This window comes from Neorhizobium phenanthreniclasticum (genome assembly GCF_040066075.1).
Taxonomy (GTDB): Bacteria; Pseudomonadota; Alphaproteobacteria; order Rhizobiales; family Rhizobiaceae; genus Neorhizobium; species Neorhizobium petrolearium.
Window position 1 is genome coordinate 1 of the sequence record NZ_JBEAAL010000001.1, and the last position, 55338, is coordinate 55338.

Sequence of the window (55338 nt, forward strand, 5' to 3'; positions counted from 1 at the left end):
CCCCAAAGAACGGAGAAAAGGCCAAGGATCCGGCGGAAAGGCCGAAAAGAAACGGGCATGAAACCCGCTCCCGGCAGATGATACCGGAAGAGAGATTGGCAAACGCGGCTGGCGCGAAGCTGGTGCAGGCGATCCGATCAGGATTCTGAGTCGGTCGGCAGTGGCCACAGTCGCGCAACTTCATCCCGCAGAAAAGAAATAGCTCGGGAAGCGATGTCTCGCTGCATCGTCAGGACATCGGCCGCCATGTCGCGTTCTCCGTCATCCTGCAATCGATCCACGACCCAGGCCAATTTCCGCTGTATGTCTGTACCGTAAGCCATTCTCGCCTTGTCGACTGCCTGCGCGGGAAACGGGCCGTGGCGTTCAATCAACATCCCGAGGTCGAAAGCATCCCGATAAGCCACCGAACGATCCTGACAGCGATCGGCATTGGCGAGGAGCTTTTCGGTAACCATATCCGCAGTGCTCAGGATCGGCACTCCCAGATCAGCATCTCTCACCCCATCCAGATCGACACGCCCTTCCCGGACGATTTCGAACCTGATCTGTTGCCCCTTGAATTCGAGCATCGTCCGGACGCCGTACTGATCGATCCGGAAATCGCGCAAAGCCTTCACGGGCTCGGGAAAAAATGCCCGGAGGCCTCGCTCCGCCGCGGCACTACGAAGTTCACGATACCCCTGTATCGAAGAGCAAAGGAAGTCGACATCCAACGACCGCCGGTATTCACCAAGCTTGAGGACGATCGCCGTCCCTCCGCCAAACCAGCAGCGGTTGGCCAGCAGATAATCGTGATCCATCAGTGACAACGCTTCGGCAATGACCCGGTGCTCGTGGTTCAGAAAAGTCTTCATCAGGACTTGAGCAATACGCCGTGGCCGAATTCGGCGACGAGATCGCGAATGAGATCGGCCTCCCGCGAGGTCAGGCGGTCCTCATCGACAAAACGCCAGTTGCGCTCGTAGATCGACAACACCTCCTCGGCCGGAATCGGACGCGCGGGGTCGCGGCTCCAGACAAGCTGTTTCAGCTCGGGATAATCTGCCGGAATGATCATGCGGCCTGCAACGATTTCCATTCCCGCAACATAGTGCGAAATATGTGGAAATGACAGGCCCAAGGCCTGCGGACAGCCGGATTTCAAGCCGCGATGCGGTTGAAGAAGCGGATGCTTTCGGCGACCGCGCCCGGCACGACGCCATTATGTGTGCCCGGCAGGGTCTTTGCCTCAATGGATAGGCCGGCTGAACGTGCCCTGTCCATCAGGAGCTGGTGGTCCTTGTCGAACGGCCGCTCCTCGCTGCCCCGCAACAGCAAGGTCGGGCATTTGAGGCTCGGGGCGAAACAGACCGAGGAGCGCATGATGAACTCTTTCGGATCGCTTTCATCAAAACGGATCTCGCCGCTGTAGCGACGGAAGTAGCGCCAGGCATCGACGCCGGCGGAAATCGGCACCGCTGCACGAAATTTCCGGCTCATCGCGGCGAGAAGTGCCAGCGTGCCGCCATTCGAATGGCCGGCGAGAAAAAAGCGGTTCCTGTCGATCCCCGGCAAGGACTCCAGATAGGTGGCCGCGGCGAGCACATCGGTTGTCTCGTCGTAGAAGCCTGAGTAGTTGCCCGCCTGGCCGTTCTCGCCCCTGAACGACGGCAGCATGACGACGAAACCGGCATCCGCATAAGGCTTCATCAGCTGCCAATGACCATCGCCGGTGGCATTGCCGCCATGCAGGAAAAGCACCGCCGGCTTGAGCTTCGACGACGGCTCGTAAGGGGATATCCAGGCGATCAGTTCGATCGAGCCCTGCGGACCGCCGTGGTAGAGGACACGCTTCGATCCGGCCGGCGTATCGAGCGGCGGAGCCTTTTCCGGCGAAGGACCCTTGCTGATCAGATTGGTCCGAAAACGCCGGCGGGCATCGGCATAATCCTCCCTTTCGAGCGGCGGAATCGCGGGTACCGGAAAGGCCGCACGCGCGGAGGCAGGCAGCATCACCGCAGCGGAAAGGCCGGCAGTGCCGGCGAGAAGCGCGCGGCGGGTCAGACCGCCATTCTCCGAGTTGTCTGAAATGGAAGAAATGCGGTCGTCTGCCATGCCTTTTACACCTGCCGACTATTGCGGGATATCCGGCATTTCATCACCGGGCTCCGGCGGTTGTCCATTCAAGGATTCGAGAACGCTCAGGGCCTTTTCAGGATTGCCGCGAGCGGCTCTCCTCTGAAGGGCCTTCCAGGCTTTACGCTGCCCAATACCTTCGGCGATGAATGAAACGAGCAATTGGTTGATGGAGACATTTTCCTCTTCGGCAGCAGTACGGGCCTGCTCCATCAGATAGTCCGGAATCGTCAAGAGATATTGATTCATCATTGCTCTCCTGTTGACGCTTTCGCGTCCACCATGGCCGTCAGTGTCGAAAGCCGGTCGGCGTCGCGCGGCAGCTTGTCCTGCCTGAGCCGCGCAATGCGCGGAAAGCGCATCGCAACGCCGGACTTGTGGCGGGTCGAGCGGTTGATGCCTTCGAAGGCGACTTCCAGCACGAAACCGAAATCCGGATCGGCCCGCACCGCCCTCACAGGCCCGAAACGATCGACCGTGTTGTCGCGCACGAACTTATCCAGGATTTCGAGTTCGGCGTCGGTGAAGCCGAAATAGGCCTTGCCCACCGGCACAAGCGCCTCGCCGTCCGCCGTCTCGGCCCAGACGCCGAAGGTGAAGTCGGAATAATAGCTCGACCGCTTGCCATGGCCGCGCTGCGCATAGAGCATCACCGCATCGATATTGTAGGGATCGCGCTTCCACTTGAACCAGGGTCCCTTGAGACGGCCGGCCTGATAGGGACTGTCCTTCTTCTTGATCATGACGCCTTCGATCACCGGATCAGGCGGCGAAATGCGCAGCCGGTCGAGTTCGTTCCAGGTCGAGAAAGGCACGAGTTCCGAGAGATCGAAACGGTCATGCGGCGCCTGAGCGATGACCTCGCCGAGACGGCCGCGGCGTTCGAAGAAGGTTTCCGCGCGGATATCCATGTCGCCCTCAAACAGCAGGTCATAGGCACGGACAAAGGCCGGATAGTCGTCCAGCATTCTCGCCGTCACCGTCTTGCGATTGAGCCGCTGCTGCAGGTCGGAAAAGGTGCGCGTCGGATTGTTGGAGCGCGCCGTGCCGCCGATCAGCAACTCGCCGTCGATGACGCCCTCGAAATTGATCGCTTCGACCACGTCCGGAAAGGCGCCGGTGATATCATCGCCGGAGCGCGAATAAAGCTTCCTGGTGCCGCCATAGCTCGACATCTGGATGCGGATGCCGTCCCATTTCCATTCGGCGGCGTAATCGGCGGGATCGAGCTTCTCGAGATCGCCCTCCTCGACCGGATTGGCCAGCATAACGGAATGGAAGATCGCGGGAGTCGCGAGGACCGGTTTGTCTGCCCGGCCCTCCAGCCAGGCGAAGAGCGGTTCGTAAGGTGGCGTAAGCCCGTGCCAGAGCGTTTCGATCTCGGTCACATCCTTGCCGCTCATATCCGAGAGGGCCTGCTTGGCAAGCCTGGCCGAGACGCCGATCCGGAGCGCGCCCGTCACGAGCTTGAGGAAGGCGAAGCGGCTCGACGTATCGAGCCGGTCGAGCAGATCGCGGACGGCAGAGCGCACCTCGGTGCGACCGAGCGAATTCATCCGCGTGACGACCTCGCCGAGGCGCGGCTGGTGTTCATCGTCGATCGTGTCCTTGCGACCGCCGTCCCAGACGAGCGAAATGGTTTCGGCAAGGTCCCCCACATAGTCGTAGGAATACTGGAAGAGGATCGGGTCCATCCGCTCCAGCACCAGATCACGCAGCATGGCGGGCTTGACGCTTTTGAGATCCAAGGCGCCGGCAAGCGCCGCGAGGCCGTACCCACGGTCCGGATCGGGCGTATCGCGAAAATAGTCGGCGAGAAGCTTGAGCTTGCCATTGCGGGACGGCGTCAGCACGAGCCGGTCGAGGAGAGTGGCGAAAGCTTTCATCTCGCCACCTCATCGGAGACAGCACCCCCCTTTGCCCTGCCGGGCATCTCCCCCTCAAGGGGGGAGATCACAAGCTGTTGAACCTTCCCCCTTCGGTGAGCTTTCGTTGGGTTGTGTCGCCAGTTGTTTGGAGAGACCAGTGCGCCCAGCCGATCTCCCCCCTTGAGGGGGAGATGCCCGGCAGGGCAGAGGGGGGTGCTGACGGTTAGACGGGAAAAGACGATCACCATCAATCCCCCTCGTCCTCGTAACCGACGAGATGCAGCGGGCGGGCGGGGATGTTCTTCAGCTCGCACCAGCGCACCAGCGCCTCCTCGCGGCCATGGGTCACCCAGACCTCGGAGGGGCTGATCTCTTCGATAGTCGCCAGAAGCTCGGGCCAATCGCAATGGTCGGAGATGACCAGCGGCAGTTCGACACCGCCTTGTTTCGCCCGCTGGCGGATCATCATCCAGCCCGATGCGAAGGCGGTCAGCGGCTCGTTGAAGCGCCGTGCCCAGCGATCCTGGAAGGCCGATGGCGGGCCGACGACGACGGCTCCCTTGAAAGCGGCAGGATCGCTCTTCTCCATTGTTGCCGGGCGGATGTCGCCGAGGTCGATCCCCTGCCCGACATAATAGTCGCAGAGCTTCGCCAGCGCGCCGTGGATGAAAATCGGTTCGGAGTAGCCGCAATCGCGGATGAGCCTGATGACACGCTGCGCCTTGCCGAGCGCATAGGCCCCGACGAGGTGGCTGCGTTCCGGAAATTGTTTCAGCGAGGTGAGCAGCTTGGCAATCTCGTCCCTCGGGTCCGGATGATGGAAGACCGGCAGGCCGAAGGTCGCCTCGGTGATGAAGACGTCGCAGGCGACCGGCGCGAAGGGCGCGCAGGTCGGATCGACACCACGCTTGTAGTCGCCCGAGACGACGATGCGCAGCCCGCCCCTCTCGATGACGATCTGGGCCGAACCGAGCACGTGACCCGCCGGATGGAAGCTCACGCTAACGCCGTCGATATCGATCTCCTCGCCGAAGGTCGCCGCCTGTTCCGACCCGGCGAAACCGTCGCCGTAACGCAACCGCATGATGTCGAGCGTCTGGCGCGTGGCAAGCACTTTCGCATGGCCAACGCGCGCATGATCGGAATGGCCGTGGGTGATCAAAGCCCGCTCGACGGGGCGCACCGGATCGACATGGAAGCGGCCGATGGGGCAGAAGAGCCCGGCCGGGGTGGGATGAAGCAATGCCTCGGGTTTCATGCCCCTCAAGATAGGGCAAAAACCGCATGACGCCAGGCCGGCTCCCCCCGACCGCGCGCTGTTACCATTTCAGGATCTTGGTCAGCGCATCCTTGTTCTTGATCAGGTCGTTGACCGCACCCAGATCGTTCAGGGATTCGATGACCTTGAGCTTCTCGTCCGAGGAAAGGTTTTTGCCCGCCTCGCGGATGATCAATACCTGATCCGCCGCCTTGGTCTCGTCCGATGCGGTGGCTGCCGCATCGATGCTCGGCCGGATGGAGCGCTGATCCTGCAGGAGATAGAGAAATTCTCCGGCCTGCAGCCGAACGGTGTCGTCGTCATCCTGCGCCGCCGCCACCAGAACCGGAAAGTCCTCTTCCTTGAGGTTGGCGGATATGGCCTGCCTCGTTTCGGCCGTCGGCGAGCGGCGCATCATCTCGGCCAGCGCGTAGGTTATGCCGAGCTTGGTCCGGTAGTCGTCCACATCCTCTTTCAGATGCCGAATCATGGCCGGGACCGCCGCCGGGCCGAGGGCCGCCAGATTGTCGCGCGTGCTGCGGCGGATGGAGGCGTCGTCATCCTGCAGACGATCGAATATCACGGGATCGATATCCAACGGCGGGGACTGGGCTAATGCGACCGGAAGGAGCAGCGACTGAAGAAGCGGGACCGGGACTGCGCCCGGTTGAGGAATGGCGATCGCCAGGTCCTGCAGGGAGCGTACTTCCTTGAAGACGACCTTGCCATTTTCGGTCACCACCCGGCGGGCGAGATCGAAGTCTCAATCGATATTCTTGTTGTTGCCGAAAAGCGGTCCGAGGTGTGCTTTGGCGATGCCTTCGGCGCCGGCGACCATCGTGAATTCCGAACGGGGCTGGCCGCTGTCGAGCGTGGTCACCCGGATGCGGATATTCGACTTCCGGAAGCCGTTATTGGTCAGGATGAACTTGATCTCCTTGGCGTTGAGATCGCGATACTGATACAGCGGATCGTCATCGAGAATGACGATATCGCTCAGTTTGTCGATATCGCCGCTGATCGAGCCAGTCTTGTAGAGCATGGGCGGCGTGTCATAGGCCTGCAGAAGCAGGAACATGGCGAATGCTATCGCAACCGATCCGCCCATCGTCCATCCCCGCCAGGCCCCCTGTGCCTGAGCGCCGAATGCCGACAGGACGACCGCCACGCCAGCACAGGCGATCAATGTCGTCAAAAGGGATTTCTGATCGAGAAAGCCGGCGGATACCCCTCCGACGATCATCAGCAGCCCGACCCCGATCGCTATACTGGTCAGATGGGGAGGAATTCCTCCACCCCCAGGACCCGGCCCGTTACCTCCGCCGCCGCCCGGCCCGTTTGGGGCCAGGTTTTGAGGATTGGCATTGTTGCCATTGCCGCCGGCATCGTCGTTAGCCATTGCAAAGCCCCCCGCTTCAGCAGGAGGGAATTATACTTATAGTTTTAAATATATCAATAAATAACTTTTAGTTGCATCAGGTTGCAGGCTTGGAAGAACTCTCGGTGTGCACCACTGCCGCCGGCAGGCGGATCGGCTTCAGCAGGCATGCGGCGAGAAGGCCGATCAGCGCCATGGCGCTTCCCGTCATGAAGACCGGCACGAAGGCTTCCGTGTAGAGCGTGTGAACCGCGATCCGCGACGCCTCCGGCAATCGAAGCATCATGGCCGGCGTGAGCGAAGCGATATCCTCGACGCCCGGAATGCTGGTGCCGACGCCCCTGATCCCGGCGGCAACGATCGCGCCATAGATGGAGATCGCGATCGAAGCGCCGGCCATACGCATCAGCGTCACGGCACCGGTCGCCGCACCGACATCTTCGCGCGGGGCGGAATTCTGCACGCCGATGATCGGCGCCTGCTGGCCGAAACCGATCGCAAGCCCCTGCATCAGCATGAACCCTAAGATGAAGGGAACCGGGGTTCCGGCCGGAAGCTGCGAGAAGATGAACAGCGCCACGACGTTCAGCGACAGGCCGATCAGCGTGAAGGGCTTATAACGGCCGCTGATGGAGATCAGCCTCCCGGTCGATATGGAACCGATGACGATGCCGGTGGTGGTGGCAATGAAGCAGAAGCTCGCCACGGATGGCGAAAGGCCCGTCGTCGTCTGCAGGAAAAGCGCAAAATAATTCGCCATGCCGATCGCCACCGCCCCGGTGCAGAAGGAGACGACCAGGAACAGCGAGAAGGTCGAATCCCGGAAGAGTTTCAAAGGCACGATCGGTTCGGGAACACGGCCTTCGACGACGACCCAGGAGATGGCGCAAAGCACACCGAAGGCCACGACCAGCATGGATTGCCAGGCGAGGAGCGAACCGAAGAGCGTGACGCTATCAGCCCAGACCACGATGCTCGCGACCACTGCGGCAAGCAGAATGGCACCAGGATAATCGATCTTCGGTCTGCGGACCGGACGGCGATAGGGCAGCAGGAGCGAGATGCCGGTCAGAGCGACGATGCCGATCGGCAAATTGATGAGAAAGATCGACCGCCAGCCGAACCATTCGCTCATGGTGCCGCCAAGCAGCGGGCCGAGGCTGCCGGACGCCATAATGACAAGGCTCGAATAGCTCTGATATTTCGCCCGCTCGCGCGGCTCGAATAGATCGGCGTTGATGGAAAAGATCGACACCATGATGCCGCCGCCGCCCATGCCCTGCAGCAGGCGCGAGGCGATGAGCGAATCCATCGACCAGGCAAGCCCGCACGTGAGAGAGCCGACGGTGAAGATGACGATCGCCGCCAGCATCACGTATTTGCGGCCGAAGAGATCGCCGAGCTTTCCGTAGATCGGCATCGTCGCGCTGGTCGCGAGGAGATAGGCCGAACCGACCCAGCCGAAACGCTCCAGTTCACCGAATTCACCGATGATCGTGGGCAATGCGGTCGAGACGATCTGGTTGTCCAGCGTCGCCATGAACAGCGCCGTCAGCAAAAAGCAGAAGATCACCAACCGCTGCCGGCGATCGGTGACAAGCGGCACAGGGGCCGGGCGGGTCATATCCATAGGTTAATCCAAAGTGTCGAAATTTTATGTGCCTCAAGCATATAATTGTCAATGGCACTTTGATGCCCAAAGCAAAGAATGGTTGGAACGGAGCGGAGGGTCTGATATTCTTGCCCGATGACCAAGAGCCTTTTGAAACAGGAATCTGCCGCTGCCCCTTCCCCCGAAGACGTAGCGCGCATCAGCGAGACGCTCGGCCGCATGCGATTGCTGATCGGCCGGCGTATCATCGGGCGCACGGCAATTGCCAATATCGCTCCGGGTCTCGACATTTCGCATCTCGACGTGCTGGACGTGATGCGCCGCATCGAGGGCGAGGTCACCGTCGGCGCGATCGCGGAGGCGATGCGCATCGACCCGTCGCGCGGCAGCCGGCTGGTGGCGGATCTCGTCGCCCGCGGCATCCTGCGCCGCGACGCATCCCAGGCCGACGGCCGCCGCTCGCTCGTCGTCCGGACCGAGTTCGGCGACAGGCTGCTGGCCGAAATCCGCGCTGTCAAACGGACGCTGCTTGCCCGCGTGCTGGAAGACTGGCCGGAGGAAGAGCTCAACGCCTTTTCCGCACTCTTCGAAAAATTCGTATCGAACTTCGAAGCCATCTACGTGGCGGCGGAGAAGACGCCGGGGTCCCACCTTTCCGACGCCCCCCGAGCTATGTCATAGATTGCGCATAAATTGCTATTCCGCTATTCTGAAGAGGGAATATCGGAGACAAAATCATGAATGTTTCGGTCGGTCCCCGCTGGGAAAAATTCATCGAGGAAGCGGTGCAGGACGGGCGTTACGGCTCGGCCAGCGAAGTGGTGCGCGAAGGCCTGCGGCTGGTGGAAGAACGCGAAGCAAAGCTTTCGGCGCTGAGGGAGACGCTGCAGCGGTCCATTGAAGCCGGCGGTGACGTCAGCGAAGAAGAGCTGGATGCTTTTCTGGATGCCGAATTCGAGAAGCTTGAGAAAGAGGGCTATTGAGTGCCACGCATTCAATATCTCGATAGCGTGAAGGCCGATTTCAGGGAAATAGCCCATTACGTCTCAAGAGAAAGCGGCAGCGCGGCAATCGCACGACAGTTCGTGAAAGCATTGCGTCACAAATGCCGCAACCTCGCGACGCTACCCGGTACAATGGGCCGAGACCGCTCGGAACTCGGCCGTCGATTGAGAAGCGTCGCGTATCGGGGATACATCATCTACTTCCGTTATGCAGATGATCGCTTCCAGGTGATCAACATCCTCGAAGGCCATCGGGACACCGAACGGCATTTCGGCACCGGTGATACGGAGCCTGAAAGCGAGGACTAAATCCCTTCGCCGCCTGAAACACGCAGCCGGTCGCGTCCCTGGTCCTTGGCCTCATACATGGCGCGGTCGGCACGTGCGAGCAGAGTTTCGGGCGTATCACCATCCTGCGGAAAGAAGGCGATCCCCATGCTGCAGGTGGCTGTGACGCTCCTGCCTTCGACGACAATCGGGCGGGACACCAAATTACGGAGCTCCTGCAGCCGGCGCACGACGCCCAGCTCATCCTGACCGGGATTGCTGAAGACGATCGCGAATTCGTCGCCGCCAAGCCTAACCAGAAGATCGCTGGCGCGGATACAGTTCGCCATGCGGGATGACAGCGTCTTCAAGACTTCGTCTCCCGCGGCGTGACCGAGCGTATCGTTGATCTGCTTGAAATTATCGAGGTCGATATAGGCAATCGTGACCTTGCGGTTCTCGCGGCGGGCCTCATGCAAGGTGCGGCCGAACTGGGCCCAGAACAGCGTCCGGTTCGGCAGGCCGGTCAGCGGATCGTGGTGCGCCATATGCTGGATACGCTCTTCATTGCGGGCACGCTCAATCGCAATGCCGGCGATATCGGTCGCCATGGCCGTCAGCTCGAGCTCCAGATCCGTAGGCTCGCGCGGGCTGTCGGAATAGAGCCCGAAGGTGCCGAGCACCCGGCCGTCAGGCGCCAGGATGGGTGTCGACCAGCAGGAGCGGAAACCGAATATGATCGCGAGTTCGCGATAGTCGTCCCAGAGCGGGTCGGCCAGGACGTCCACGACGAAAACCGGAGAACGCCGCCAGGCGGCCGTGCCGCAGGAGCCGACCTTCGGTCCGATCTCCAGGCCGTCGATGAGTTTCACATACGCAGGCGGAAGCCGCGTGGCCGCGCCGTGACGCAGCCGGTTCGTATTCTCTTCAAGAAACAGGACGGAAGCCGTGATACCGTCCAGTTCTTCCTCCACCGTGCGGACCAACGCATCGAGAACCGTCTGGAGGGATTGGCCGCGAGCGATCATCTCCAACAGCCGGGCATGGCCGTGGCGGCGGTCGTCCTGTCGCTTGCGTTCGGTGATGTCCCGCGAAATGCCGACCAGGCCGACGATCTGGCCTTCCGCATCGCGCAACGGCATCTTCGATGTGGTGAGCCACAGCACGCGGCCATCCGGAAGCTTGATGCGTTCCTCGCGGCCCTGGATCGCAATGCCTGTCGACATGACCTCCTGTTCGACGGCAAAGAGTTCACGCGCGGTCTCGTGGGCGAGGATGTCGAAATCGGTCTTGCCGATCATGTCGGAACCGTCGTGGAACCTGCTGTTGCGGCCGGCGGCGGCGTTGGCGAAGACAAAGCGGCTCCGGCGATCCTTCACATAGATGAAATCCGGAAGGTGATCGAGAAGACTATAGGCTTCGAGTTGACCTGTGACGGGGGTAATGTCGAAATCGGTATCGGTTTCAGTGGAGACACGAAGCAGGCGAGTGCAGAGTTCATCCAGCGGATCGGAGGTGAAAGCCAGGGGCATGCTATGCGACAAGGGTCCCACCATCCCCACCTCTCCTTCCACGTTCATCCGAAAAATGCGCGAGAACCCGCCGCCCCATTGCGTATAGCATGACGCAGAATTCCTTATCGTTGCTTAAAAAGATTGTGAAATCTGCCATGCGTGGAGCATGTATAGAAGCATTTTCTAATCACCTGCTCAAAACTAATCCGCGTAACCATGATGCAAAGGTCTGGCATGGAAAATGCTTCGTTGATGTCAAAGGATAGCGTTGGATGATTTCGAGACGGGCAGTATTGACGATGATCGCCAGCGCAGCCACCTGCGGAGGGGGGCCGCTCCGTGCGCTCGCGACCCCGGAGGGGTTTTCGACCGCCGATATGCGCGGGTCGATCGATGCCCGGGAACATGGCGTCACGCCCGAGGGTGGCGAGAAAGCAAGCAGCAAACTCGGCGAGATCATCACCAAGGCTGCGCGCCGGAACATGCCTGTCTTCCTGCCGCCCGGCAATTATCAGGTCTCCAATCTCGACCTGCCCGAGGGCACTCGGATCACCGGCGTGCCCGGTGCTTCACGCCTCGTCTATTCCGGTGACGGGTACCTCCTGAAAGCCGATGGCGTGCGTCGCATCGAGCTTACCAATATCGTGATCGACGGCGCCAGCCGCCGGCTCGACGACCAGAGCCCCGCGCTCGTCCACCTGCGCGATGTCGGCGAGGTGATGATCGACAATTGCGAGATCACCGGTGCGGGAAAGACGGCCGTCCAGCTCGAACGGTGTGGCGGAAGGGTCGAGCGAAGCCGGATTTCAGAGGCCGGCGAATACGGGTTCCTGGCCGTGGAAAGCACGGGGCTTTCCGTGACCGGCAACACGATCGTCGACTGCGGCAATGGCGGTATCCTCATCCATCGCTGGACGAAGGGCATCGACGGCACGATCGTCTCCGGCAACCGCATCCTCAGGACCGGCGCGACGAATGGCGGAACCGGCCAGTACGGCAATGCGATCAATCTCTTCCGCGCCGACAACGTGATGGTGACCGGCAACCACATCTCGCAATCGGCCTTTTCGGCGATCCGCGCCAACAGCGCCTCGAACGCACAGATCACCAATAACCAGTGTTTTGCATCGGGCGAAACGGCGATCTATGCGGAGTTCGCCTTCGAAGGCGCGATGATCTCCGGCAATCTCGTCGACGGCGCGGCGAACGGCATCTCGGTCGTCAACTTCAACGAGGGCGGTCGGCTTGCGACAGTCGCCAGCAACATCGTCCGCAATCTGAAACCCGTAGGCCCCTACGCGCTGGACGAGGCGATTTTCGGCGTCGGCATCAGCGTCGAAGCGGATACCGCAGTCACCGGCAATGTGATCGAGAACGTGCCGCTCTGGGGCATGGCGCTCGGCTTCGGTCCCTATCTGCGCAACGTGCTGGCGAGCGGAAACATCGTGCGGCAGGCGAAAGTGGGCTGCGCCGTGACGGTGGTCGAGGGCGCAGGCGACGCGCTGATCTCGGGCAATCTCTTCGAAGCGGTGCAGGACGGCGCGGTGATCGGATACCGCTGGAAAACGCCCTCCACCACCGAGCTTGGCCGCGGCGGCAACCAAGGCCGGGGGCTTGCGCATCTGACGATCGAGAACAACCGAATCGTTTAAACGAGATCGTCGGGTTCATCGCCGAAATCGACATCGCGGCCGCGATGGAAAATGCGGATGATCATCACGATGTCCTCCTCAATGGAGAAGGCAATCGTCGCCTTGTAACGATAGCCGACGAGGCGCAGGCCGGGCCTTATGTCATCGCGCAACATGCCGCGTTTCGGGAAAGTGGCAAATCCCAGACAATAACTTTCGATCTTGCGGACATATTCGCGTGCCGCTTCGACACCCATCCTGGGCGCCAGATATGTCATAATGTCTTCAAGATCCTTTGCTGCCTTCGGCCCGAAAATGACACGATGGCTCATGCTTTGTTTTGTTTTTCGAGGAGCAAAGCCGCACGGGCATCGAGCCGCTTACGGAGATCGTCCGGCGACAACGTCCGCTCCGGATGAGCCTTCAATTCATCGTAGGCCGGGCCCACCTCCTCCACCAGCCATTTCTCGATCGCCGCATCGCGGGCGATCAGCGTCCTCAGGCCATCGCGGATCACTTCGCTTTCAGTGGCATATTCGCCGGAAGCGACCTTGGCCTTCACCATCTCGGCCATTTCGATCGGCAGTGTGATGCTCAGCGACTGGGTGGTGCGCATGGGGCAGCTCCTTTAATGACGACACGATTAAATCCTATCGAAAACTTTCATCGTCGTCCAACGCGGATTGATCTTCCGTTTTTCCGCGCATGCCCGTAGCTTGCCGCCGACATCCATTCGCATGCCGTCACCCCGAAATCGGTTTGACTTTCAGGCTGCACGCCTAGGAGAAACGTAGAATGCTGAAAATCTATGGTGTCTATCGCTCGCGGGCGACCCGCCCGCTCTGGCTCGTCGAGGAACTCGGCATTCCGTTCGAGCATGTGCCGATCATCCAGGGCTACAGGGTGCCCGAACCGATGGCACCCGGCGCGCGGGTCAACACGCTGTCGCCGGAATTCCTGGCGATCAACCCGATGGGCTCGATCCCCTCGATGGATGATGATGGTTTCGTGCTGCACGAATCGCTGGCGATCACGCTCTACCTCGCCCGCAAATACGGCAGCGTACTCGGCCCCAAGGATATCAACGAAGAGGCCCTGATGGTGCAGTGGTCGCTGTTCGCTGCCACCAGCATCGAGACGCCGGCACTCAAGATTTCCTCGACGATCGCCGGCGGCAAGCAGGATACGGAAGAGGGCAAGACCGATATCGATGTCTCGGCGCGCCTGCTGAAGCGTCCGTTCGACGTGCTCGAAAAGCATCTGTCGAAGAACAGCCACATGATCGACGGCCGGTTCACCGCGGCGGACATCAATGTGGCGGAAGTCGTGCGCTACGCACAGGGGCATGCGACCCTCTTCGACAGCCGCCCGGCGCTGAAGGCCTGGCTCGAATCCTGCCAGGCCCGCCCCGGCTTCAAGGCCATGTGGGACAAGCGTCTGGCCGAACCGGCCTAATTTTTCCTTGCCGTCAGGGCTCTTCCAGCTCGGCCAGTTCCGCTTTCAGCCATGTGTGGAAGGCCCTGACCTTCGGTGGCAGGCGGGATCCGGCTCGGGTGACGAAATAGTGTCCGAAGCCGGTCGCCGCACGGACAGAAAAGGGTTCGACGAGCTTGCCGTGCTCCAGCGCGTAGGCCGCCAAAGTCTGCCACGCGAGCATCACCCCCTCGCCCGCGATCGTCGCATCCAGGCAGAGCGACGCCTCGTTGAAGACGTGGCGGACGTTCAAGGGCCCGGGCGCGACGCCCGCCGCCTCGAGCCAGACATCCCAGGAGAACATTGCCCGGCCGTCAATGATGGCCGGCAGTTTGAGGATATCGGCCGGCTCCTTCAGCTTTGCCGCAAGAGCCGGCGCGCAGACCGGAAAGATGAGCTGCGGCAGCAGAAGCTCGGCATCGACACCCGGCCATTTGCCCGTGCCGACGCGAATGCCGAGATCGACACCATCGGTGACGAAATCGGCCATGGCCGTGGTGGCATCGATCCTCAGCCGGATCTCCGGATGGAGCGCCGAAAACCGATCCAGCCGATGGACGAGAAAACGGGCCGCGAAGACCGGCGCGACGGAGATCGTGAGCAACGTGTCGTCCCGCCGCTGCCCGAGGCCAACGGCCTCCGACAGCGATTGGAAGCCTTCCGTCAGTCGCGCCAGCATGGGCCGCGCCGCATCGACCGGAACCATTCCCTTCGGCAGACGATGAAAGACCGGCCGGCCGAGCTGTGCCTCCGCCTTGATGACCTGCTGGCTGACGGCACCAACCGAGACGCCAAGCTCTTCCGCCGCCGCCTGCAGCGACCCCAGACGGCCGACCGCTTCCAGCGCCCGCAATCCGTTCAAATGCACGAGGTTGAGGTTTCTCATATAGATTTTCTAAAGGCTACCGTTCAAGAACTCAATTGAAAACCAACACGGAAGCGCCGATATTCCCCCTGCAAATGATAACAAATTTGCAAGGTGACACACATGGCATCGCTCAAGATTTTCTTGAACCCGAAAACCTGGCTGAAATCAGCCGGAGCCTCCATGGAGAAGCTGTCCGACGATCCGTTCGATGATCCGGACATTCGCTCCATGAACCTCAGGCAGCTCGCCGACCTGCCCTTCCCGGGCATTTATGACAAGGCACGCCGGGAAAAGATGCCGCTGGCGAAATGCGCCTGACGGATCAGGCTGCCTTTTCCTCGGCAAGCGCCTTCTGGACCGCGGGCCGCGCCTTCATCCGTTCGTAATGCGCCTGGACGCGCGGAAATGCGGCGATATCGACCTTGTCCCCTTCCAGCCAGCCGGCGATGGTGAAGAGATAGGGATCGGCGACGGAATACTGCTCGCCGAGCACATAGGAGCCCGCAAGAAAATCGTCCTCGATCAGGCGGAAGCATTCGCCCATGGTCTGCGGCACCTTGCGCAACATGTCCGCATGGGAGGACGGCTCGTCGGCCCATCTTGTGCCGCGGCGACCATGCGCATGCGCCACATGCACGGTCGAGGAGAGATAGGCGTTGAACGCCTGCATCTTGGCAAACAGGAACGGATCGTCGAGCGGGGCCAGCTTCGCCAGCGGCGCGGCCTGCGCGATGAAGGCAAGGATTGCGACCGTCTCGCTCAGCGCGCCCTTGTCTGTCACCAGAGCCGGCACGCGACCCTTCGGGTTGATCTTCAAATAGGCTTCGGAACGCTGTTCGCCTTCGGCGAAATTCAGCCGCTTCACCTCATAGGGCAGGCCGGAATCGGCAAGCGCGATATGGCTGGCGAGCGCACAGGTGCCGGGCGCGAAATAGAGCGTATACATGAACATCCTCCGATTTGAGGATGCCGTTGTAGCACAGGCTCACGTCTCAGGAAGCCTCAAACGACGCCTGGAACATCTTCCAATCGATACCAGACCGGAATGCCGCGTTCGGTGGCCAAGCGGACATCATTGTCGGCGCCCCTGGATTCGCCCGACAGGCGAAGCACACCATCGCAAAGCCGCAGCAGGCGTCCGGCGGCGGGATGGAAAATCTCCTCGTAGAGATCGTCTCCTATCTCCTTGCCGCCCGCCGCGCGCCACACCGGCAGAGCCACCCATTCACCGATCATCGGCACGTGACCCGCCCTGAACAGCGCGTAGGAGGGGGCTTCCAGCCGTCTCAGGTTCTCCGCCATCTTGTCAGGGTCATCACCCGTACCGGAACGATAGGGACCGGCAATCAAGATCAACATGTTCGTTTCTCCAGAACGTATCCGCATCTATCGCGGAACTGCACGAATTTGCCCGAAGTTCTTTACATATAGCGTAGTTTCAGGCATATTCGCGCTTATTCATGCAATTTCGTGCAGAGTCAAGAGCCATGCTGACGAGCCAACGCAAGAACCTCATTCTCGACATGCTGCGTCGGGAAGGTCAGGTCGTCGCCAAACGGGCGGCAGGAGAGTTTTCGCTGTCGGAGGACACGATCCGGCGGGATCTGCGGGAGATGGCGGCGGAAGGCCTACTCAGGCGCGTACACGGCGGCGCCATGCCCGTGACGCCGGACCTGCCGGATTTTACCGCACGCCAGGCGATTTCGTCTGACGTGAAGAGGAAGCTCGGCGCGGCGGCTGCCGCCATGGTCAAACCGGGTCAGATGATCTTTCTCGATGGCGGCACGTCGACGGCTGAAATCGCCCGGGCGCTGCCTCGCGATTTCGCCTTCACGGTCGCCACCCATAGCCCGACGATCGCTGCGGAACTGGAGCATCATCCGACCGCCGAGGTGATCCTGATCGGCGGCCGGCTCTACAAACATTCGATGGTGGCAACGGGTGCGGCTGCGATGAGCCAGATCGCGAATATGCGTCCGGACATCTTCTTCCTGGGCGTGACGGCGGCGCATCCCGTCCGCGGGCTATCCACCGGCGATTTCGAGGAAGCCGCAATCAAGCGGCATATTTCCGCTTGCTCGGCCGAGACGATCACGCTGCTGACGGTGGACAAGTTGGACGCCGTCTCGCCGCATGTGATCATGCCGGTCTCTGCGCTTTCGGGCATCATCATGCAGAGCGGCGCTGACGAGGCACGGCTGGCACCCTACCGGGCGGCGGGATTGGATGTGATGGAGGTGTAGCGGTCAGTGCTCACGCGCGACTGAGAAGACCGCTATCTTGTCCTGCGTCATCCTTGGGCTTGTCCAAGAATCCAAGCCATCTCAAAACATCAAGCCGTTGCAGATCCTCGGCACAAGACCGAGGATGACGGAGGAGAGGTTGGCACGCCGCCGGAAGGAAGCCTCACGCAAACAGCGCATCTGTGACGCGGACGTCGCCGACATGGATGCCGTTCCAGTTCCTCATGGACTTGTTGGCCATGGAGAGAAGCTTCGTCTGAACCTCGCCGCCCCTTTCGAAATAGCGGGAGATCAGCGCGAAGATCATGGCTTCCGCAGCGCGCGTCGTGCCGTCCTCGCATTTCACCGCGATCGCAAGCCCCTGATCCGGCAGGGCCGCGACGAAGACGCCCTCGGCGCCGGTCTTGGCGAAGATCTTGCCCGGAGCGACTTCCATCAGCTTCGTGCACGCGCGGTTGCTGCCGGCGACGTAGAAGGGCTCCGCCATGCAGGCCTCCATCAGCCGGCGCGACGCCCTGGCGCGCTCCGGCGAGAGCGAGCTTCCCGTCACCATTTTTGCAAAGCCGTGGGCCAGCCCCTTGAGCGGCACCGCATAGCTGGGAATCGAGCAGCCGTCCGTGCCGCAATTCTGATGACCGAGGATCGCGCCGGTCAGCGCTTCCATCGTACCCCGGATTTCGGCCTGCAGCGGATGGTCGTATTCGACATAGCCCTTCACCTCCATGCCCGCATGGACACAGGTACAAACGAAGCCGGAGTGTTTTCCGGAGCAATTGTTGTGGAGCGCGGTCGGCTTTTCGATCGTCCGGGCCTGATGGATCAAGGTGTTCTGGTCGGAGGACCAATGGGCGCCGCATTCGAGTGCCGTATCGTCACGGCCGGCTTTCGCCAGCATGGCGGCGGCTGTCGCCACATGCGCGTCCTCACCGGAATGGGAGGAGCAGGCAAGCGCCAGTTCCACATTGCCGAAACCGTAGGCATCCGCCGCACCGCTTTCGATAAGCGGCAGCGCCTGCATGGCCTTGCAGGCCGAGCGCGGGAAGACGGCGGCTTCGGCCTCGCCGAAGGAAAAGACAACCTTTCCGTCTCCGTCGACGACCACCCCCATGCCGCGATGGCGGCTTTCGACCAGCCTGCCTCTGGTAACTTCGACGGTAACGGGGTTTTGCATGGTCGGTCCTGAAATTGCTGTTTTCATTGATGCCTATGCGAAGCGCATACCACAGGCTCGTAAACAAGTCTGGCGCTATCTTCTCGGGGGAACCTTGCATGAAATCCGTTAAGCGGCTGTTTCTGGTCATTTTCATCATCTACCTCCTGCCGACATTCGCCTCGGCAGGTCTGTGGGCGATGAAGGACCGACCGTCGCGATGGAGCGAGGCGCGCTGGTCTTCCGCCGGGATTCTACCGAAGGCGGAACAGAGCGAACAAGCTGCGATCTACGTCTTTTCGGCGATGACCGGCGGGCTGAAGGGCGCCGTCGCCAGCCATGCCTGGATCGTCATCAAGGAAAAAGGCGCAAAAGCCTATACGCGCTATGACAAGGTGGGATGGGGCAAACCGATCCGCCGCAACGGCTATCCGGCGGACGCCTACTGGTATTCCAATGCGCCCGAGCTGGTGACTTCGGTGACCGGTGCAAAAGCGGAACAGCTCATTGCAAAAGTCGAGGGTGCGATCGCCGCCTACCCTTATGCGGAGCCCGGCGGCTACACCATCTGGCCGGGGCCGAACTCCAATACCTTCGTGGCCTATATATTGCGGACGGTGCCGGAGCTTGACGCCGTGCTGCCGCCGCATGCGGTCGGCCGCGATTATCTTCCGGGTGACGAATTCGTGCATCTCGACGAGGACTGGCGCGATCTGCACGTGACGCTGCGCGGGCTGATCGGCTTTTCGGCCGGTGTTCGCAGCGGTCTGGAGGTGCATTTCCTGGGGCTGGTTGCCGGTCTCGACTTCGCCAGGCCGGGCATCAAGGTGCCGGCGGTGGGGCGTATCGGAATTTGAGGGGCAGCTATGCGAAAAATGCAAAACGCCCGCAACCTGGCGGGCGTTTGACAATCATATGGTCAATCGACGATCAGAAGCCGACGGCTTCGCGGGCGACGCGGCGGATATCGCTTTGTGCGATGCCGAGGTCGTTGAGTTCGCGCGGGGTCATACGGCCCAGTTCGGCGACCGTCTGACGATATTTACGCCAATTGTTAAAGGTGCGTGCGACGTTCATGATGATCCCCCTTTCCTGGGTTTTCGAAGCTTAGCAGCCAGTCCTTGGCGCTCTCGTTTGCTTCGATGACCTTCATATAGTCCCGCATCGGTTGTTGTAAAAGTGCCTACTAGACACGCCACCCATGCAGTAAACGCATATCCAGGGCGATCCAGATCAATGACTGGCGAGAAAGGGAGATTGAATATCGACAACCACAAAAAGGAAAAGGGCCGCTCACGCGACCCTTCCATGAGTTTGGTCCGGTTGAACGAACCCGGGCGCTACATGAGCCGCCCGAAGGAAGATGAAGTTCAGGCCGAGGGCTGCCCCGTCAAGACCATCACCTTTCCATTGCCCGTTACGCAGACCGAAATCTCATTAGACATTGGATCACCTTCCTTTCATTACGTTGACGATGAAATCAAGGTAGGTGCAAGCGGCCGAGTCTGCAAGGCACGTTATGTAAACAATCGCGCATTTAAGTGAGTTGCGCAGACTCAGTCCCGTACCTAGAATTCGCCAGCTTCAATCACGGAAGCTCGCCTTTCAGCTCAATTTCAGAACGATCTTGCCTATATGGCTGCTGGTCTCCATCAGCCGGTGCGCCTCGACGACCCTGTCGAACGGCAGGACGGAATGGATGACCGGAGCGACCCTTCCCTCCTCCAGGAGCGGCCAGACCTGGGCCAGAAGATCGTCGCGGATGGCGCGCTTTTCCTCCGCCGTGCGCGGGCGCATCGTGGAGCCGGTGACCGTCAGGCGCTTGACCATGATCGGCGTGAGGTTCACCTTTTCCGCCGTATTTCCGCCGAGGAAGGCGATGATCGACAGGCAGCCGTCCTTGGCGAGTACCGAAAGGTTCTTTTCGAAATAGGCGGCGCCGATCATGTCGAGGACGACATCGACACCCTTGCCGCCGGTCTCCTGCCGGATCACCTCGGCGAAATCCTCGGTCTTGTAATCGATGCCGCGTTTGGCGCCGAGCCTCTCGCAGGCCTCGCATTTTTCCTTCGAACCCGCTGTCGCATAGACCGTCGCGCCAAAGGCCCTGGCAAGCTGGATCGCCGTCGTGCCGATACCGCTTGACCCGCCATGGATCAGCACGCTTTCGCCTTCCGTCAGCCCCGCCATCTGGAAAAGATTGGCCCAGACGGTGAAGAAGGTTTCGGGAAGCGCCGCCGCTTTCACGGCGTCATACCCTTTCGGCCATGGCAAAGCCTGCCCGGCCGGCACGGCGCAGTATTCCGCATAGCCACCGCCGTTCGCCAAAGCGCAGACCTTGTCGCCGGGCTTGAACTCGCGCACCCCCTCGCCGAGGGCAACGACCTCGCCGGCAATCTCCAGCCCCAGGATCGGGCTCGCATCCTTCGGCGGCGGATAATTGCCGCTGCGCTGCGCCACGTCCGGCCGGTTGACGCCGGCCGCCTCCACCTTGACGAGAATTTCTCCGGGCCGGATGGCCGGCAGCGGCCCTTTTGCTGTGACCATGACCTCCGGCGCTCCGAAGGAAGGCAGATCGATGAAACGCATTTCGGCGGGAAACGGCATGACGGGCTCTCCTGTGAGTGTCAGGCCACTGACTTAGGACAGTCCCTCACCGATAGGAAGGCGGCGTTCCGCCGCTCGGTCATTTTGTCTCGCCGAAGGCCGCGAAAACCAGGCCACCTTCGCTGTCTTTCGCATTGGCCTTGACGGCGGCGATCTCAGCTCCGATGCGGCCTAGATCATCGAGCAGCAAGCCCTGCGGTAATTCCAGAACCCCGATCGAGCAGCGCAGCAGCGGGAAATCCCGCTCGGCGCCATAGCGGTCGTGGCCACGGATCTTCCCCGCGATGCGCTCTTCCGGCGAATAGAGTTCAGCGACATCATCATGGAAATCGCTCAGCAGCCGTTCAAGGATTTCGTTCAGCTCCTCTCGGGTCCAATCGCGCACGCCGATGAAGAAGTCATCGCCGCCCACATGCCCCAGGAAAACACCGTCCGAGAAAAAATAACGCTTCATCAGCGCGGCAAAGAGCGAAATCGCGTGATCGCCCATGTGGAAGCCGTAGTGGTCGTTGAACGGCTTGAAATTGTCGAAGTCGCAATAACAGAAGAAGCGGGTCTCATCGTCGTCGCGGCCGCTCTCCTGCATGAAATCGCGGATGGCGCGGTTGCCCGGCAGGCCGGTCAGCGGATTCTGATCCTGGGCGATCTTCAACTGCTTCTCGTTGATGACCTTGATGAGCGAAGCCGCCGATACGACGCCGGCATAACGCATGTTCTCCGTCAGGATGATGCATGCGCTGTTGTCCATGTTGGCAAACAGGCTCATCAGTTCTTCCGCCTCCGCATCCAGGCCGATGACCGGGGCACGATCGACGAAATGCGAAATCGAGCGTTCGTAGACCTTGTTCTTCAAAAGGTCGCGACCGAAGGGCTGGTAGATATATTCCTTCAGGTGGTATTCGTTGATGACGCCGCGCGGCTCGCCATTGGCATTCAGCACCGGGAAGAAGGCCTGGCGCGGGTTGCGGCGGAAGAGCTCGAAGACACTGTCGATGCTTTCGTTCTCGTAGACGGCCGGCAGGTGTTCGATCTGCTTGCGGATCAGTATCTCGTCCAGCGACTGGCTGGAGCGACGACCGCGGCCGATGTCGGCGAGATGAGGAAAGGCAGGCTGCAGCTCCGAGACGAAGGTCGTCGGCCGGGCGATGAACCAGCCCTGCACGAGATCCACGCCATATTCACGGCAGGCTAAGAATTCCGCTTCCGTCTCGATACCTTCGGCGATCACCCGAATGCCGAGCACATGGGCGATGTTGACGATGTTCTTGACGAGATGGCGCTTGCGCGGATTGCGGTCGACGCCGGCGACGAAATGCCGGTCGATTTTCAGATAGTCCACCGGATAATCGCAGAGCAGCTTCATTTCGCCATGGCCGACACCGAAATCGTCGATCGCAAGCTTGAAGCCCTCCTTGCGCATCCATGTCACCAGCTCAGCGAATTCCGGCACGCTGGTATTGTCGAAACGCTCGGAAAATTCGAAGCAGACCGAGGATGGCGCTATATTCGCCTTGCGCAGATGCTGCACCACCTTCTCGATGAAATGTTGGCCCTGATGAATAAGCCGCACATCAAGGTTGAGGAAGAGCGTCGCGGAGGAGAAGTCCGGCAGACTGGCGAACTTCGCCAGCGCACGGTTTGCCATCATCTGTTCGAGCAGCAGAAGCTGGCCGACCTCCTGGGCCTGGTCGAGCAGTTCGAGAGGAGAAGAGAAGCCGATCCGTTCCTGGCCACGCAGAAGGGATTCATAACCGAAGACCGAACCGGTGCCGACTTCGACAATGGGCTGGAAGGCATTTTCAAGCACCAGTTTCGCAAGGGTGACAAGCTGGTCGCTTGCATATCGTCTAAAGACACCCGGTTCCAATATGGCCGCAGACGACATCTACTCACTACTCCACTGCGCAATGGCCTAAAACACAGTGGTGAGGCTCCCATCAATTCGTCAAAAATCCCTTTCACGAAAATGACGTTTCGATGAAAGTTCGATGACAGGAGAATGCATTTTTATACAATATTATAACGACTTAATCGTATCGATGCCGATCGCTCGCTCAGCCTTTGGCGGCAAGCGCCACGGCAATCAGCGCCCACCCCTGCATCATGAGATCGACGGCCAGGAAGAGGCCGAGGATGAAGAGGCTGTTGACCGGCCAGCCGAGCGCGATCACCAGGCCCGCAAGCGCGGTCACGATGCCGCCGACGATGATCCAGCCGGAGCCGCGCACAGGCCGCATCCTGAAGCCGACCCAGAGGCGGAAAATCCCCGCGACGACGAGCGCCACGGCCATGAGGAGAGTGAGGACGGCCGCCGTCAGAGCCGGGTTCCAGAAGGCCAGCACCCCGGCAATGGTATAAAGAATGCCACTCAGCGCCCAGAACAGCATCTGATCCCAGCCCTTCACCTGGAAGGCGTGGACGAGATAGGCGACGCCGCCGACCAGCATCATCATGCCGATGTATAGGACGGAAACAACGGTCGCCGCGAAGAGATTGGCGAGCGCCAGAAAGCCGAAAACCAGGAGAAGAATGCCGAGGGCGAGAAACCAGCCCCATTTGTCACGAATTGCTGCGACTGCCGGAGTATCGATACCGAATGCCATGACCAACCCCTCTCTTGTAAACCCTACCCGAACTTATCCGATAGGATGTGGAGCGGATTTGACCAAGGTCAACGGCGCGCGCTTATGCGGCGTGATGGATCGGGATGTTTAGTCACCTGCAAGAGCCTGCGCTTTTGAGATAGGATGGTTCGCAATCGTTTCTTGATTGCGATCGAGATCAAAAATAACTCAACCTGGCGAGGGAATCTAAGGTGATATCGAGATGGTCACGGCAGGACGGCAATGCATATCCACGCTTCGTCTCAAGTGCGGGATTGGTCTATGCGATATCGCGGTCTATCTCCAGCATTGTCTGTGGGCAGATCCTCGGGACAAGCCCGAGGATGACGGTGGAGAGACCGAGCCTCAGGTCCCTGTAGAGAACCTTGAGCAAGTTGCGAGGGTTCTTGTTTTGCCAGCCTGTGCCATACAACCCGTCATCCTCGGGCTTGTCCCGAGGATCTACCCACAGACGGGCCGCCTACAAATGCCCGCCATGAGCAGGAGGCTGGATGCATCATACGCTGATCGGGCCGGAAGAGGACCATGCGCATGACCCGCCCCAACATCCTCATCGTCATGGTCGACCAGTTGAACGGAACGCTGTTTCCGGACGGACCGGCGGAATGGCTGCACGTGCCGCACCTCAAGGCGCTCGCCGCCCGCGCGGCTCGGTTTCGAAACAATTACACGTCCTCGCCGCTCTGCGCCCCGGCGCGCGCCTCCTTCATGGCCGGGCAGCTTCCGAGCCGCACGCGCGTCTACGACAATGCCGCCGAATACGCCTCCTCGATCCCCACCTATGCGCACCATCTGCGCCGCACCGGTTACTACACCGCGCTTTCCGGCAAGATGCATTTCGTCGGGCCGGACCAGCTGCACGGCTTCGAGGAACGGTTGACGACCGACATCTATCCGGCCGATTTCGGCTGGACGCCGGACTACCGGAAGCCGGGCGAGCGGATCGACTGGTGGTATCACAATCTCGGCTCGGTGACCGGTGCGGGCGTCGCCGAAATCACCAACCAGATGGAATATGACGACGAGGTCGCCTTCCTCGCAAACCAGAAGCTCTACCAGCTTGCCCGCGAAAACGACGACCAGGAGCGTCGGCCGTGGTGCCTCACCGTCTCGTTCACCCATCCGCACGATCCCTACGTGGCGCGGAAGAAATTCTGGGATCTTTACGAGGATTGCGAGCACCTTCTGCCCGAGGTCGGGGAAATCCCGCTTGAGGAACAGGATCCGCATTCGCAGCGCCTCATCCTTTCCTGCGATTACCAGAATTTCGACGTGACGGAAGAGAATATCCGCCGCTCGCGCCGGGCCTATTTCGCCAACATCTCCTATATCGACGAGAAGATCGGCGAGCTTGTCGATACGCTGACGCGGACGCGCATGCTCTCCGACACGCTGATCGTGTTCTGCTCCGACCATGGCGACATGCTGGGCGAGCGCGGGCTGTGGTTCAAGATGAACTTCTTCGAAGGTTCGGCGCGCGTGCCGCTGATGATCGCCGGCCCCGGCATCTCGCCCGCTCTTTATACGGCGCCCGTCTCGAACCTCGACGTGGCGCCGACGCTCTGCGACCTCGCCGGTATTTCCATGGCGGAGATCGAGCCTTGGACCGACGGCGAGAGCCTGAAGCCGATGCTGGAGGGTGGCACCCGCGTGAGCCCGGTGCTGATGGAATATGCCGCAGAAGGCTCCTATGCCCCTCTCGTCGCGATCCGTGAGGGCAGATGGAAATATGTCCATTGCGAACTGGATCCGGAACAGCTCTTCGACCTCGACGCCGACCGACAAGAGCTGAAGAACCTTGCCGCAGATCCGGCCTTTGCGGATGTGATGGAAAGGTTTAGAGCAACGCGCAAAGAAAAATGGGACATGGCCGCCTTCGACGCGGCGGTGCGCGAAAGCCAGGCGCGGCGCTGGGTGGTCTACGAGGCGCTCCGAAACGGCGCCTATTTCCCCTGGGACCACCAGCCTCTGCAGAAAGCATCGGAGCGCTACATGCGCAACCATATGGACCTGAACATCCTCGAAGAATCAAAGCGTTATCCACGAGGCGAATGAGATGAAAGCCCAACCCGTCGCCAGCCATTTCATTGATGGCGAATATGTCGAGGACACGGATGGCACTGTCATCGAAAGCCTCTATCCGGCAACCGGCGAGGTGATCGCGCGGCTGCATGCGGCAACGCCTGCCATCGTCGAAAAGGCGATCGCGGCCGCCAAGCGCGCCCAGCCGGAATGGGCGGCAATGAGCCCGACGGCGCGCGGGCGCATATTGAAACGCGCCGCCGAAATCATGCGCGAACGCAATCGCGCGCTTTCCGAACTCGAAACGCTCGATACCGGCAAGCCGATCCAGGAGACGATCGTCGCCGACCCCACCTCGGGCGCGGACAGTTTCGAATTCTTCGGCGGGGTGATCGCCGCGGGCATGAACGGCGACTACATCCCGCTCGGGCGCGACTTCGCCTATACAAAGCGCGTGCCGCTTGGCGTCTGCGTCGGCATCGGCGCCTGGAACTACCCGCAGCAGATCGCCTGCTGGAAGGGTGCGCCGGCGCTCGCGGCCGGCAATGCCATGGTCTTCAAGCCTTCCGAGAACACGCCGCTCGGAGCCCTGAAGATCGCCGAAATCCTCATCGAGGCTGGCCTGCCGAAAGGGCTCTACAACGTCATCCAGGGGGACCGGAATACCGGCCCGCTTCTGGTCAACCATCCGGACGTGGCGAAAGTATCGCTGACCGGCTCGGTACCGACCGGCCGCAAGGTGGCCGCCGCTGCTGCGGGCAATCTCAAGCATGTGACGATGGAACTCGGCGGCAAATCGCCGCTGATCGTGTTCGACGATGCGGATCTCGACAGCGCGATCGGCGGCGCCATGCTCGGCAATTTCTACTCGACCGGCCAGGTCTGCTCCAACGGCACCCGCGTCTTCGTTCAGCGGGACATCAAGAGCGAGTTCCTGTCGCGCCTGAAGGAGCGGACGGAGAGGATCGTCATCGGCGATCCGATGGACGAGGCGACGCAGCTCGGGCCGATGGTCTCCTTCGATCAACGGCAGAAGGTGCTGTCCTATATCGACAAGGGCAAGGCCGAAGGCGCGACGCTTCTGACCGGTGGCGGCATTCCGAACCACGTGACCGGCGAAGGTTATTACATCCAGCCGACCGTGTTTTCCGACGTTATGGACGGGATGACCATCGCGCGGGAAGAGATTTTCGGGCCGGTGATGTGCGTGCTCGATTTCGACGACGAGGACGAGGTGATCGCGCGGGCCAACGCCACCGAATTCGGCCTTTCGGCCGGCGTCTTCACCGCCAACCTGACGCGCGGCCATCGAGTGGTGGACCAGTTGCAGGCAGGCACGCTGTGGATCAACACCTACAATCTCTGCCCGGTGGAAATTCCCTTCGGCGGCTCGAAACAATCCGGCTTCGGGCGGGAGAACTCGCTCGCAGCGCTGGAGCATTATTCCGAGCTGAAGACGGTCTATGTGGGCATGGGGCCTGTCGAGGCGCCGTATTGATGTTCACCACGGCTGTTGTCGCGCAAGCTCGCCCCCCTCTGGCCTGCCGGCCATCTCTCCCACGGGTGGGGAGATCACAAGTGGCACGACCTTCCTGCCAATTGAACGTTGCACCCATCAACACGGCCTTTTGTTTGGCGAAGCGAGTGCGCCCAGCCAATCTCCCCACCTGTGGGGGAGATGGCCGGCAGGCCAGAGGGGGGCTGACCGCGCACGACCTCACGAAAACGTCTGGAGAAAACTGATATGCTTCAGGCAGATTTCGTCATCATCGGTTCCGGTTCGGCGGGCTCCGCCATGGCCTATCGGCTGTCGGAGGACGGCAGGTATTCGGTGATCGTCATCGAGGCGGGCGGATCGGATTTCGGGCCGTTCATCCAGATGCCGGGCGCGCTCGCCTGGCCGATGAGCATGAAGCGCTACAACTGGGGCTATCTTTCCGAGCCCGAGCCGAATCTCAACAACCGGCAGATCACCGCGCCGCGCGGAAAGGTGATCGGCGGGTCGTCCTCGATCAACGGGCTCGTCTATGTCCGCGGCCATGCGGAGGACTACAACCGCTGGGAGGCGCTCGGCGCGACCGGCTGGGCCTATGCGGACGTATTGCCCTATTTCAAGCGGATGGAGACTTCCGAGGGCGGAGAGGAAGGCTGGCGCGGCACGGACGGGCCGTTGCATGTCAAGCGCGGGCCGGTGAAGAACCCGCTGTTCCACGCCTTCATCCAGGCGGGCCGGCAGGCCGGCTTCGAGCTGACGGACGACTATAACGGCTCGAAGCAGGAAGGCTTCGGGCTGATGGAACAGACCATCTACAAGGGCCGTCGTTGGTCTGCGGCAAATGCCTATTTGAAGCCCGCATTGAAGCGCCCGAATGTCCAGCTGGTCTACGGCTTCGCCAACAGGATCGTGATCGAGGACGGTCGGGCGGTGGGCGTCGAGATCGAGCGGCGCGGCGTCACCGAAGTGGTCCGGGCGAACCGCGAGGTGATCGTCTCGGCTTCCGCCTTCAATTCGCCGAAACTGCTGATGCTCTCCGGCATCGGGCCTGCCGAGCATCTGAAATCGATGGGTATCGCGGTGAAGGCCGACCGGCCGGGCGTCGGCGCCAACCTGCAGGACCATATGGAATTCTATTTCCAGCAGGTCTCCACCAAGCCCGTTTCGCTCTATTCCTGGCTGCCGTGGTTCTGGCAGGGGGTTGCCGGCGCGCAATGGGTGCTGTGGAAGGGCGGGCTCGGCGCCTCCAACCAGTTCGAGGCCTGCGCCTTCCTGCGCTCCGCGCCGGGACTGAAACAGCCGGATATCCAGTATCACTTCCTGCCTGTCGCGATTTCCTATGACGGCCGCGCCGCCGCCAGAAGCCACGGTTTTCAGGTCCACGTGGGCTACAACCTGTCGAAATCGCGCGGGAACGTGACGCTGCGTTCCGCCGATCCGAAGGCCGATCCGGTGTTGCGTTTCAACTATATGAGCCATACGGAGGACTGGGAAAAATTCCGCCATTGCGTGCGGCTGACCCGCGAGATCTTCAGCCAGAAGGCCTTTGACGACTATCGCGGGCCGGAAATACAGCCGGGAGAGAAGGTCGAGACCGATGAGCAGATCGACGCCTTCCTGCGCGAGCACTTGGAAAGCGCCTATCACCCGTGCGGCACCTGCCGCATGGGCCGCGCCGACGATCCCATGGCGGTCGTCGATCCGCAATGCCGGGTGATCGGTGTGGAAGGGCTCAGGGTCGCGGACTCATCGATCTTCCCGCACGTCACCTACGGCAACCTGAACGGCCCCTCGATCATGACCGGCGAAAAGGCAGCCGACCACATCCTCGGGAAAACGCCCCTGCCCCGCTCCAACCAGGAGCCCTGGGTCAATCCGCGCGCGGCGGTGAGCGACCGGTAGTCAGTGGCAATCTTTTTCGCACTGATGGCGGATAGCAAGGATGGTAACGGTTTTAACAGCTTCAATTTCGAAGAGGGCCACATAACCTGCCGAGCCAGTCGCGGTTTTCATGGCTGCACCTCATGCATCGCAATTGCAATGCATGAGGTGCTTATCCTTATCAAAAGGCCTAGAGAAACCCGATCCATCTTCCGGCGATCACCGCGCCGATCCAGATGAGGATGGAGAGCGTGGCGCCGATGCGAAGAGCGGCCGTCGGCGCGCCGCCGGAAAGGACCTCTTTCCAACCCTTGCCGAAATGGACGACAGCGACGTTGCCGAGGCCGAGTGCAATGAACCCGAGCTTCACGAGGAACGCCGGATTGCCGGCATATTCCACCGGCTTGACGATGAAGAGGCAAAGGCCGGTGACGATGGCGAGCACCAACCCCAACCCGGCCACGCGCGAGAGGTAGGCGGCAACCGCAGACAAAGGCACGGCCGGCTCGAGGCCGAGAAGCAGGATATCCAGCGCCAGGATCGCGCCGAACAGCATGCCGAGCCCAAGAATGTGGGCGGCATTGACCAGGAGGTAGAGCGTCGATGACGTGATCAATGCCCGGGCGATCGGCGTTTCGGCGAGCGGAGCAAGAAATTCCATTCCCGCCTCAGTTCGTCCGGATGCGTTCCGGATAGATGTCGAAGGTCTTGCCCGCAACGACGATCCGGACCGCTTTCATGCGTTTCTCATTGCGGTCTTCGGAGCGGTTGCCCGTGGCGGTGATCTCGTCGCCGACCTGCGCCTGGCCTTCCACGAAGCCGGAGCGGCGGGTCTGGTTCGGATTACCAAGTTCGACGCGCCAGATGCCGTCTTCGGCCTGGACTTCCAGTGTCGGATGCGGCGGGGCAAAGGAAATCGAGTGGATGGTACCCTTGAGGTCGATCTGGTCGGCCTCCGCCCAGGACCAGCCGTGATGGGCGGCGGCGGTGCCGGCGAATGCGGCAGCGATCGCAGCTCCGGCAAGAGTGCGGGTGATGGAACGATGAGGCATGGCGGCAGCTCTCCATTTTCTACATCCAGCTGCCCATCAACATGTGACGGCGAGACACCACCGCCAGAGTTTTTCACTGAATCTTGATATCATCTCCCGAAACTTACCCTGGAAATGAACTTTACGGCACATTCTGCGGCCCGCGGCTTGCAATCCATGCCGGGGAAGCGAATAAGCGGAGTCGATCCCAGCCAAGGTCGCCATGCCTGTTTCCTATCGCAAATCGAAGATGTTCCGCCGTTCGCGTGTCATGCGCGTATCCTGGAACGTGTGGAAACCACGGATTGTTTTCTGGATCGGCGCGATAGCAATCGGCTTTGTCAGCGTCGGCTTCGCCCTGGCCGCCGACAGGGCGCAGGACTTTTTCATCCAGTTGACCGAGCTCGGTCCCTATGCGTTCCTGCTGCCGCTCGTCCTGACGCCTGCCGGGTTCGCGCTGTGTGCCTGGCTGGCGTTCGCCGTCTTTCCTAATACACAAGGCAGCGGCATTCCGCAGGCGATCGCCGCGCGGCACCTGCGCAACGATACCCATCGGCTGGGGCTTCTGTCCCTCAAACTTGCAGTCGGCAAGATCGTCCTCACCATCGTTGGACTATTCTGCGGCGCCTCGATCGGCCGTGAAGGGCCGACCGTTCAGGTGGGCGCTTCGATCATGCTTGCCGTCGGCCGCGTCGGCGGCATGGCCCAGGCGCGCGGGCTCATCCTCGCAGGGTCCGCGGCCGGCATCGCCGCCGCCTTCAACACGCCGCTCGCCGGGATCGTCTTCGCCATCGAGGAGATGAGCCGAACCTACGAATCCCGCGCCAACGGCCTGGTACTGACGGCCGTCATCCTCTCCGGCCTTGCAGCGCTCGGGCTTGTCGGCAGCTATACCTATTTCGGGGAAACCTCGGTCATGGCCACCTCTCACCTCGACTGGGCGATGGTGGCGATCTGCGGCATTTGCGGCGGTGCGCTGGGAGCCGCGTTCAGCGCCGGCGCAATCCGCGCCTCCCGCAGGATCAGGCGGTGGGCGCATCCAAGCCCATTGAAGCGGATGGTCTGGCTTGCTGCAGGCTGCGGGCTGGCGGTAGCTGTCATCGGCCTCATCTCCGGCGGGCAGACCTTCGGCACCGGCTACAAGGAAGCCAGCGCCATGCTGGAAGGCGCAACGGTATCGCCAACCTTCTTCATCGAGAAGCTCGGCGCAACCTTCCTGTCGATGATCTCCGGCATTCCCGGCGGCATTTTCGCGCCTTCGCTCTCGGTCGGCGTCGGCCTTGGGGCGACGCTCGGCACCCTTTTCGGCGCAAGCATCGCACTCTCGGCCTTGCTCGGAATGGCTGGTTACTTTGCCGGCGTCGTGCAGGCGCCGATGACGGCTTTCGTGATCATCATCGAGATGACCGGCGACCACGAGGCCGTCATCCCCATCATGGCCGCTTCCATGCTCGGCTATATCACGTCGCGCATGCTGTCGCCCGAACCACTCTATCACGGGCTCTCGCGCGCCTTCATCGCGGCAAGCATCCGCGCCAGGCGGGCGGATCAGCAAGCCGGCAGCGCCCGAAGCCAGGGCGACGCCGTCACCGATACCTGACGCATGAAGGCGGAAGTCAGCGCGCCCCCGCGACCTGGTCGAAGGTCCCGCCATTGCCGAAATGCTCGGGCTGCGCCTTCTTCCATCCGCCGAAGAGCGGATCGTTGATGGTCACGAGCCTGGTGTCCGGCAAGGCCTGAAGAAGAGACGGATCGACAAGATCCCGGTTGACCGGCCGGTAGAAATTCCTGGCGGCGATCGTCTGCCCCTCCTTCGAGTAGAGATATTGCAGATAGGCTTCGGCGAGTTTCCGCGTCCCGCGCCGGTCGACATTGGCGTCGACGATTGCGACCGGCGGCTCGGCCAGGATCGAGATCGGCGGCACGACGACGTCGAATGCATCCTCGCCGAGTTCCTTGCGCGCCAGATAGGCCTCGTTTTCCCATGCGAGCAGGACATCGCCGATCCCTCTGTCCGTGAATGTCGTCGTTGCGCCGCGCGCGCCGGTATCCATCACCGGGACATGGCGAAACAGCTCGCTCATATAGGCCTTGATCTTCTGCTGATCGCCCTTGTATTCCTCGTTCGCCCAGGCCCAGGCCGCCAGATAGTTCCAGCGCGCCCCGCCGGAGGTCTTCGGATTTGGGGTCACCACTTCGACGCCGTCCTTGACGAGATCGCTCCAGTTCGCGATTCCCTTCGGGTTGCCCTTGCGCACCAGAAAGACGATCGTGGATGTATAGGGCGCGGAATTGTTCGGAAACTTCGCTTCCCAGCCGGGCTTTATCCTGCCGCTTATCGCCGAGATGGCATCGATATCACTGCCGAGCGCCAGGGTCACGACATCCGCCTCGAGCCCCTCGATGACCGAACGGGCCTGACGGCCGGACCCGCCATGCGATTGCTCGATGGAAACCGTCTCCCCCGTCTGCGCCTTCCAATGTTTCGCGAAGGCGATGTTGTATTCCTCGTAGAGCTCCCGGGTCGGATCATAGGAGACGTTGAGGAGCCGGCTGTCGGCATTGGCCGGTGTGAAAAGCCCGACCGTCAGGGAAAGGCCGAGAGCAACGACGCCCAACCTTCTGAAGAACCCCTCGCCAAATTCCCGGGTGAAACGAAACATGGTGTTCCCTCCTACTGGTTTCACCTAAAACTCTATCGACTAAGTCGTCTTAGTCAATCTGGTGCGAAGAGAAGGCAAAATTGTTTCCCCTCGCCGATGCAGCCGGCAAAGAAAGCACTGGCGGTTGGTACATGGAGAGAATGGCTGGGCCGGAAAGGTCCCGCTTCAGAAAATCGCAATCCTGCCGCAGTCGGGATTCTTGGGAGGATTTCTCTTCGCATATTCTGCATCGGGCGATTGCAACTATATACCGTTCCAGCGAATCCAGGATCGCCGCCTCACCAACCAGACCAAGCCATACCTGAATGGAGTTCGAGATTGAGCGTTGCCTTCACCAAGGAAGAGAGTTCCGAGACAGCCTCGGAAACCCTGCTGCCCGACCGTCCGATTTCTCCCCATCCAAATCTCGTTACGGATGCGGGATTGAGAACACTGGAATTGCAACTGGCTCAAGCTCGCGAGGCCTACAATGCTGCAAACGCAATCGAAGACGTGAATGAGCGGCGGCGGCAGGCGGCAGGCCCTTTGCGTGATCTGCGCTATTTTGCGGAAAGAGTTCGCACCGCCCAGGTGGTCCCCTACCCGACTTCAGCGGATACCGTGGCATTCGGCAGCACGGTCACCTTCAGCCGTGAGGACGGACGGATACAGAAATACCGTATCGTTGGAGAGGACGAAGCCGATCCCAAAGCCGGATCGATTTCGTATGTTTCGCCGGTTGCCCGTGCGCTTACCGGCAAGGCGGTCGGGGATGTTGTGACTGTCGGTGATCAGGAACTGGAAATCACCGCGATATCGTGGGACAGAAGCGAAAGCGCATGAAAACCGTCAGGATCGCCGCCGCACAGACGCCGGAATTCAGGAACGACATTGGGTCCGCCCTTGCGTGTCTTCGCGAGTTCGCCGCACGGGCAGAGGCCGAAGGTGCGAGGCTGCTGTGTTTTCCGGAAGGCTTCCTGCAAGGCTATCTACTGGATGAAGCCTCGGCGCGGCGTGTCGCGCTCGACCTCTCGCTGCCGGAATTCGAGGTGGTACTGCAGCAGTTTCCGAGAACCGGGCCAACGATCGTCGTCGGCATGATCGAGGCCGCGGGCGGTCGGCTCTTCAACACGGCATTGGTCGTCTCGCAAGGCAAGGTCGACGGCGGTTATCGGAAGGTTCATCTGCTCGGCGGAGAGAGGATATTCGACGTCGGCCATCAGCAAACCGTCTTCGAGGTCGACGGCCTGCGCTTCGGGATCAATATCTGCTACGACACGAACTTTCCGGAGGCCGCGCGACAGGTCGCCGATCTTGGCGCCTCTCTGATCGTCTGCCCGACCAACAACATGATGCCGCGGCAGAAGGCCGAGATCTTCAGGGACGTCCACAATGCCGTGCGAGGCGAACGATGCCGCGAAACAGGCCTCTGGCTGATATCCTCGGACGTCACCGGCGAGCGCGACGGACGCGTTGCCTGGGGACCAACCGCTGTCCTCAACCCGGAAGGACAGGTTGTAGCACAACTGCCTTTGGAAAGCCCCGGATTGCTGCTTTTCGACGTTCCGACGGCAGGCTAGGCCAACACATCCGCCATCGGACAGAAGCGGAAAGTCTTACGCCGTCAGAAGCTCGCGGGCGGCGGGGGTCTTGCTCTCGCCGGTGCCTTCGATGGCATCCGCGATCGTGGTGGTGAACAGCACATTGCGCGTGGCATCAGCAACGCGGGCAAAGACATGGCGGATCTCGCAAAGTTGCTCGCCGTCGCAATCCTCGCATTTCCGGTAGGCGGTCTGTGACAGGCAGGGAAGCGGTGCGATCGGCCCGTCGACGAGACGCAGCACTTCGCCGAAGGTGATGGCGTCGGCCGGTTTCAGCAGAAGATAGCCGCCCTGCTTGCCGCGGCGGCTGATGACGATGCCGGAGCGCTTCAGGTCGAGCAGGATCTGTTCCAGGAACTTCTTTGGAATACTCTGCTGAACGGCGATCTCGGAGATCAGCATCGGCTCGTCTGGATCGGCCTGCGCAAGGGCGGCCAGCGCCCTCAGCGCATATTTCGCTTTCTGGGATATCATCACGCAACCATCGACAAATAGCGCCGCCGCAGGGCCAAAGGCCTCACGGCGCCGCTCATTCAGCTTCGTTTGAGGCATCCACGGGGCCGCCGGACATGGCGCTCAGGGGGTGCATGCACGCAAGCGGAAACCCTGCCTTGCGAGCATGTATCCGGATTAGCCCAAATCATGAGAAATTACAAACCAATGCCGGGGTTTCCGGAGATAAATCCGGTCACTTTTGGTTAAGGCGGCAGGTTTTCTGTGTGAATGCCGCTTTGGAGAGATATTTGCTCTCCATCTCCATGGGAAGAAACGGGTTTTTCTGTCCTTTCGCGCCGCTTGCCGGGATAATCCAGCAATTGCTCACGGAATGAGACCCCATGACCCTTCATGACGCCGCGGGCCAGGACCGGTTGGCCCAAGCCCCGCCGGTAGTGGCTGATACCCTCGCCGCCCAACTCGAAAGCCTAGACCTTGCCGGTCGCCTGGCGCTGGCCGCCGGGCTTGGACATGCCGTCTTCACCACCTCGCTCGGCATCGAGGACCAGGTGATCACCGCTGCGATCGGAACGCACCGATTGCCGATCGAGGTATCGACGCTGGAGACGGGCCGGCTGTTCAAGGAAACCGTCGACCTGATCGGCGAGACCGAGGAGCGCTACGGCATCGCCATCCACCGCTTCACGCCCGAACAGGGCGATGTGGACGCCTATGTCGCCAAATACGGCATGAACGGCTTCTACGAAAGCGTCGAGGCCCGCCACGCCTGCTGTCATGTGCGCAAGCTGAAGCCGCTTGCCAGGGCGCTTTCGGGCGCCGACGTATGGATCACCGGACTTCGCCGCGGCCAGTCGGGCAACCGCGCCGCAACGCCGTTCGCCGAATATGATGCGGAGCGCAACCTCATCAAGATCAACCCTCTTGCTGACTGGGACATGGAGACGATCCGCGCCCATGTGTCGGCCGAGGCCATTCCCGTCAACCCGCTGCATGCCCGCGGCTATCCTTCGATCGGCTGCGAGCCCTGCACCCGCGCTATCAAGCCCGGCGAGCCGGAACGCGCCGGCCGGTGGTGGTGGGAAAACGACGAGAAGCGCGAATGCGGCCTGCATGTGCCGGAAAGCGCCGCCCAGCCCATCCCGCCGGTAAGCCAGATCGCCCGCTAACCCTTTATGTTTGTTTTCCAGACTGCCCGGAGACCGAAATGCTTTTGTCTGTACAGGAAACGGATGTGAAGACCCCGCCCGTTTCCAGACCACCGCTCGATCCGCATCTGAAAGCCCTCGAAAACGAAGCGATCCACATCTTCCGCGAAGTGGCGGCAGAATTCGAAAAGCCGGTGATGCTCTATTCGATCGGCAAGGATTCTTCCGTCCTGCTGCATCTCGCCCGCAAGGCCTTTTATCCTGGTCGTGTGCCCTTCCCGCTTCTGCATGTGGACACGACCTGGAAGTTCCGCGAGATGATCGCGTTCCGCGACGAGATTGCCGCGAAATACGACCTCGACCTCGTGGTGCATACCAATCCGCGCGGCGCTGCCGAAGGTATCACGCCCTTCAGCCATGGTTCGGCGATCTATACCGACATCATGAAGACCGAGGCGCTCAAGCAGGCGCTCGATGCCGGCGGCTATGACGCGGCTTTCGGTGGCGCGCGACGCGACGAAGAGGCATCGCGCGCCAAGGAGCGCATCTATTCCTTCCGAACGCCGGACCACAAATGGGACCCGCGCAACCAGCGCCCCGAACTCTGGAACGTCTATAACGGCATGATCAGACAAGGCGAGAGCGTGCGCGCCTTCCCGCTCTCCAACTGGACGGAAGTCGATATCTGGCGCTACATCCAGGCCGAGGATATTCCCCTCGTGCCGCTCTACTACGCCGCCGAACGGCCCTATGTGGAACGGGACGGGATGATGATCCTCGCCGAGGATCTGCGCCTTCAACTGCTTCCCGGCGAGGTCGTCCAACGGGGCATGATCCGCTTCCGCACGCTCGGCTGCTTCCCGCTCACCGGCGCGATCCGCTCGCACGCCACCACGCTTGAGGAGGTGATCGCCGAGCTCGAGATCGCCACCGTCTCCGAACGGCAGGGCCGCGCGATCGACCGCGACCAGTCCGGCTCGATGGAGAAGAAGAAACGCGAAGGATATTTCTGAGATGACCGCTCATGCCCAAACCGCTTCGGCCACCATCCTGCCCCTGGCCGAACCTTTAAAGGCGGTGCGCGACACACGACCGCTGCGCCTCATCACCTGCGGTTCGGTCGACGATGGCAAATCGACGCTGATCGGCCGCCTGCTGTGGGACACCAAGGCGGTGAAGGAAGACCAGGCGGCAACGCTTGCCCGTGACAGCGGCCAACAGAACGATCTCGGTCTGCCGGATTTCGCCCTCTTGCTCGACGGTCTGCAGGCCGAGCGCGAACAGGGCATCACGATCGACGTCGCCTACCGTTATTTCTCCACCGACCGGCGCTCCTTCATCGTCGCCGACACGCCCGGCCACGAGCAATATACCCGCAACATGGCGACAGGCGCCTCGACCGCCGATCTTGCGGTGCTTCTGGCCGATGCCCGCGCCGGCCTGCTCGAACAGACCCGTCGTCACGCGACGATCGCGGCGCTGATGGGCATCCGGCAGTTCGTGCTGGCGGTCAACAAGATCGACCTCGTGAACTACGACAAGGCCGTCTTCGAGAGGATTTCCCACGAGTTTCGCGAATTCGCCCTGTCGCTCGGCGTGCGCCAGATCACCGCGATCCCGATGTCGGCGCTGAAGGGCGAGAACGTCGTCTATTCGGCCGAAGCTGCGATGCCCTGGTACGACGGGCCGACCTTGATCGAGACGCTGGAGCTCGCAACGGTGCGATCCGGGCAAGCCGGCGGCTTCCGCCTGCCGGTGCAGCGCGTTTCCCGCCCCGGCGAAGGCTTTCGAGGCTATCAGGGCACGGTTGCCGGCGGCTCCATCAAGCCGGGCGACAGCGTCACGATCCTGCCCTCAGGCACGGTCGCCAATGTCAAGCAGATCGTCACCTTCGATCTGGTGCGTAACGCGGCGGTCGCCGGCGACGCGATCACGCTGGTCCTCGACCGGCAGGTGGATGTGTCCCGCGGCGACATGATCGTCTCGATCGACAGCCAACCGATGACCGGCCACCATTTTGACGCCCAGCTCGTCTCGTTGCAGCCGGGCGGTATCGAACCGGGAAAACGCTATTGGCTGAAGAGCGGTTCGCGCCGCCAGCGCGCCACGGTCGAGCCCTTGTCGCAGCTCGAGCTTGCGACAGGCAAGTGGCTGCCGCATGCCTCAACGCTCTCGATGAACGCCATCGGCAAGGTGCGCCTTTCGTTCGAAGAGCTGGCGGTTTTCGACCCTTACGAACAGAACCGCTCGACCGGCGCCTTCATCCTGATCGATCCCGATACGCTGAACACCGTGGCAGGCGGGATGATCACCGCCAAGCGCGGCGATGTCGGCGGCATCCATCGCAGCCAAGGGGGAGAAGGCCAGCGCGTGGTTCTCTCGCTGCCGGCAGATCTTGCCGAACAGATCATGGCAAGCGAGCTTTTCGCAAACCGCCGCGACGAAGCGGAAATCAGGCGCATGACGGCCAAGCAGGCCGCGGAGATATTCTCGAACGCCGCAAGCGACATCTGAACGCTGGTGATGGTGATAGGAAAGGGGCCGTTTGGCCCCTTCTTTGTCAGTTAGCCGTGGCCGTCTCGCCGGTCCCCTCCTCGGTCCTGCCGGAAAAGAAGTTCGCAAGCAGGGCGCCGGAAATATTGTGCCAGACGCTGAAGATCGCGCTCGGCACGGCGGCCGCCGGCGAAAAATAGGCGGTGGCGAGCGCCGCGCCCAACCCGCTGTTCTGCATGCCGACTTCGATCGCGATCGCCTTGCGCTTGGCAAGCGAAAGCCCGCTTGCCCTGGCGGCGAAGAAACCGAGAAGATAACCGAGCCCGTTATGGAGCACGACGATGGCGAAGATCAGCAGGCCGGACTGGGCGATCGCGCCCTTGCTGGCGGCGACCACCGCCGAGACGATCAGCACGATGCCGATGACGCTGACGAGCGGCAGGGCCGGCACGGCAGCCTTCACGGCACCGGGCAGAAGCTTCTGCAATGCAAAGCCGAGAGCCAGCGGCACCAGGACGACCTTGACGATGCTGATGAACATCGCCCAGGCATCGACCGGCAGATACTGGCTGGCGAACAGCCAGACGAGGAAGGGCGTGACGATCGGCGCGGCGAGCGTCGTGACACTGGTGCACGCGACTGAAAGTGCGACATCGCCCTTGCTCAGATAGGTCATCACGTTGGACGACGTCCCACCGGGGCAGCAGCCGACCAGGATGACGCCTGCCGCGACCTCGGGCGACAAAGGAATGATCCTCGTCAGCAGCACAGCAAGCAGCGGCATGATCAGGAACTGGGAAACGACGCCGATGCCGACATCGAAGGGGCGCTTGCCCACTTCCCTGAAGTCGTCGACGGAAAGGGTCAGCCCCATCCCGAACATGATGATGCCGAGCAGCGTGACAATATAGGGACCGATCTGCCTGAACAGATCGGGCAGCAGATAGCCGAGCACTGCGAAACCGATGACCCACAGGGCGAAGGTCTTGCCGACAAAGGCAGAGAGCGTTGCGAGCGTTTTCAACATGGCCTCCTTCAAACGAAGGGGGCGCAATACGCCGACTGTCGAAGGCGTCAAGGCCAGCGAAGGGCAAAAGTGTCCATTTCCATGGCGGGATTCACGCTTCTCGACCATGATTGACCGCTTCTGACGGGAAGAGACCCGTCAGAGAGGCTCCAGGCCCGGCCGCCACCGATCAAACCGACGCAGGCCGGAAGCCGAAGGCGTGCCTTTGCCTTCCTAATCCGGCATGTTCACTTCCACGTCCAGGAAGGGCGCGTATTGTTGCGCACCGAAGATGTCCGCATCGCCGGGGCTGCCGCTCGGCCGGAGCCGAAGGATGGTGAACTTGATGGCGCAGGCGGGATCGTATTCGACGAAATCGGTCAATCGAGCCGTATCGGCGTTCAGGATGCGGCAGACGGATTGGCGCGTCAGCACCCCCGAACGCTTTACCTTTTCGTAGGTGTCTCGCTCCCGGAAGATGATGTCGAAGGTGATCTTGTCGGTTCCGGCATTCTTGCTGCGGATGGTCTTGGCGAGATCGGAGAGTTTTTTCACGCTCATGATTGGTTCTTTCCCGGCTTTTCAGCCGACGATCGCAGTATGGGTAGGGAAAAGTTCGAGCGGATCGCTGACGGCCATCGTGTGGTTGATCGTCCAGCGATAGGCCGGGCTTGCCGGCATCACCTCGTCCAGCACGAAGGAAACACCGCCGGCCGTGCCTTTGACATCCGGCAGCCGCGCATAGAAAAGCTGGCGCGTGCCGGTGATCGTGACTTCCTCAGCCATTTCCTTGGTCGGCGCCACGCCCTGCACGACGATCAGGAGCTCATGGCCGGGCTTGTCCTTCAGCGGCTCCAGATCGCCCATGATGCCATTGCGCCCGAAGACGTTGTAATGCAGTTCCCAGCCCTCGTCACCGAAGCGCTCGCGGACCTGGGTGCGCGCCCATTCGATCACCTCGTCCACATGGGCGATGGTGTAGGGGTCACGGATACCGGCCATGCCGACAAACCGCTCGCCGATCTTGCCCGAGCCTTCCAGCTTGACACGGAACTCCTCGGCCGGAACGAAACGCATTCCGGTGACGCGGGTGGTCTTTTCGGAAACCTGCTCATAGACGCAATCGGCCATGTCGAGCATGCCGCCCGCCACGAATTCATGGAACGGATTGGAGCGCTCGTACATCGCATGGCCGGCAACCGAGGCGATGGTGCAGCGCTGGGCAGGCGACATGGCCGTCACTTCCACCCAATCCTTCGTCACCTCCCCGAGCACCGTTTCCTTCGCTCCATAAGGTTCGGCGCAGAAGGAGGCGCATTCCAGCACCTTGCCGAGATAATAGGACTGCGCTTCCGGAAAACCGCGTGCCAGTGCCGCGCCGGCGAAGACGGCGCTGTCGGAAGACCGCCCGCCGATGATGACGTCGCAGCCCTGATCCAGAAGCGCGCGGAACGGATGCACGCCCGCCATGGCGACGATACGGGACGTGGCGTCCAACTCCTCTTCCGTCAGCGCCTGCCGGGCATCGAGCCCCTGGATGGTCGAGCCGGAGCGGATCTTCTCGCGCACCAGTTCCTTGTCCACCTCGGAATAGAACCAGCCGAGCTTGAACGGCGGCAGTTTGTGGCGGGCGGCAATCTCGCGGATCATCTCCACATACATGTCGACGCGGCTGTTCGTGCCGGTATCGCCCGACGAGCCGATGATCATCGGCACGCCGATGCGGCGGGACGCGAGCAGCATCTCTTCGAGATCGTGCTCCTGCCAGGCTTTCGGACTGGCACAGATGTCATTGCCGAGCGGCACGGGACCGATATCGTCGCTGCCGGAATCGGCGGCTATGAAATCCGGCCCGGCCTCGACGCCGATGTGGAAGCTCCCGGGCTTCAGGGGCGCAAACCCCAGATGACCGTTCGGGCAGATGATCTTCAGCGACTGCATGCATGTAACTCCCGCAGCAATGATTGTCATGGCAGCGGTTATGCATGGCTCGTGCCAACCTGGTTTCGGGCTGGCAAACGGTTGTTTTTAAAGGAATTCCAGCATCTTTCGCATCATCGTGCATGGCCTCGCGCGAATTTCACGCCGCATGCAGGAAAATCGCGCATCAAGCGCCGGCCAGCCCCAGCTTGATCATCTGATGACGCAGAGCATGACGGCTGAGCTTCAAAGCGGCGGCGGCCTGCTGGACATTGCCGCCTGCGGCTGAAAGCGCCTGCTGTACGAGCTGTTTCTGGAAGGCGGCGCTTGCGTTGTGAAAGCCAAGGCCGGCGAAATCCTGTACGCCCGCAACAGATGGTATCGCGGGAAGCACAGTGGCGGAATGGGCGCGGGCGGTGCGCAGGATACGATCCGGCAGGTGGCGCGGCAGGATCATGTCCTCCTCTTCCAGGATGAAGATGCGCTCGATCAGGTTTTCGAGTTCGCGCACGTTGCCGGGCCAGGGATAGGAGAGGAAAATCCGCGCCGCCTCGTCGCTCACGCCGCGGATCGACCGGCCGTATTGCTCGTTGAACTTGTCGATGAAATGCCGGGCGAGGATCAGCACGTCCTCGCCACGTTCGCGCAGGGAGGGAATGTTGAGCGCGATCACCTGCAGCCGGTAATAGAGGTCCTCGCGGAAGCGGCCGGAATTGACCTCCGACAGCAGGATCTTGTTGGTCGCCGCAATGAAGCGCACGTCGACCGCTGTCGTCTTCACGGCACCGACGCGGCGGAAATTCTGGGTGTCGAGCAGGCTTAACAGCTTTGCCTGCAAAACGAGATCCAGTTCGCGGATTTCGTCGAGGAAAATCGTGCCGTGATTGGCGGCTTCCACCAGCCCCGTCTTCTTCTCCGTCGCACCGGTGAAGGCGCCCCGCTCATGGCCGAACAGCTCCGATTCCATCAGGCTCGACGGAATGGCGGCGCAATTGAGATCGACGAATTCCTTTGTCGCGCGGGCCGATTGCTGGTGCAGCATGCGCGCCACGAGCCCCTTGCCGGTGCCGGTCTCACCGTAGATCAGCACGGTGCGGGTCGGACTTGCGGCGACACGGGTCACGAGCTTGCGCAGCGCGTGAATGCTTTCGTGCGCGCCGATAATCTCGCCCTCGTAACGCGCCATGCGCGGCTCCTGATCCAGCTTGCGGGCCATCCTGCCACCTCAGCCGGTCAGATCGTAGACCCGCCACCGGCCTTCGCAGGGATTGCCCTCCAGAAAGTACAGCTGGAGCATATTACAGGCAAAGATCGCGGAGGAAATGGTGCGGGCTGCGTCCTTTTCGCCGTGCTGGCACAGCGGTCCGCAATGCGGCCCGTCCGGGGCATGGGTTGCCATCAGTCGCGCGGCACGGGGTACGGTCCAGTCGCCCACCGGCACCTCTCTCGAAAGGTAGGCGAAACGGTCGAAGGAATTGGCGTCGATGCGGTCGCCGTCATCGGTGAAATTGAAGGAGGAGAGTTCCGGCGAGACGAAATGGTTGGTGCGCCAGACGCGGCGCCCCTCCTCGACACCCAGAAGGTCCGTGCCGAACTCCACCGAGGCCACGTGTCCGTACCGGTCGGCGAGCGTGACCGAACCACCGCCGGCATGCCGTCTCGCCCGCAGGAACGCGATGGCCTCCGGCACCGAGCGACAGGTGGCGAGGATGCGCGTCATTGCAAAGTAACGGAGCCAGCCGACGCCATGGCGGCGGCTGCCGATATGGGTATCGACCAATGCAAGGCCGGCGGCATTGATGCCGCTCGAATAGGCGCCGGGGCTGCCTGCGCTGCCGACGCAGAGCATCCTGCCGGTCTCGATGTCCGGCCCCTCATGCAGGAAGACGCGCTGGATGCCGACATGGATGCCGGAAAAGTCACGGTTCTTGACGACAAGCGGGCCTTCCGGCCCCTCGCCAATCGCGAAGGTGGAGCAGCCGTCTGCATCGAGCCCCGCCCCCTTGCTCAGATCCCTGAGAAGGCTGAGATGCTGATGGATGAAAAGCTCGTCCTCCGGCAGGTCGAAGCCTTCGGCGATACCCGCAAGTTCCGCCATCGTGTGGGGATCGCTTTCCAGAAGGAAAGCGCGCTGGCGGTGCAGAAATTCCAGCGCCGCTGCATCGAGCACGCCTTCGGCTCTCGCCTGCTCCACGCGGCCGATCGTGGCGGCGAAAACGGTCTCGTGCGCGACCCCGGCGGCAGCCTGCGCCAGGCCGCGCTCGAAGGCGGTGCCGGTGAGGCGGACGGGAAAAGCAGGTTCGACAACAAAGGCGGTCATGAGGTCATCATCATCCTTGCACAAGCTCTTCGGCGAAATGGCAGGCGGCGGTGTGGCCTTCGCCGACCGTGCGGACGACAGGCACGTCCGTCCGGCAACGCTCCACCGCCAGCGGACAGCGGGTATGGAACTTGCAGCCGGGCGGCGGCGCCTGCGGAGAAGGCAGATCGCCGGTAAGCTTCACCCGCTTGCGCAAGCCCGGAGAATCCACGTCCGGCACTGCCGACAGCAGGCTTTGCGTATAGGGATGGCGCGGCGATTGCAGCACCCGCTCCACCGGTCCCATCTCGACGATCTCGCCGAGATACATCACCGCCACACGATCGGAGAGATAGCCGATCACCGAAATATCGTGCGAGACGAAGAGATAGGTGAGGCCGAGTTCGCGTTTCAGCTCTATGAGAAGCTTGATGATCTGCGCCTGGATCGATACGTCGAGCGCCGAGACCGGCTCGTCGCAGACGATGAAGCGCGGGTTGCTGATCAGAGCGCGGGCAATGCCGATGCGCTGGCGCTGTCCGCCCGAGAACTGGTGTGGATAGCGGTCGAGATGGGCCGCCTTCAGACCGACGCGCTCCATGATCGCCGCCACCTTGTCGCGCGCCTCCCTGCCGCTCTTCGCCAGGTTATGCAGTTTCAGCGGCAGGCCGACGATTTCCGCCACCGTGCGGCGCGGATTGAGCGAGGCATAGGGGTCCTGAAAGATGATCTGCATATCGCGGCGCATGGCCTTGAGTTCTGCCGGGGAAAGCGCCGTCACGTCTGCGCCGTCGAAGGTGACGCGTCCCGCCGTCGGTTCGTGCAGGCGCAGGACGGCACGCCCGAGCGTGGACTTGCCACAGCCGCTTTCGCCGATCAGCCCCAGCGTTTCGCCGCGGGCGACCGTGAAACTGACGCCATTGAGCGCCCGGATGCTGATCGCCGGCCGCCCGGCCAGGCGGTCCATGAGGCTCCGACGCCCGCCGTAATGCTTGACGAGGCTTTCGACCCTGATGAGTGGTTCCGACACGGTCATGGCCTTGTCTCCTCTTCGAGCCGGATGCAGCGGGCGCGGCGGGCAGCGCCGATTTCGCGCATGGCGATCGGCTGAAGGCAGGCATCGATGCGCTCGCGGCAGCGCGAATAGAACCGGCATTGCGGCGGCAGGCCGATCAGGTCCGGCACCTGCCCCTCGATCGGCTCGATCGGCTGGCCGCGTAGCGAAAGCCGCGGGATCGAACGCAGCAGCCCCTTGGTATAGGGATGGCGCGGATCGCCGATCACCGCGGCGGTCGGCCCTTCCTCGACCACCTGGCCGGCATAGAGCACCATCATCCGGTCGCAATATTCCGAAACGACGCCGAGATCGTGGGTGATCAGCACCACGCTCATGCCAAGCCTTGTGCGAATATCCGCGATCAGTTCCAGCACCTGCGCCTGGATGGTGACGTCGAGCGCCGTCGTCGGCTCGTCGGCGATCAGGAGCTTGGGCCGGCAGGCGAGCGCAATCGCGATCATGATGCGCTGACGCATGCCGCCGGAGAACTCGTGCGGGTAATATCTGAGCCTCTCATCGGCGGAGGGAATGCCGACCAGGGTTAGCATTTCCACCGCCTTTTTCCGTGCAGCTTCGGTTCTCGCGCGTCCACCGGAAGGCAAAGTCTCGTCATGCGCATAGAGCACTTCGAGGATCTGCTCGCCGACCGTCAGTGCCGGATTGAGGGCGGTCAGCGCGTCCTGCATGGTCATCGCGATATGGCGTCCGCGGATGCGGCGCAGTTCCTTCTGCGAAAGCGCGCGAAGATCGCGCCCCTCGAAGCGGATCGCACCCTCTTCGATGCGGCCGGGACTTCTCACCAGGCCCATGACTGAAGCAAAGGTGACGCTTTTGCCGGAGCCGGATTCGCCGACCACGCCGAGACATTCGCCGGGGCGGACGTCGAGATCGACGCCATCGACGGCACGCACCTCTCCGGCGCGCGTATCGAACACGGTGCGCAGGCCGCGCACTTCGAGAAGATTGCCCATCGCGCCGGTCATTCGTGGAACCTCGGATCGAAGGCGTCGCGCAGGCCCTGGCTCGCGACGTTGATGACCAGCACCAGCGTCAGGATGGCGAGCCCCGGAAAGGTGCTGACCCACCAGGCTTCGAGGATGAAGGCGCGCCCGTCGGCCACCATCGAGCCCCAGGAGGCGGTGGGCGGCTGCACGCCGAGACCGAGGAAGGAGAGGCTCGCTTCGAGAATGATGACGTCCGCCATGCGGATGGTGGCGACGACCAGAACGGAGGAAAGCACATTCGGCATGATCTCGCGGATCATGATATGGAAGCGCGAGGCGCCGAGCGCACGCGCGGCCTCGACATATTCCAATTCTCGCACGGCGAGCGTCTCGCCGCGCACCACGCGGGCCGGGATCACCCATTCCTTGTAGACCAGCGCCAGGATGATGTTGACCAGACCCGGCCCCATCATCGCCATCAGGCCGATGGCGAAGATGAGATAGGGAAAGCCGAGCAGGATGTCGATCAGCCGCGAGATCAGCGTATCCACCCAGCCGCGCAGATATCCGGCGGCAAGCCCGGCGAGAATGCCGATGACGGTGGCGACGGCAACGACCACCGTGCCGATGAAGATCGATATGCGGGCGCCGTAGATGATGCGCGAGAAGATATCGCGGCCAAGCGCGTCGCATCCAAGCAGATAGGCCCATTCGCCGCCCGGCATCCAGGCGGGCGGCTGGAGGCGACGGAACAGGTCCGTCTCGTTCGGATCCTGCGGCGCGATCCAGGGCGCGAAGACGGCCATGACGACGAAGCCGAGCAGGATGACGGCGCTTGCCACGGCCAGGCGGTTTTCCGCGAAGGTGGCGAGGTTGCGCCGGAAAAGCGAGGCGGCGGGCGAAGCCGTCGCCGGATCGGATACGGCGCTCATAGTTTCACTCTCGGATTGAGGACCGTGTAGAGAATGTCGGCCACGAAATTCATCAGCACGTAGGTGACGGCGTAGAGAAGCACGGCCGCCTGCACGAGCGGGTAGTTGCGCACGAAGATGCTCTCCACCACCAGGCGCCCGAGGCCTGGCCAGCCGAATACGGTCTCGACGATCATGTTGCCGCCGAGCAGCGAGCCGGTTTCGATCGCCGCGACCGAAACGGTCGGGATGAGCGCGTTCTTCAGTGCATGTCGGAAGAGGATGCGCCTGCGGCTAATGCCCTTGGCCTCGGCGAAGGCGACGTAGTCCTGCCGCATTACCTCCAGCATGGCGGTGCGTGTGACGCGCGTCAGAATCGCTGTCATCGGCAGGCCGAGCGTGATCGCCGGCAGCAGGATATGCTTCACCGCGTCGAGGAAGGCGGAGAAGCGGCCTTGGAGCAAGGTATCGATCAGCAGGAAGCCGGTGACGGACGGCACCTCGCTTTCGAAACCGATGCGTCCCGAAACCGGCAGCAGCCTCAGATGCATGGCAAACAGCATCAGAAGCAGGATGCCGAACCAGAACCCCGGCAGCGACACGCCGAACAGCGAGCCGACGGTAGCGATGCGGTCAATGATCGTATTCTTATGGATGGCGGCCGCCACACCGAGCGGAATTGCGGTGGCGAGCGCGATCAGCATCGCCACGAGGCTCAGTTCGATGGTCGCCGGCAGGCGCTCGGAAATCACCTCGCTGACCGGGCGCCGATGAAAATAGCTGGTGCCGAAATCCCCCTGGACGGCATTGCCGAGAAAATTCAGGAACCGCTCCGGCAAAGGCCGATCCAGGCCGAGATCGCTGCGCAACAGCGCTTCCTGCTCGGCCGTCATGTTCTGGTCGCCGATCATGATCTCCACCGGATCGCCCGGTGTGAGCGCCAGCATCAGAAAGACGATGAGGCTCACACCGAGAAGAACGGGGATCAATTGCAGCAGACGTTCGAGAAACCTACCCACGTCCTGCCCTGTCCCGCTTATTCAACGCAGGCGTCGTGAAGGTTGATGCGGCTGTCGGCGCTCGGCTTCCAGCCCTTCACGCGCTTCGAAACCCCATAGATATCCTGGGGCACCCAGAGATAGACATAGGGAAGGTCAGCATTGATGATCGCTTCGGCCTTGTTGTAAAGCCCGGCCCGCTTTGCCGTATCGAGTTCGCTGGAGGCCTGGTCGAGCAGCTTGTCCAGTTCGGGATTGGCGTAATGAGCGGAATTGCCGCGATCGCCGCTGCGATGGGTGGGCAGGAAGATATCGTAGGGATCGAGCGAGCCGTTGCCCCAGGAGGTGAAATACATGTCTCCCTTGGGGTTTTCGTCCTTCGGGTCCCACTTGGCTTTCAGAATGGCCGACTCGCTGACTTCCACCTTGGCGCGGATGCCGCTCTTCGCGAGCACGGAGGCGATTGCCTGGACCGTATCCTTATAGGCACCCTCCGTGTCGATCACCACATCGATGCCGTCGGGATAACCCGCCGCGGCAAGCAGGGCCTTGGCTTTCTGCGGATCATAGTCGTGAGACGGCAGCTTCGAAGCCCCGAAGGCGGCCGGGCTCAGGATACCGTCGATGGACACGGCGTTGCCGCCGAGGATGCGGTCGATGATCAGCTTCTTGTCGAGCGCGTAGGCAACCGCCTGACGCATTTTAATGTCACCAAAGACCTTGCCCTTGTTGTTGAGCGCGATGAAGAAGCTGCGCGTGCCGTTGACGGTCATCACCTCGGTATCGGGATTGTTCTTCACCTGCGCGATAGAGAAAGGCGGCAGCTCGTTGATGATGTCGATATCGCCGGAGAGAAGCGCCGCGACGCGAGAGGCGGTTTCCGGAATGACCTTGAAGATCACGCGGTCGACACAGGCCTTGCCGGCAGGCGGGATGTCCGACGCGCCGCCATAGTAGCCGTCGAAGCGCTCCATGATGATGGAATCGCCCTTGCGCCATTCGGTGAGCTTGAACGGACCGTTGCCGTTTACCTGGGTCGCCAGGCCGGCCGTGCCGACCTTTTCCACGAAGGCCTTGGAGACGATTTCCTGCACCGGCAACATGGCCGGCAGGATCGGCCAGGGCTCGCTCAGGGTGACGATCACCTTGTTGCCCTCGACCGCCGTCGACTTCAGCGGCCCGAGCAGGCTCTTACGCGGACTTGTCTGCCCGTCGCCCATGGCGCCTTCCACCGTCAGCCGGTCGAGCGTGAACTTGACATCCTCCGCCGTCAGGTCCGAACCGTCGTGAAACTTGATGCCCTTGCGGATGACGAACTCGAAGGTGGTCGGCGAGGTCTGCGTGAAGGATTCGGCGATCTCCGGGACGATCTTCATATCGGCATCGCGGGTGAGGATGCCGTCATAGAGATTGCGGATGATCGTTTCGGTTTCGCGGTTGCGGTGATTGGCCGGGTCGAGCGTGAGAGCATCGGCGGTGAAACCGACACGAATTTCCGAGGCGTCGACCGCCTGCAGAGGCAGGATGACGGCGAGCGCCGAGGCAAAGAGAAGGTTCTTGAAATTCCCCATTATCGTTCTCCTGTTCTTGCCAGAGATCATGCATGAATCCTGCACTTCCTGCTGGTCGAATCTCGTTACGCAAACACCGTGCCAGTCCCTGCAAGCTGGAAAGTCGCGAATTTTATCGAGATAAATCAGGCGCATGCATCGAAAGCGCGGCTGCACGAGCTATAACGTCGCACATCGCGCGTCGATTTCACGCGACACGCGTGAGACTGACGCAGGGCGGGCGTGGCCGGTCAGCGGCGCGTGCGTGCTGCCCGCCGTAAGGACGGCATCCGTCTTCAGCCGGGCTTTGGGGTTTCTGTCGGGAGGTTGCCGTCAAGCATGCCGTCGATCAGATGAAGGCGGCGGTCCATGCGTGCGGCCATATCGAGGTCATGGGTGACGGCCACGACGGTCTTGCCGCGCTCGCGAACAAGCGCCTCGAGGATTGTGAACACCTGCTCCGAGTTCCTGCTGTCCAGGCTTCCGGTCGGTTCGTCGGCCAGAATGAGCGGCGGGTCGTTTGCCAGCGCGCGCGCAACGGCGACACGCTGGCGCTGGCCGCCGGACATCTGGTCGGGGCGTTTGTCGAGATGATCGCCGAGACCGAGCGACCGGAGCAGTTCGCCGGCCCGCTCGCGCATGGCAGGACGGCTCAGTTTCGCAAGCCGGCGCATCGGGATCTCGACATTCTCCCGCGCCGTGAATTCCGGCAGCAGGAAATGGAACTGAAAGACGAAGCCGATCGTCGAAAGGCGGATCGCGGCGCGCTCCGCCTCGTTCATCTCCTCCGTCTCCCGGCCGGCGATGAAGAGCGTTCCTTCCGTCGGCCGGTCGAGCAGGCCCAAGAGATAGAGAAGCGAAGACTTGCCGGAGCCGGAAGGGCCGGTGACGGCAACGAATTCCCGCTCGCCGATCGCAAGCGTGATATTCTTCACGAGCGTCACGGGCACGGTCTCGCGGAGGATGCGCGTCAGGTTCCTCGCCTCGATCAGGTTGCTCATGTAGCCCCCCTGATGATGTCGACGGGATTGACCCGCGCCGCACGCCTTGCCGGAAGATAACCGGCGACCGCCGCCGATCCGAGCGCGAAGGCCGAAGCGATGACATAGTGGAGAACACTCCAGGCGATCGGCAGCCGGGTCATCTCCTGGCCGGTGGCGGCGATCTCGAAACGCACCAGCGACAATCCATAAACGAGCAGAAAGCCGATCAGCCAGCCGCCAACCGAGCCGGCGGCGCCGATGGCAAGGCCTTCGAGCAGGAACAGGCGGCGCATGTCGCCGGCGGGAAAGCCGAGCGATTTCATGATCGCGATATCGCGCGCCTTCTCATGCGTGATGGTGGAGATGATATTGAAGATGCCGAAACCGGCGACCAGCAGGATGGCGCCTACGACCGTGTACATGATGACGTTGCGGACGACGAGCGCCTCGAGGATCGATTCATTCGCCTCCTGCCATGCGACGGCCTTATAGCCGAGCTCGGCCTCCGCCCGTTGCGCCACCAGCGGCGCCCGATTGGGATCATCGAGTTTGATGCGAATCTCGTTGATGGCGTTCGGCCGCTCCGAGAGAATCTGGGCGTTCTTCAAGAGGACATAGGCCTCGCCCTCGTCGCGCGCCGTCGAGCCCGTGTGAAACAGTCCGGCGATCTTGAAGTTTCGCGTGAGCCCCTGGGCAGAGACGACGGTAATGGTGTCGCCGAGACCGGCCCCCAGCCGGTTGGCCATGGTGTCGCCGATGAGGACATTGTTACCGCCCACAGCCAACGCCGAGAAGCTGCCTTGCCTGAAGTCCTCCACGATCGGCGACACGCCGACCTCGACCGTGGGTTCGACGCCGATTACCGAAGCCCCCACTTCCCGGCCGGAATAGCGGATGACCCCCTGCGATTTCAGGCTGGGCGCCAACCGGCCCGGAATCCACGCGCGCAGCCACGAGAGTGCCGCCGTCGGGTTGATGATGCCGCGCCGGTCGTCGCGTGGGCGAAGCCCCGCAATGACGACCACGTCGAAGGCATCCTCCGCGGGCTGGCGGCGGGCAGTGCGCTGCTCGTCGGTGATCTGGACATGCGGCATGGTATCGACAAGCTGCCGGACGAAATCGTCCTGGCCTCCCTGCATCAGGGCCGCCATGGCGATGGAAAAACCGACGCCGATCGCCACGCCGAACGCCGCGACCAGGGTCTGGCGACCGCGCCCGGCAATATGGGTCAGGGCAATTTCGAAGATGAGACGCATCGCCACCTCACCCTGTCTTCGCGTCCGATACCTTCACGCGCGCACCATCGGTCAGGTTGGCCGGATGCGGCGTGATGACAAGGGTCGTCTCGTCGATGCCGGACAGAACCTCGATACCCTGCGGTCCGCGAATACCGGTGCGGATGTCGCGGCCATACGCCCTGTCGCCGTCGACGACGAAGACCCTGCTGTTTTCGACCGCAACGGAGGGCAAAAGGAGCGCATTGCGGGAAACCCTGACGATGGCGTTCACATCCGTCGACATGCCGATCCTGAGCGGCGTGTCGTCCGGCAGGCGAAAGCGGACGCGATAGGTTTTCGTGACAGGGTCTCCCTTCGGGGTAATGCTGTCCACCTCTGCATCGAGCTGCCGTCCCGGAAAGGCATCGGATCTCAGCAGCGCATTCTGCCCGACGACAATCCGGGGGATATCCTCTTCATTGACATCCGCGACCACGATGAGAGGGCTCGGCTCCCCCACCCAGAAGAGTGCCGCGCCGAGTTCGGCGATCTCGCCCACTTCGCCATCCCGTCTCAACACCATGCCGTCGCTCGGCGAACGGAGAATATAGCTGTCCAGCCTCGCCTGCTGTCCGGCGACAAGCGCCTCCAGCTGGACGACCTCGCTACGCGCCCGATCGAGCTCCTGCTGACTGACAACATTCCGTGCCGAAAGCGCCGTGTGGCGGCGGAGCTCCTCTTCCGCAAGCGCCAGCCGCGCGCGAAGCTCGCCGAGCGCCGCCTTCGCCTCGGTATCGTCAAGGCGGGCGAGCTCGTCGCCCTTGGCGACACGCTCGCCTTCGCAATTGCAATGCCAGACGATCCGCTCGCGAATCAGCGGCGTAACCTTGGCCCAGACGCGCGGCTCAACGATGCCGCTTGCATAGACGACTTCGGCGGCATCGCCGCGCGACGGCATTGCAACCAAAACGGCTGCCGGCCTCAGCATATACCAACCAGCCGCAGCGGCCACTGCCGCGACAACCGCGGTCGCAATCACAAGTCTAAAGGCTCGCAAGGTGACCTCCAGCGGTGGCGCCCCTTTTCACAACGCCTCTAGCATCAGACCGACCGTCAGTCTATATAAATGGCATACAGGCGCAACGCTGGATTTTGTCGCATTCGGGACGACAATGTCCGGCCTAACTGGGGAAAAGGATCGTGGTCCGGATCAAAAAACCGCCAGAGGTGCGGTCGAACGAACTGCTGGACTGCGCACAGCGCCTGTTCTTCACGCGTGGCTACGAAAGCACCACCGTCAACGACATCATTCGCGAGGCCGGCGTCTCCAAAGGCGCCTTCTATCACTATTTTCCGTCGAAAGAGGCACTGCTCGAGACACTTGCCGTCCGGCTGTCCCGTGAGAATCTCAAGCAGTTCCAACCGCTCTTCGACAATCCGTCGATCAATGCCATCGGCAGGCTGAATGCGCTCTTCGCGGGTTCGCGGCGCCTGAAGGTCGAACTCGCGCCGCAACTGAGAAAGACGTTCAATGTCCTGTTCAAGCCGGAAAACGTCGTACTTTTCCACCGCATCAACGAGGCGCTGACGGCAGTCGTGCAGCCTTTGCTTGCCGATATCCTGAAGCAGGGCCATGAGGAGGGAAGCCTCGACGCACCGGATCCGCAGGCCTTTGCGCTGATGCTGCTCGAGCTTCGATTGAGTGTCGGCAAGGTCATGCACCAGGCGCTGAAACAGGCCGAAACCGGGGACATCGACGGAGCAGTCACGATGCTGGACGACTGGATGCTGACTTACGGCATCGCCCTCGACCGGATTCTGAAGCTGCCCGAGGGGACCCTGCAGGTGGCAGAACCAGGCTTTGCCCGGGCCTTCCTCACTTCGGAGTGACGCGCTTACCCAAGCAACGAGAGCATCTCTCAAACGAGAACCATCCCCGTAACGGGCTGGAGCCGACTTTTGCGAAATATCAGGTGATCAAGCTGGTCGGAGTGGAGTGATTCGAACACTCGACCCCCACGTCCCGAACGTGGTGCGCTACCAGACTGCGCTACACTCCGTGACCAGCGGCGCCTCTATAGACCAGCATTTTTCATTCCACAAGCGGCAGTCATGAAAAATTTGCGACAGGGACGCGATCCGTCCCTTAGGTGCCCGGAAAGGCCTCTCGAACCAAGGCGTTGCAAAAAAGCGGCGTCGGAGAAATTTGATGCCGATGGCTCTCGGCTATCTCGCGAAACCGGCAAGAAATCTGTTAGGTGCGATCTCGAAAGACATGCCTCCCAGGCACCATAGAAGACAACAGGATTTTTCCAGACCATGAGCCGCCGCGCCATCGCATCGACCGCCGTTTTCGCCCTTGCCCTTTCAGCCTGCACCACCGCCGGCATCGCCAGCAACCCGATCGAGAGCCGATGGGTGGGGCATTCGGCCGGAGAGTTCTTTGCGAAATTCAGCCCGCCGATCAGCGACAGCAACGAAGGCTCCGTGACGGTCTACAACTGGCGCGGCGGCTATAAGCGCATCAAGCAACAGAACGGCCGCACCGCGAGCGTGAGTTGCTCGGCAAAAATTGCCGTTTCCGATAACTACACCATCCGCGACATCACGATCGTTTCCGACCGCCCCGGCGCCAATGGCCCGAGCTATTGCACGGAACTGCTGACGGCGAATTGAGCGAGCAGCGGCGGCGCCTCCAATCATTGACCTTCCAAGAAGACGACGCGGAAACCGCGTCGTTGGAACCGGCGCAGGCCCGGGGCATTGTCGCCGATTGATGTTGTCTCTGGCATCTTCCGGCGAAACAGCTTATTTTCGACACGATAACCGGCCATGAACTTCGATGTCGTGCCGGGCTAGCCGTACGAGGTCACTTGTATTATCTCACAACGCATATCCGTGTCGTGGCGGCGCTGGTGGTCCGCGAAACGTCCACCCGCTTTGGCAGCAAGCCGGGCGGGTACATCTGGGCTTTTCTCGATCCCGCCTCCCATATCGCTTTTCTGTCTCTGATCTTCATGGCGATCGCCCACACACCGGCGCTGGGAGCGAGCTTTCCGCTGTTTTTCGCGACGGGCTACATCGCCTATCAATTCTACCAGGCGATGGCCGGCTATCTGAACAGCGCCGTCAACGGAAACCGCGCTCTCCTGAGCTATCCGAACGTCGCACCCATCGACACTGTGCTCGCGCGCTATATCCTGCAACTGGGAACCACTGCCGTCGTCGCCTTCTGCGTCTTCACGGCCATTGGCCTAAGCTTGAAGACGCCCCTGACGATCGAATGGCCCTACATCATAGAAGCGGCGTTTGCCGCCAGCCTGCTGGCTTTGGGAAATGCTCTCGCAAACAATGTGCTGTTTCCAAAGTACCCCCTATACGAGAAATTCTTCGAAATCGTCACGCGCCCGCTCTTTCTTGTCTCCGGTGTGTTTTATCTGCCGGACAGCCTGCCGCATCCGGCACAAGAGGTGATCCTGCTCAACCCCCTCGCGCACGTCGTCATGCTGTTTCGCAAGGGGTTCTACCCCGAATATCGTGCCATCGGCTATGATGCGGGCTATCTTTACGGCATTGCATTTTCTCTGCTGTTTGGAGGATTGCTCATATTCACGAGCTCCGGGAAGGTATTGAGAGGACGATGATCAGGCTGGAACGTGCGACGAAGTTTGTGCGAATGAAGGGAATTTCGAAGCCCATCATCAATGACGTTTCCTTCGTCATTCCGCGCGGCAGAAGCGTCGGGCTCCTGGGTCGCAATGGTGCGGGCAAATCGACATTGCTGCAGATCATTGCCGGCACGCTGGAGCTGGACAAGGGGCGCATCGTCCGCCAGGGCAAGATATCCTGGCCGCTCGGTTTCCAGGGCAGCTTCCAAGGCAATCTTTCGGGGGAGCAGAATGTCCGCTTCGTCGCCAGGATATATGGTGTCGACACGGAGGAGCTTGTTGCCTATGTTGCCGACTTCGCGGAACTCGGTGCCTTCTACAAGGCACCCGTCCGCACCTATTCATCCGGCATGAGGGCGCGGCTCGCCTTCGGCGTCAGCATGGGGGTCAGGTTCGACTATTAT

The 55338-nt window shown here is 61.7% G+C and carries 59 protein-coding genes and 1 tRNA gene (1 of these 60 only partly in view); 22 read left to right on the top strand and 38 right to left on the bottom strand.

The window, feature by feature from the left end:
• Positions 1-137: 137 nt before the first annotated feature.
• From ABK249_RS00005 to ABK249_RS00045, 9 genes are all read right to left on the bottom strand, one after another.
• Complete coding sequence (locus tag ABK249_RS00005) at positions 138-857, bottom strand: nucleotidyl transferase AbiEii/AbiGii toxin family protein (RefSeq protein WP_348861885.1); 720 nt, start codon at positions 855-857, stop codon at positions 138-140.
• Complete coding sequence (locus ABK249_RS00010) at positions 857-1081, bottom strand: hypothetical protein (protein WP_227702172.1); 225 nt, start codon at positions 1079-1081, stop codon at positions 857-859. The genes ABK249_RS00005 and ABK249_RS00010 overlap by 1 nt, the downstream gene beginning before the upstream one ends.
• A 62-nt stretch (positions 1082-1143) precedes the next feature.
• A complete protein-coding gene (locus ABK249_RS00015; RefSeq protein WP_227702171.1) occupies positions 1144-2097 on the bottom strand; it encodes an alpha/beta hydrolase family protein in 954 nt (317 codons plus the stop codon).
• Between the two features lie 18 nt (positions 2098-2115).
• Positions 2116-2370: a hypothetical protein gene (locus ABK249_RS00020; protein WP_200884011.1), complete on the bottom strand. Its 255-nt coding sequence runs from the start codon at positions 2368-2370 to the stop codon at positions 2116-2118.
• Entirely contained in the window at positions 2367-4004 is a 1638-nt protein-coding gene (locus ABK249_RS00025; RefSeq protein WP_037157839.1) for a cisplatin damage response ATP-dependent DNA ligase, read from the bottom strand. The genes ABK249_RS00020 and ABK249_RS00025 overlap by 4 nt, the downstream gene beginning before the upstream one ends.
• Positions 4005-4233: 229 nt before the next feature.
• Positions 4234-5244: a ligase-associated DNA damage response exonuclease gene (locus tag ABK249_RS00030; RefSeq protein ID WP_348861886.1), complete on the bottom strand. Its 1011-nt coding sequence runs from the start codon at positions 5242-5244 to the stop codon at positions 4234-4236.
• Positions 5245-5305: 61 nt separating this feature from the next.
• The gene (locus ABK249_RS00035) at positions 5306-5986 is read right to left on the bottom strand and encodes a HEAT repeat domain-containing protein (protein WP_348861887.1); all 681 of its coding nucleotides are present in this window, start codon (positions 5984-5986) and stop codon (positions 5306-5308) included.
• A gap of 21 nt (positions 5987-6007) precedes the next feature.
• Complete coding sequence (locus tag ABK249_RS00040; RefSeq protein WP_348861888.1) at positions 6008-6643, bottom strand: hypothetical protein; 636 nt, start codon at positions 6641-6643, stop codon at positions 6008-6010.
• 76 nt (positions 6644-6719) lie between these two features.
• A complete protein-coding gene (locus tag ABK249_RS00045) occupies positions 6720-8252 on the bottom strand; it encodes an MDR family MFS transporter (protein ID WP_348861889.1) in 1533 nt (510 codons plus the stop codon).
• 117 nt (positions 8253-8369) lie between these two features.
• Here ABK249_RS00045 and ABK249_RS00050 point away from each other — a divergent pair, with 117 nt between their 5' ends.
• From ABK249_RS00050 to ABK249_RS00060, 3 genes are read left to right on the top strand one after another with little or no spacing between them, the layout of a single operon-like run.
• Complete coding sequence (locus ABK249_RS00050; protein WP_227702169.1) at positions 8370-8915, top strand: MarR family winged helix-turn-helix transcriptional regulator; 546 nt, start codon at positions 8370-8372, stop codon at positions 8913-8915.
• 56 nt (positions 8916-8971) lie between these two features.
• Positions 8972-9217, top strand: coding sequence for a type II toxin-antitoxin system ParD family antitoxin (locus ABK249_RS00055; RefSeq protein WP_227702168.1), 246 nt, complete (start codon positions 8972-8974; stop codon positions 9215-9217).
• Entirely contained in the window at positions 9218-9547 is a 330-nt protein-coding gene (locus ABK249_RS00060) for a type II toxin-antitoxin system RelE/ParE family toxin (RefSeq protein WP_037157853.1), read from the top strand.
• Here the strand turns inward: ABK249_RS00060 and ABK249_RS00065 are convergent.
• Positions 9544-11061: a sensor domain-containing protein gene (locus ABK249_RS00065; protein ID WP_161784810.1), complete on the bottom strand. Its 1518-nt coding sequence runs from the start codon at positions 11059-11061 to the stop codon at positions 9544-9546. The genes ABK249_RS00060 and ABK249_RS00065 overlap by 4 nt on opposite strands.
• A 230-nt stretch (positions 11062-11291) precedes the next feature.
• Here ABK249_RS00065 and ABK249_RS00070 point away from each other — a divergent pair, with 230 nt between their 5' ends.
• Positions 11292-12671, top strand: coding sequence for a TIGR03808 family TAT-translocated repetitive protein (locus tag ABK249_RS00070; protein ID WP_348861890.1), 1380 nt, complete (start codon positions 11292-11294; stop codon positions 12669-12671).
• On the opposite strand, the gene ABK249_RS00075 is transcribed toward ABK249_RS00070, so the two are convergent.
• The gene (locus ABK249_RS00075; protein ID WP_265105659.1) at positions 12668-12928 is read right to left on the bottom strand and encodes a type II toxin-antitoxin system RelE/ParE family toxin; all 261 of its coding nucleotides are present in this window, start codon (positions 12926-12928) and stop codon (positions 12668-12670) included. The genes ABK249_RS00070 and ABK249_RS00075 overlap by 4 nt on opposite strands.
• A 50-nt stretch (positions 12929-12978) precedes the next feature.
• Positions 12979-13266, bottom strand: coding sequence for a ribbon-helix-helix domain-containing protein (locus ABK249_RS00080; RefSeq protein ID WP_037157863.1), 288 nt, complete (start codon positions 13264-13266; stop codon positions 12979-12981).
• 179 nt (positions 13267-13445) lie between these two features.
• Between ABK249_RS00080 and ABK249_RS00085 the strand changes: the two genes are divergently transcribed.
• The gene (locus ABK249_RS00085) at positions 13446-14105 is read left to right on the top strand and encodes a glutathione S-transferase family protein (RefSeq protein ID WP_348861891.1); all 660 of its coding nucleotides are present in this window, start codon (positions 13446-13448) and stop codon (positions 14103-14105) included.
• 13 nt (positions 14106-14118) lie between these two features.
• Here the strand turns inward: ABK249_RS00085 and ABK249_RS00090 are convergent, their stop codons facing one another.
• Positions 14119-15009, bottom strand: coding sequence for a LysR substrate-binding domain-containing protein (locus ABK249_RS00090; protein WP_348861892.1), 891 nt, complete (start codon positions 15007-15009; stop codon positions 14119-14121).
• A 102-nt stretch (positions 15010-15111) separates the two neighbouring features.
• Here ABK249_RS00090 and ABK249_RS00095 point away from each other — a divergent pair, with 102 nt between their 5' ends.
• Positions 15112-15309: a hypothetical protein gene (locus tag ABK249_RS00095; RefSeq protein ID WP_348861894.1), complete on the top strand. Its 198-nt coding sequence runs from the start codon at positions 15112-15114 to the stop codon at positions 15307-15309.
• A gap of 4 nt (positions 15310-15313) precedes the next feature.
• Here ABK249_RS00095 and ABK249_RS00100 read toward each other — a convergent pair whose 3' ends face one another.
• Together ABK249_RS00100 and ABK249_RS00105 are read right to left on the bottom strand one after the other, a co-directional pair.
• On the bottom strand, positions 15314-15937 hold the full coding sequence (locus tag ABK249_RS00100) for a glutathione S-transferase family protein (RefSeq protein ID WP_348861895.1): 624 nt from the start codon (positions 15935-15937) through the stop codon (positions 15314-15316).
• 56 nt (positions 15938-15993) lie between these two features.
• A complete protein-coding gene (locus ABK249_RS00105; RefSeq protein WP_348861896.1) occupies positions 15994-16350 on the bottom strand; it encodes a DUF4406 domain-containing protein in 357 nt (118 codons plus the stop codon).
• Between the two features lie 128 nt (positions 16351-16478).
• On the opposite strand from ABK249_RS00105, the gene ABK249_RS00110 reads away from it, so the two are divergent.
• Positions 16479-17234 (top strand): DeoR/GlpR family DNA-binding transcription regulator, encoded by a 756-nt coding sequence (locus tag ABK249_RS00110; protein ID WP_227702161.1) that lies wholly within the window; start codon positions 16479-16481, stop codon positions 17232-17234.
• Positions 17235-17397: 163 nt separating this feature from the next.
• On the opposite strand, the gene ABK249_RS00115 is transcribed toward ABK249_RS00110, so the two are convergent.
• The gene (locus tag ABK249_RS00115) at positions 17398-18405 is read right to left on the bottom strand and encodes an asparaginase (RefSeq protein ID WP_348861897.1); all 1008 of its coding nucleotides are present in this window, start codon (positions 18403-18405) and stop codon (positions 17398-17400) included.
• A gap of 98 nt (positions 18406-18503) precedes the next feature.
• On the opposite strand from ABK249_RS00115, the gene ABK249_RS00120 reads away from it, so the two are divergent.
• Entirely contained in the window at positions 18504-19241 is a 738-nt protein-coding gene (locus ABK249_RS00120) for a DUF3750 domain-containing protein (RefSeq protein ID WP_037157887.1), read from the top strand.
• Between the two features lie 73 nt (positions 19242-19314).
• On the opposite strand, the gene ABK249_RS00125 is transcribed toward ABK249_RS00120, so the two are convergent.
• Positions 19315-19461, bottom strand: coding sequence for a DUF1127 domain-containing protein (locus ABK249_RS00125; RefSeq protein WP_081953003.1), 147 nt, complete (start codon positions 19459-19461; stop codon positions 19315-19317).
• 180 nt (positions 19462-19641) lie between these two features.
• On the opposite strand from ABK249_RS00125, the gene ABK249_RS00130 reads away from it, so the two are divergent.
• Positions 19642-19929 carry a hypothetical protein gene (locus ABK249_RS00130; RefSeq protein WP_037157891.1) on the top strand — a complete coding sequence of 96 codons (288 nt, stop codon included), beginning with the start codon at positions 19642-19644 and terminating at the stop codon, positions 19927-19929.
• Positions 19930-19989: 60 nt separating this feature from the next.
• On the opposite strand, the gene ABK249_RS00135 is transcribed toward ABK249_RS00130, so the two are convergent.
• The 3 genes from ABK249_RS00135 to ABK249_RS00145 form a co-directional block, all read right to left on the bottom strand.
• A complete protein-coding gene (locus tag ABK249_RS00135) occupies positions 19990-20991 on the bottom strand; it encodes an NAD(P)H-quinone oxidoreductase (RefSeq protein WP_037157894.1) in 1002 nt (333 codons plus the stop codon).
• Between the two features lie 79 nt (positions 20992-21070).
• Positions 21071-22876 (bottom strand): bifunctional diguanylate cyclase/phosphodiesterase, encoded by a 1806-nt coding sequence (locus tag ABK249_RS00140; protein ID WP_348861898.1) that lies wholly within the window; start codon positions 22874-22876, stop codon positions 21071-21073.
• Between the two features lie 169 nt (positions 22877-23045).
• Positions 23046-23594, bottom strand: coding sequence for an HdeD family acid-resistance protein (locus ABK249_RS00145; protein WP_037157900.1), 549 nt, complete (start codon positions 23592-23594; stop codon positions 23046-23048).
• 546 nt (positions 23595-24140) lie between these two features.
• Here ABK249_RS00145 and betC point away from each other — a divergent pair.
• From betC to betA, 3 genes are all read left to right on the top strand, one after another.
• Positions 24141-25670: a choline-sulfatase gene (gene betC, locus ABK249_RS00150; protein ID WP_037157903.1), complete on the top strand. Its 1530-nt coding sequence runs from the start codon at positions 24141-24143 to the stop codon at positions 25668-25670.
• Between the two features lies 1 nt (position 25671).
• Positions 25672-27135: a betaine-aldehyde dehydrogenase gene (betB, locus tag ABK249_RS00155; protein ID WP_037157906.1), complete on the top strand. Its 1464-nt coding sequence runs from the start codon at positions 25672-25674 to the stop codon at positions 27133-27135.
• Between the two features lie 246 nt (positions 27136-27381).
• Entirely contained in the window at positions 27382-29034 is a 1653-nt protein-coding gene (gene betA, locus ABK249_RS00160; protein ID WP_037157909.1) for a choline dehydrogenase, read from the top strand.
• Between the two features lie 169 nt (positions 29035-29203).
• Here the strand turns inward: betA and ABK249_RS00165 are convergent, their stop codons facing one another.
• The gene (locus ABK249_RS00165) at positions 29204-29674 is read right to left on the bottom strand and encodes a hypothetical protein (RefSeq protein ID WP_037157912.1); all 471 of its coding nucleotides are present in this window, start codon (positions 29672-29674) and stop codon (positions 29204-29206) included.
• A gap of 7 nt (positions 29675-29681) precedes the next feature.
• Complete coding sequence (locus ABK249_RS00170) at positions 29682-30065, bottom strand: DUF6152 family protein (RefSeq protein WP_037157915.1); 384 nt, start codon at positions 30063-30065, stop codon at positions 29682-29684.
• Positions 30066-30267: 202 nt separating this feature from the next.
• On the opposite strand from ABK249_RS00170, the gene ABK249_RS00175 reads away from it, so the two are divergent.
• Complete coding sequence (locus ABK249_RS00175) at positions 30268-31644, top strand: chloride channel protein (RefSeq protein WP_348861899.1); 1377 nt, start codon at positions 30268-30270, stop codon at positions 31642-31644.
• A 16-nt stretch (positions 31645-31660) separates the two neighbouring features.
• Here the strand turns inward: ABK249_RS00175 and ABK249_RS00180 are convergent, their stop codons facing one another.
• On the bottom strand, positions 31661-32707 hold the full coding sequence (locus ABK249_RS00180; protein WP_052183135.1) for a sulfate ABC transporter substrate-binding protein: 1047 nt from the start codon (positions 32705-32707) through the stop codon (positions 31661-31663).
• A 318-nt stretch (positions 32708-33025) separates the two neighbouring features.
• Here ABK249_RS00180 and greA point away from each other — a divergent pair, with 318 nt between their 5' ends.
• On the top strand, positions 33026-33529 hold the full coding sequence (gene greA / locus ABK249_RS00185) for a transcription elongation factor GreA (protein WP_037157921.1): 504 nt from the start codon (positions 33026-33028) through the stop codon (positions 33527-33529).
• On the top strand, positions 33526-34266 hold the full coding sequence (locus ABK249_RS00190; protein WP_037157924.1) for a carbon-nitrogen hydrolase family protein: 741 nt from the start codon (positions 33526-33528) through the stop codon (positions 34264-34266). Before greA ends, ABK249_RS00190 begins: the two co-directional genes overlap by 4 nt.
• 36 nt (positions 34267-34302) lie before the next feature.
• Here the strand turns inward: ABK249_RS00190 and ABK249_RS00195 are convergent, their stop codons facing one another.
• A complete protein-coding gene (locus ABK249_RS00195; RefSeq protein ID WP_348862305.1) occupies positions 34303-34761 on the bottom strand; it encodes an RrF2 family transcriptional regulator in 459 nt (152 codons plus the stop codon).
• Positions 34762-35123: 362 nt separating this feature from the next.
• On the opposite strand from ABK249_RS00195, the gene ABK249_RS00200 reads away from it, so the two are divergent.
• The 3 genes from ABK249_RS00200 to cysN are packed head-to-tail and all read left to right on the top strand — an operon-like array spanning position 35124 to position 38402.
• Positions 35124-35909: a phosphoadenylyl-sulfate reductase gene (locus tag ABK249_RS00200; RefSeq protein WP_052183136.1), complete on the top strand. Its 786-nt coding sequence runs from the start codon at positions 35124-35126 to the stop codon at positions 35907-35909.
• A 38-nt stretch (positions 35910-35947) separates the two neighbouring features.
• A complete protein-coding gene (gene cysD / locus ABK249_RS00205) occupies positions 35948-36901 on the top strand; it encodes a sulfate adenylyltransferase subunit CysD (protein WP_037157931.1) in 954 nt (317 codons plus the stop codon).
• A gap of 1 nt (position 36902) precedes the next feature.
• The gene (cysN, locus tag ABK249_RS00210; RefSeq protein ID WP_037157934.1) at positions 36903-38402 is read left to right on the top strand and encodes a sulfate adenylyltransferase subunit CysN; all 1500 of its coding nucleotides are present in this window, start codon (positions 36903-36905) and stop codon (positions 38400-38402) included.
• Between the two features lie 46 nt (positions 38403-38448).
• On the opposite strand, the gene ABK249_RS00215 is transcribed toward cysN, so the two are convergent.
• From ABK249_RS00215 to ABK249_RS00275, 13 genes are all read right to left on the bottom strand, one after another.
• Positions 38449-39405, bottom strand: a complete 957-nt coding sequence (locus ABK249_RS00215) for a bile acid:sodium symporter family protein (RefSeq protein ID WP_037159753.1) — start codon at positions 39403-39405, stop codon at positions 38449-38451.
• A 216-nt stretch (positions 39406-39621) separates the two neighbouring features.
• Positions 39622-39948 carry a DUF4387 domain-containing protein gene (locus ABK249_RS00220; RefSeq protein WP_037157937.1) on the bottom strand — a complete coding sequence of 109 codons (327 nt, stop codon included), beginning with the start codon at positions 39946-39948 and terminating at the stop codon, positions 39622-39624.
• 21 nt (positions 39949-39969) lie between these two features.
• Positions 39970-41328, bottom strand: coding sequence for an acyclic terpene utilization AtuA family protein (locus tag ABK249_RS00225; RefSeq protein WP_037157939.1), 1359 nt, complete (start codon positions 41326-41328; stop codon positions 39970-39972).
• A gap of 166 nt (positions 41329-41494) precedes the next feature.
• The gene (locus ABK249_RS00230) at positions 41495-42523 is read right to left on the bottom strand and encodes a sigma-54 interaction domain-containing protein (RefSeq protein ID WP_227702142.1); all 1029 of its coding nucleotides are present in this window, start codon (positions 42521-42523) and stop codon (positions 41495-41497) included.
• Between the two features lie 9 nt (positions 42524-42532).
• On the bottom strand, positions 42533-43627 hold the full coding sequence (locus tag ABK249_RS00235) for a C45 family autoproteolytic acyltransferase/hydolase (protein ID WP_152601283.1): 1095 nt from the start codon (positions 43625-43627) through the stop codon (positions 42533-42535).
• Positions 43628-43637: 10 nt separating this feature from the next.
• Complete coding sequence (locus tag ABK249_RS00240) at positions 43638-44642, bottom strand: ABC transporter ATP-binding protein (RefSeq protein ID WP_227702140.1); 1005 nt, start codon at positions 44640-44642, stop codon at positions 43638-43640.
• Positions 44639-45646 (bottom strand): ABC transporter ATP-binding protein, encoded by a 1008-nt coding sequence (locus tag ABK249_RS00245; RefSeq protein ID WP_081953004.1) that lies wholly within the window; start codon positions 45644-45646, stop codon positions 44639-44641. The genes ABK249_RS00240 and ABK249_RS00245 overlap by 4 nt, the downstream gene beginning before the upstream one ends.
• Positions 45643-46539, bottom strand: a complete 897-nt coding sequence (locus ABK249_RS00250; RefSeq protein ID WP_037157945.1) for an ABC transporter permease — start codon at positions 46537-46539, stop codon at positions 45643-45645. Before ABK249_RS00250 ends, ABK249_RS00245 begins: the two co-directional genes overlap by 4 nt.
• Entirely contained in the window at positions 46536-47537 is a 1002-nt protein-coding gene (locus tag ABK249_RS00255; RefSeq protein ID WP_348861900.1) for an ABC transporter permease, read from the bottom strand. The genes ABK249_RS00250 and ABK249_RS00255 overlap by 4 nt, the downstream gene beginning before the upstream one ends.
• A gap of 17 nt (positions 47538-47554) precedes the next feature.
• Complete coding sequence (locus ABK249_RS00260; protein ID WP_348861901.1) at positions 47555-49087, bottom strand: ABC transporter substrate-binding protein; 1533 nt, start codon at positions 49085-49087, stop codon at positions 47555-47557.
• Between the two features lie 275 nt (positions 49088-49362).
• Complete coding sequence (locus ABK249_RS00265) at positions 49363-50067, bottom strand: ABC transporter ATP-binding protein (protein WP_037157953.1); 705 nt, start codon at positions 50065-50067, stop codon at positions 49363-49365.
• Entirely contained in the window at positions 50064-51305 is a 1242-nt protein-coding gene (locus tag ABK249_RS00270; protein ID WP_348861902.1) for an ABC transporter permease, read from the bottom strand. The genes ABK249_RS00265 and ABK249_RS00270 overlap by 4 nt, the downstream gene beginning before the upstream one ends.
• Before the next feature lie 7 nt (positions 51306-51312).
• Positions 51313-52335, bottom strand: a complete 1023-nt coding sequence (locus tag ABK249_RS00275; protein WP_415926419.1) for an efflux RND transporter periplasmic adaptor subunit — start codon at positions 52333-52335, stop codon at positions 51313-51315.
• Positions 52336-52466: 131 nt separating this feature from the next.
• Here ABK249_RS00275 and ABK249_RS00280 point away from each other — a divergent pair, with 131 nt between their 5' ends.
• The gene (locus ABK249_RS00280; protein WP_037157962.1) at positions 52467-53156 is read left to right on the top strand and encodes a TetR/AcrR family transcriptional regulator; all 690 of its coding nucleotides are present in this window, start codon (positions 52467-52469) and stop codon (positions 53154-53156) included.
• A 93-nt stretch (positions 53157-53249) separates the two neighbouring features.
• Here ABK249_RS00280 and ABK249_RS00285 read toward each other — a convergent pair.
• Positions 53250-53326: transfer RNA gene (locus ABK249_RS00285), tRNA-Pro, on the bottom strand.
• A 259-nt stretch (positions 53327-53585) separates the two neighbouring features.
• Between ABK249_RS00285 and ABK249_RS00290 the strand changes: the two genes are divergently transcribed.
• From ABK249_RS00290 to ABK249_RS00300, 3 genes are all read left to right on the top strand, one after another.
• On the top strand, positions 53586-53942 hold the full coding sequence (locus tag ABK249_RS00290; protein WP_037157965.1) for a hypothetical protein: 357 nt from the start codon (positions 53586-53588) through the stop codon (positions 53940-53942).
• 197 nt (positions 53943-54139) lie between these two features.
• Complete coding sequence (locus ABK249_RS00295; RefSeq protein ID WP_037157967.1) at positions 54140-54910, top strand: ABC transporter permease; 771 nt, start codon at positions 54140-54142, stop codon at positions 54908-54910.
• A protein-coding gene (locus ABK249_RS00300) for an ABC transporter ATP-binding protein (RefSeq protein ID WP_037157970.1) crosses the window boundary here: on the top strand, positions 54907-55338 show its 5' portion. Its footprint extends 228 nt past the window's final position; only the first 432 of its 660 coding nucleotides appear in the window; it begins with the start codon at positions 54907-54909; the stop codon falls past the right edge of the window. The genes ABK249_RS00295 and ABK249_RS00300 overlap by 4 nt, the downstream gene beginning before the upstream one ends.

Bases quoted from the DNA above. Each gene is read 5' to 3' on its own strand.
- ABK249_RS00005 (WP_348861885.1), bottom strand. From the start codon at position 857: ATGAAGACTTTTCTGAACCACGAGCACCGGGTCATTGCCGAAGCGTTG.
- ABK249_RS00010 (WP_227702172.1), bottom strand. From the start codon at position 1,081: ATGGAAATCGTTGCAGGCCGCATGATCATTCCGGCAGATTATCCCGAG.
- ABK249_RS00015 (WP_227702171.1), bottom strand. From the start codon at position 2,097: ATGGCAGACGACCGCATTTCTTCCATTTCAGACAACTCGGAGAATGGC.
- ABK249_RS00020 (WP_200884011.1), bottom strand. From the start codon at position 2,370: ATGATGAATCAATATCTCTTGACGATTCCGGACTATCTGATGGAGCAG.
- ABK249_RS00025 (WP_037157839.1), bottom strand. From the start codon at position 4,004: ATGAAAGCTTTCGCCACTCTCCTCGACCGGCTCGTGCTGACGCCGTCC.
- ABK249_RS00030 (WP_348861886.1), bottom strand. From the start codon at position 5,244: ATGAAACCCGAGGCATTGCTTCATCCCACCCCGGCCGGGCTCTTCTGC.
- ABK249_RS00040 (WP_348861888.1), bottom strand. From the start codon at position 6,643: ATGGCTAACGACGATGCCGGCGGCAATGGCAACAATGCCAATCCTCAA.
- ABK249_RS00045 (WP_348861889.1), bottom strand. From the start codon at position 8,252: ATGGATATGACCCGCCCGGCCCCTGTGCCGCTTGTCACCGATCGCCGG.
- ABK249_RS00050 (WP_227702169.1), top strand. From the start codon at position 8,370: ATGACCAAGAGCCTTTTGAAACAGGAATCTGCCGCTGCCCCTTCCCCC.
- ABK249_RS00055 (WP_227702168.1), top strand. From the start codon at position 8,972: ATGAATGTTTCGGTCGGTCCCCGCTGGGAAAAATTCATCGAGGAAGCG.
- ABK249_RS00065 (WP_161784810.1), bottom strand. From the start codon at position 11,061: ATGGTGGGACCCTTGTCGCATAGCATGCCCCTGGCTTTCACCTCCGAT.
- ABK249_RS00070 (WP_348861890.1), top strand. From the start codon at position 11,292: ATGATTTCGAGACGGGCAGTATTGACGATGATCGCCAGCGCAGCCACC.
- ABK249_RS00075 (WP_265105659.1), bottom strand. From the start codon at position 12,928: ATGACATATCTGGCGCCCAGGATGGGTGTCGAAGCGGCACGCGAATAT.
- ABK249_RS00080 (WP_037157863.1), bottom strand. From the start codon at position 13,266: ATGCGCACCACCCAGTCGCTGAGCATCACACTGCCGATCGAAATGGCC.
- ABK249_RS00085 (WP_348861891.1), top strand. From the start codon at position 13,446: ATGCTGAAAATCTATGGTGTCTATCGCTCGCGGGCGACCCGCCCGCTC.
- ABK249_RS00090 (WP_348861892.1), bottom strand. From the start codon at position 15,009: ATGAGAAACCTCAACCTCGTGCATTTGAACGGATTGCGGGCGCTGGAA.
- ABK249_RS00095 (WP_348861894.1), top strand. From the start codon at position 15,112: ATGGCATCGCTCAAGATTTTCTTGAACCCGAAAACCTGGCTGAAATCA.
- ABK249_RS00100 (WP_348861895.1), bottom strand. From the start codon at position 15,937: ATGTATACGCTCTATTTCGCGCCCGGCACCTGTGCGCTCGCCAGCCAT.
- ABK249_RS00105 (WP_348861896.1), bottom strand. From the start codon at position 16,350: ATGTTGATCTTGATTGCCGGTCCCTATCGTTCCGGTACGGGTGATGAC.
- ABK249_RS00110 (WP_227702161.1), top strand. From the start codon at position 16,479: ATGCTGACGAGCCAACGCAAGAACCTCATTCTCGACATGCTGCGTCGG.
- ABK249_RS00115 (WP_348861897.1), bottom strand. From the start codon at position 18,405: ATGCAAAACCCCGTTACCGTCGAAGTTACCAGAGGCAGGCTGGTCGAA.
- ABK249_RS00120 (WP_037157887.1), top strand. From the start codon at position 18,504: ATGAAATCCGTTAAGCGGCTGTTTCTGGTCATTTTCATCATCTACCTC.
- ABK249_RS00125 (WP_081953003.1), bottom strand. From the start codon at position 19,461: ATGAACGTCGCACGCACCTTTAACAATTGGCGTAAATATCGTCAGACG.
- ABK249_RS00135 (WP_037157894.1), bottom strand. From the start codon at position 20,991: ATGCCGTTTCCCGCCGAAATGCGTTTCATCGATCTGCCTTCCTTCGGA.
- ABK249_RS00140 (WP_348861898.1), bottom strand. From the start codon at position 22,876: ATGTCGTCTGCGGCCATATTGGAACCGGGTGTCTTTAGACGATATGCA.
- ABK249_RS00145 (WP_037157900.1), bottom strand. From the start codon at position 23,594: ATGGCATTCGGTATCGATACTCCGGCAGTCGCAGCAATTCGTGACAAA.
- betC (WP_037157903.1), top strand. From the start codon at position 24,141: ATGCGCATGACCCGCCCCAACATCCTCATCGTCATGGTCGACCAGTTG.
- betB (WP_037157906.1), top strand. From the start codon at position 25,672: ATGAAAGCCCAACCCGTCGCCAGCCATTTCATTGATGGCGAATATGTC.
- betA (WP_037157909.1), top strand. From the start codon at position 27,382: ATGCTTCAGGCAGATTTCGTCATCATCGGTTCCGGTTCGGCGGGCTCC.
- ABK249_RS00165 (WP_037157912.1), bottom strand. From the start codon at position 29,674: ATGGAATTTCTTGCTCCGCTCGCCGAAACGCCGATCGCCCGGGCATTG.
- ABK249_RS00170 (WP_037157915.1), bottom strand. From the start codon at position 30,065: ATGCCTCATCGTTCCATCACCCGCACTCTTGCCGGAGCTGCGATCGCT.
- ABK249_RS00175 (WP_348861899.1), top strand. From the start codon at position 30,268: ATGCCTGTTTCCTATCGCAAATCGAAGATGTTCCGCCGTTCGCGTGTC.
- ABK249_RS00180 (WP_052183135.1), bottom strand. From the start codon at position 32,707: ATGTTTCGTTTCACCCGGGAATTTGGCGAGGGGTTCTTCAGAAGGTTG.
- ABK249_RS00190 (WP_037157924.1), top strand. From the start codon at position 33,526: ATGAAAACCGTCAGGATCGCCGCCGCACAGACGCCGGAATTCAGGAAC.
- ABK249_RS00195 (WP_348862305.1), bottom strand. From the start codon at position 34,761: ATGATATCCCAGAAAGCGAAATATGCGCTGAGGGCGCTGGCCGCCCTT.
- ABK249_RS00200 (WP_052183136.1), top strand. From the start codon at position 35,124: ATGACCCTTCATGACGCCGCGGGCCAGGACCGGTTGGCCCAAGCCCCG.
- cysD (WP_037157931.1), top strand. From the start codon at position 35,948: ATGCTTTTGTCTGTACAGGAAACGGATGTGAAGACCCCGCCCGTTTCC.
- cysN (WP_037157934.1), top strand. From the start codon at position 36,903: ATGACCGCTCATGCCCAAACCGCTTCGGCCACCATCCTGCCCCTGGCC.
- ABK249_RS00220 (WP_037157937.1), bottom strand. From the start codon at position 39,948: ATGAGCGTGAAAAAACTCTCCGATCTCGCCAAGACCATCCGCAGCAAG.
- ABK249_RS00225 (WP_037157939.1), bottom strand. From the start codon at position 41,328: ATGCAGTCGCTGAAGATCATCTGCCCGAACGGTCATCTGGGGTTTGCG.
- ABK249_RS00230 (WP_227702142.1), bottom strand. From the start codon at position 42,523: ATGGCCCGCAAGCTGGATCAGGAGCCGCGCATGGCGCGTTACGAGGGC.
- ABK249_RS00235 (WP_152601283.1), bottom strand. From the start codon at position 43,627: ATGACCGCCTTTGTTGTCGAACCTGCTTTTCCCGTCCGCCTCACCGGC.
- ABK249_RS00240 (WP_227702140.1), bottom strand. From the start codon at position 44,642: ATGACCGTGTCGGAACCACTCATCAGGGTCGAAAGCCTCGTCAAGCAT.
- ABK249_RS00245 (WP_081953004.1), bottom strand. From the start codon at position 45,646: ATGACCGGCGCGATGGGCAATCTTCTCGAAGTGCGCGGCCTGCGCACC.
- ABK249_RS00250 (WP_037157945.1), bottom strand. From the start codon at position 46,539: ATGAGCGCCGTATCCGATCCGGCGACGGCTTCGCCCGCCGCCTCGCTT.
- ABK249_RS00260 (WP_348861901.1), bottom strand. From the start codon at position 49,087: ATGGGGAATTTCAAGAACCTTCTCTTTGCCTCGGCGCTCGCCGTCATC.
- ABK249_RS00265 (WP_037157953.1), bottom strand. From the start codon at position 50,067: ATGAGCAACCTGATCGAGGCGAGGAACCTGACGCGCATCCTCCGCGAG.
- ABK249_RS00270 (WP_348861902.1), bottom strand. From the start codon at position 51,305: ATGCGTCTCATCTTCGAAATTGCCCTGACCCATATTGCCGGGCGCGGT.
- ABK249_RS00290 (WP_037157965.1), top strand. From the start codon at position 53,586: ATGAGCCGCCGCGCCATCGCATCGACCGCCGTTTTCGCCCTTGCCCTT.